Here is a 57609-nt window from a genome sequence, read left to right as displayed (position 1 = left end):
GCGGCCATTGGGGCCGCCATGCGGAAGCTTGCGCATTTGTGCTTCGGTGTCGTCAAAACTGGACGGGCATACGAGGCAAATTTTGCCGTTCAGGCTTGACGATCAAGACGGTATCTACGCATATGCACCTGTGAAGGTAGGGCGGATAAGCGCGCAAGCGCGCATCCGCCATGCACGCCACCACCCTGCGCCTAACACCCCGGCGCCCCCCGCGCCCGTGTATCATCATGCTTTCCCCAGCCGCCGCCCGTGCCCCATGAACGAAGACATCCTGATTAACATCACCCCGCAAGAAACGCGCGTCGCGCTGATCCTGCAAGGCGCCGTACAGGAACTGCACATCGAGCGCACGCTCACGCGCGGCCTGGCTGGCAATGTCTACTCCGGCAAGGTGGTGCGGGTCCTGCCCGGCATGCAATCGGCATTCATCGACATCGGCCTCGAACGCGCCGCCTTCCTGCACGTGGCCGACATCTGGGAAGCCCGCAGCCACGACGGCGCCAACGTCGCCCCTACCCCGATCGAAAAGATCCTGTTCGACGGCCAGGTGCTGACCGTACAGGTCATCAAGGACCCGATCGGCACCAAGGGCGCGCGCCTGTCGACGCAGATCTCGATCGCCGGCCGCATGCTGGTGTACCTGCCGCAGGACTGCCATATCGGCATCTCGCAGAAAATCGAAAAAGAGTCCGACCGTGAACTGCTGCGCACGCGCCTGCAAAGCCTGCTGCCCGCCGACGAAAAAGGCGGCTACATCGTGCGCACGATGGCCGAGGAAGCGCCAGACGCCGACCTCGCCGCCGACGTCGACTACCTGCGCAAAACCTGGGCCGCCATCGTGCACGGCGCGCGCACCCGCCCTGCCACCAGCCTGCTGTACCAGGACCTGAACCTGGCCCAGCGCGTGATGCGCGATTTCGTGCACGACGAGACGGCGGTCATCCAGGTCGACTCGCGCGAGAACTACGTCAAGCTGGTGGAGTTCGCGCAGGCGTACACGCCAAGCGTGTTGTCGCGCCTCCAGCACTACACAGGCGAGCGCCCGCTGTTCGACCTGTACGGCGTCGAGGAAGAGATCCTGCGCGCGCTGGGCCGCCGCGTCGATCTCAAGTCCGGCGGCTACCTGATCGTCGACCAGACCGAGGCGATGACCACCATCGACGTGAACACGGGCGGCTTTGTTGGCGGGCGCAATTTTGCGGACACGATCTTCAAGACCAACCTGGAAGCGGCGCACGCGATCGCGCGCCAGCTTCGCCTGCGTAACCTGGGCGGCATCATCATCCTCGACTTCATCGACATGGAGAACAACGAGCATCGCAATGCGGTGCTGGCGGAGTTGAAGAAGGCACTGGCGCGCGACCGCACCAAGGTGTCGGTGTCGGGCTTCTCGGCGCTTGGCCTGGTGGAGATGACGAGGAAGCGCACGCGCGAGTCGCTGGCGCATATCTTGTGCGAGCCCTGCCCTGCGTGCTCGGGCAAAGGCCAGGTAAAGACCAGCCGCACGATCTGCTACGAGATCCTGCGCGAACTGCTGCGCGAGGCGAAGCAGTTCAATCCGCGCGAATTCCGCATCCTCGCTTCACAGGAAGTGGTCGACCTGTTCCTTGAGGAAGAATCACAGCACCTGGCGATGCTGGGTGACTTCATCGGCAAGCGCATTTCACTTCAGGTGGAAAACAGCTATCACCAGGAACAGTACGACGTTATCCTGATGTGACAAGTTTTACCGTCGCTCAGTCCAGCGACGCCAAAAACTCACTCAGGCGCGAGACCTCAACCGGTTTCGTAAAATGCATATCGAATCCGGCCTCTTCTGCACGGGCCAGGTCATCTTTCGCGCCCCATCCGGAAACAGCAACGATCGTGCTGCGCGCCAGGCCTTCCATCGTCCGGAGCCGGCGCGCCACTTCATAGCCGGTCATGCCCGGCATGCCGATGTCGAGGAATACGACTTCGGGACGGAACTGCCCGGCGAGCTGCAGCGCCTCCGGCCCATCGTGCGCAACCCGCAAGTCATGCCCCTGCATCTCGAGCAGCGCGGCGAGCGTCAGCGCCGCATCCACGTTATCGTCCGTCACCAGGATGCGGAAAGTTTTCGTTGCCGCTCCAGCCGCTCCCAGGCTATCCGCGCCAGCGCCTCCGGCTACCGTTTCCAGGTCAAGCGGCAGCCTGACGACGAAAGTGCTGCCCTTGCCTGCGCCCTCGCTGCTGGCGGCAACCGTGCCCCCATGCAGGGCGACCAGCTGGCGCACCAGCGACAGGCCGATGCCCAGTCCACCCTGGGCGAGATCCATGTTGCGCCCCACCTGGCTGAACATATCGAACACCGACTCCAGCGATTCCTCGGGAATACCGATCCCGCTATCAATTACCGAAATGACCGCGTCGTCGCCGTCCCGCTGGACAGTGAGTGTGATGCTGCCGCCGTGCGGCGTGTATTTCGCCGCATTCGTCAGCAGGTTGCCGATCACCTGGGAAATGCGGGTGGCGTCCGCATTCACCGGCAGCGGTGCCGCATGCAGCTTCAGGCTGAATTCGTGTCCGCCTTGTTCGATCAAAGGAAGGCTGGTCTCGACGGCGTTCGACACAATGCCCTTCAAGTCGACCAATTCCCTCTTGATATCGACTTTGCCATTGGTTACGCGGGCAATATCCAGCAAGTCGTCAATCAGGTGCGACAGCTGCGTGACCTGGCGCTCGATGATGCCGCGCACGTTCGTGACCGTATCCGGATTGTCGGCGCGCCTGCGCATGATCTCCAGCCCGGTCAATATCGGCGCCAGTGGATTGCGCAGTTCATGCGCGAGGACCGCAAGGAATTCGCTGAGGTTCTTGTTTGACTTCGTTACCTCGTCGAGCAGGCCACGCTGGTTCGCTTCGGACAGCCGGAGCGCGGCTTCGGTACGCTTGAAATTATCGATGTTGGTGACAACGGATACCTGCCCGCTCGGCTGATTATCACTGTTCAACAGCGGGACGGCGGCAACCTGTGTCCAGATCTCGGCTCCGTCATCACTTGTGTGCAGCGCTTCAATGCCCGGCACGATCCGTTCGCCGCGCAGGGCGCGCGCACCCGGGAAGTCCGAGCGCGCAAAAGGGCGGCCGTCAGCGTGCTCAGCTTTCCAGCGGTGGTGGCGTGCATCATCGAGCGACGGCATGATGTTGGTGGGAAGGTACTGGTGCATTTCCTGGTTGGAAAGCACAAGTTGTCCAGCCTGGTTGACCACGGCGACGCCGACGGGCAACGCCTCGAAGACGGCGGAGAGCATGCCTTGGGTCGCATGGAGCGCCTTTTCCGCTTCCTTGCGATCGGTGATATCGAGGACACTGCCAACGAATCCAAGGAAGTCGCCGTTTGCGGAAAACCGTGGGCGGCCGGCGTCGATGACCCAGCGGTAGTGGCCATTTACATGCAAGATCCGATGTTCGAGGCTGAATTCCTTCTTTTGCGTATTGGCCGCCAGGAAGGCGTCGGTCGCCGCCTGCCGTTCATCAGGGTGAATCGCTTCGGTCCAGCCGAGACCTTGCCCGTCTTCCTTGCTCTGCCCCGTAAATTCAAGCCATCCGCGCGAGAGAAAGGAGCAGTTGCCGTCCGGCTCGGTGACCCAGAGCATGGCGGGCGCCGCGTCGGCAATGTCCAGGAATCGCAACTCGTTGCGATTGAGCTCCTCCGTTTGACGCACGCGATCTGGCTCGGAACCGGGTTGTTGTTGAGTTTGCATAGGTCTTGAACGCTTATACTGTTACGCCGCCTGGTCGCCATGCCACCCCGGCGTTGGGCTGAAGGGCGAAACAGTACCACAAGCTAAAGTGGTGCTCATGGAAAATTTCCAAGCGGATCGCAGCCCGCCTCATACGGGGGCCGATGCGGCGTCGGGGGGCTTAACCGGCAGCCGTACCGTGAACGTCGTACCCGCACCAGGTGGGGAATCGACCTCGATCCGTCCCCCGTGCTTGTTGACGATGCTGTACGACAGCGACAGGCCTAGCCCGGTGCCACTACCCACCGGCTTGGTGGTGAAGAACGGCTCGAAAATACGGTTCAGGTTTTCAGGAGGAATGCCGCAGCCGGAGTCGCTGATCGCCACCCAGACCCAGCCATCCGCGGCGCCCGTGCGGATCGTGATCAGGCCATTGGCCGTAATAGCATGCGCTGCATTCACGAGCAGGTTCATGAACACCTGGTTCAGCTGCGACGCCATGCACGTGACCTCGGGAAGCTGGCCGTAGTGCTTCTCGACGGTGGCCTTGTACCGGATCTCGTTCGAGACGATGTTGAGCGTGCTGTCTATGCCCTGGTGCAGGTCAGCCGGCTGCCAGTCGGTCTCGCCCACGTGCGAGAAATCTTTGAGCGCCTGGACGATATCCTTCACCCGCTTGAGCCCGTCCATCGATTCGCGGATCAGGTCTGCGGTATCTTCCTTGAGGAAATCGACTTCGGCGTTCCGGCGTATTTCCGCCAGCTTGCGCGCCACGGAGGAGCCCGGCGCTGCGCCCGACACCGCCTCGTCGAATCCCTCGATGACGCCAAACAGGGTCACCAGGTAGTTCTTCAGCGTGCCCATGTTGGAGCTGACGAAGCCGACCGGGTTGTTGATCTCGTGCGCAATGCCGGCCGCGAGCTGGCCGATCGACGCCATCTTTTCCGACTGCAGCAGCTGGTCATGGGCTTCACGCAGGCGCGCGATCAGCTGCAGCTGCTCTTCGCCCCTGGCGTGCAGCGCCAGCTGCATCTGCACCCGCTCGGTAATGTCGCTCATCGAGCCGATCACTTCCAGCGGCGCGCCGTTCTCGTCGCGGATCAGGCGCAGGTCGTCATGCATCCACAGGAATTCGCCGTTGGCCGCGCGGAAGCGGTATTCGTAAGTCCGCTCGCCTTCGACAAACAGCTGGGCGAGGCTGGAGAAAATGCCCGGCGCATCGTCTGGATGGAGATGGTCGAACCAGAAGTTGGGGTCGGCGGTCATCTCCTCGGACCGATAGCCAAGGACGTTGAACACGTTCTTGCTGACGAAGGTCATCTTGAAGTCGCCGGTCGGCACCGAGCTGTAGATGATGGCCGGGGTATTGTCGATCAGGTATTGAAGACGTACGAGTGGGGGCGCGGCCTGCGTTGCGACTGGCGCACCGCTGGAAAAGGAATCGAAATCTTCAAATTGCGTAGACATGATGGTGCTCGGAGTAAAGACGCCCACGTCCATTATGGCGGGGTTTGTCAGGGTGCGCCGGGTTATTGCAGCGCAAGCTTTGGCGCTGTGCCAATTCTGCGACGGCGGCATGGCCAAGCCCTGCTAATATTCCCTATTGGCATGTCATTTTGACCTGCCTTCCAGACACCGAGACGCAATGGTCCAACCGAAAACCCTACTGCTGGTGGCGCTGCTGAGCCTCGCCGCCACATCGCAGGCGCGCCGCCCCGCCGACCAGCCTGGCAACTTTGATTACTATGCGGTGGCGCTGAGCTGGTCGCCGTCATACTGCGCAACCCGCAACGACCCCGACCAGTGCGCCACCGGCCGCCGGCTCGGCTTTGTCCTGCACGGCCTGTGGCCCCAGTACGAGCGCGGCTATCCGGAGAACTGCTCGACCGAAAAACTGCCGCGCCACGTGAAGGACCAATACAGTTCGCTGTTCCCGTCCGAGCGGCTGGCAGAGCATGAGTGGAAGAAGCACGGCAGTTGTTCGGGGCTTGATCCGGCCGGCTACTTCATCCTGTCCGGTAAGTTGAAGAACCAGGTGGCGATCCCGCGCGCTTTCCAGCAACCCACGTCCCCCGTGCGCGTCAGCTACGGCGAGTTCGTCCAGGCGTTCAAGGCGGCCAACCCGCAGATGCAGCAGTATTCCGTGCTGCCCTTCTGCGCCGCTGGCGGGCGCTACCTGCGCGAAGTCCATGTCTGCTACGACAAGCGCGGCGCCTCGCGCAGTTGCAGCGAGGGTCAGGTCAAGCGCTCGTACAGCAGCTGCCGACAAGAAACTTTCGTGCTTCAAAACGTGCGCTGACCAATTCGGGGTAAGCTCACCGTTCGAAAACATGGAGGGCTACATGAACATCCTGATGGTGCTGACGTCACACGACAAGCTCGGTGACACCGGAAAGAAGACCGGTTTCTGGCTGGAAGAATTCGCCGCGCCCTATTACGTTTTCAAGGATGCCGGCGCAAAGATCACGCTCGCGTCTCCCAAGGGCGGCCAGCCGCCGCTCGATCCCAAGAGCGACGAGCCCGATGCGCAGACCGAAGCGACCAAGCGCTTCAAATCCGACCCGGACGGCCAGAAGGCGCTGGCCAACACTGTTCCGCTGGGCGACGTCTCCGACAAGGACTATGACGCCGTGTTCTATCCCGGCGGCCACGGCCCCTTGTGGGACCTCGCGACCGACCAGCGCTCGATCAAGCTGATCGAAGACATGTACGCGGATGGCAAGGTCGTCGCGGCGGTCTGCCACGCCCCTGCCGCGCTGCTCAACGCCAGTGGGCCCGACGGCAGTCCGCTGGTGCGCCACAAGCGCGTGACGGGCTTTACCAACAGCGAGGAGGAAGGAGTGCAGCTGACCGACATCGTGCCCTTCCTGCTGGAGGACGCGCTGCTGGAAAACGGTGGCCGCTACAGCAAAGGCCCCGACTGGGAGCCTTACATCATCACCGAAGGCAGCCTGGTGACCGGCCAGAACCCGGCGTCATCCGAGGCAGCCGCCAAGGAGGTACTGCGCTTGCTCGGCGCGCGCCGGTAAAGCTTAGCGCGGCAACGGGAAGAACAGCTGCTGTCCAGCGGGCCGGAAGGAGGCGATTCTTTGCTGGCCTTCCGGCGATGTGATCCAGTCGATCAGCATCTTCGCGCCTTTGTAATTCACCCCGGGATGGCGCGCCGGGTTCACCGCGATGATGCCGTAGGGGTTGTACATCTTGCTGTCGCCTTCGACCAGCACGGCAAGGCCCGTCCTCGCCTTGTAGGCGCCGTAGGTGGCGCGGTCCGTCAGCGTGTAGGCCTGGAGTTCCGCGGCCATCGTCAGCACTTCGCCCATGCCGAGGCCGGCCGAGATGTACTTGCCCGCCGCCGGCTGCGTGCCGGCCAGCTTCCAGTACGATCTTTCCATCGCGTCGGTGCCGGAATTGTCGCCGCGCGAAATAAATTTTACGCCGCTGGCGGCGATGGTCCTGAATGCGGCGACGACGTCCTTGCTGCCCTTGACCCGCGCCGGATCAGCGGTTGGTCCCGCGACGATGAAGTCGTTGTACATCACGTCGCGGCGGTCGGTGCCGTAGCCTTGCGCGACAAATTTATCTTCCGCGGCGCGCGCATGCACCAGCGTGACGTCGACGTCGCCGTTCTTTGCCAGTTCCAGCGCCTTGCCGGTCCCGACCGAGATCACATGGACCTTCGTGCCGGTCTTCGCTTCGAAGGCGGGCAGCAGGTGGGCCAGCAGGCCGGAGCTCTCGGTGCTGGTGGTGGTGGAGAGCCGAATGACTTGCTGGGCGTGGGCAAATGGTGCAAACGCGAGCGATGCGAGAACAATCAGGGTCAGGCGATTCATGGGTTCTTTCCGATGTCGTCGTTCCCGCGAAAGCGGGAATGACGTGTTAGGTTACGAGTGCGATCGAAGGACCGTCACGATCAGCGTTACGCCGCTCAAGCCTTCCATCGCGCAGCTTCAAACGCGCGACTCCCGGCAGAGCGATCAAATCACGGTCATGGCAAGCCATCACCACGCAGGCGCCTCCCCTGACCAGTTGCGGTATCAACGCCAGCACCTGTTCGCGCGCCGCGCCATCCAGGTTCGCGGTCGGCTCATCGAGCAGCAGCAATCTCGGTTCCAGCACACGCGCCCGCGCCAGCGCGATGCGCTGCTTCTCCCCGCCCGACAAGCGCGACGGATCGCTGCCGCGCAGGTGCGCTACGCCAGCCCATTCCATCGCCGCATCCACCAGCCGCGCCACCTGCGCTTTTGGCATGCCGCGTGCCACCAGCCCGTAGCCGATGTTCGCGCTCACGCTGGTGGAGAACATTACCGGATGCTGGTGAACATAGACGACGGCGGCGCGCATGAGCGGTGGGTACGGCGCCAGGGTCGTCGCCTGCGAGTCAAACACCACGCCCTCGGCCTGCGCGCCTTCCAGTCCCGCCAATACCCGCAACAACGTACTCTTGCCGGCGCCGTTCACGCCGGTGAGCACGTAGGCGCGGCCGGCGTCGAGCGAGAGGCGTTCGATATCGAATTGGACGCGCTCACCGAAGCACTTGCGCAGGCGCGCTATGCGAAGCAAGGTGCTCATGCCCTTCCCCTCGCCGCGTGCGCATCGCCTTGCAGCAGCATCAGCGCGCCGTTCATCAGCAGCGCTATCGCCACCAGCACGATGCCAAGTGCGATCCCCTGCGCGAATTCGCCCTTGCTGGTCTCCAGCGCAATGGCGGTGGTGATCGTGCGCGTTTCGCCAGCGATGTTCCCGCCCACCATCAGCGCGCAGCCGACTTCGGAGATCACCCGCCCGAAGCCGCTGATCACGGCAGCCATGACGCCGAAACGCACTTCATGCAGCACCGTTGCCATCACCCGCCACGGCGAAGCGCCATGGGCAATCGCGGTCTCGGCAAAGCGCGGGTCGGCCGCCTGCACCGCGGCGAGCGTAAAGGCCACCAGCACCGGCATCGCAATGATGAACTGGCCGAGGATGATGCCCGGCTGGGTGAACAGCCACTGCAGCGCGCCCCACGGGCCCTGGCGCGACAGCAGCAGGTACAGCAGCAGTCCGATCAACACCGTCGGCAGCGACAGTGCGGCCTGTGACAGCCAGATGGCGATACGCCGGCCGGGAAAGCGGTAGCTGGCGATCGCATACCCGAGCAGCACCGCGACCGGCGTGGCGAACAGCAGTCCGAGCACGCTGGTTTTGAGGGACACCCAGATAATCTGCCACAACGTCGCATCTCCCGACACGAGCAGTCCGAAGGCGGCGGCGGTGGCGTCGGCGAGGGACATCAGGCGATGCGGGGCGCTACCTCGAGCAGCTGCGGCTCGAAATCGATCTTGTCATGCCCCGTCAATAAGAGGAAGTGCTTGCCGGTGCAGCGCGCCAGCAGGGTCATGCCTACCTTGCCGGCCACCATATGGCCCATCTGGGTCGTGCCCGAGCGCGACAGCAGGAAGGGGATGCCCATCTGCGCGCCCTTGATCACCATTTCAGATGTCAGCCGCCCGGTCGTGTAGAACACCTTGTCGCCGCCTTCGAGCTGTTCAAGCCACATCTTGCCTGCAATGGCGTCCACCGCGTTGTGGCGGCCGACGTCTTCGAAGAAGTACAGCAGTTCGCCGTCCTTCGAGAACAGCGCGCAGCCGTGCACCGACCCGGCCTGCTTGTAGATCGACTGCTGCGTGCGGATAGTTTCGACGATGCGGTAGATGGTCGACTGGCGCAGCCGCGCATCCGGCGGCAGCGAGATCTGTTCGATGTCGTCCATCAGCCCGCCGAACACCGAGCCCTGGCCGCAGCCGGTCGTCACCACCTTTTTCGACGTGCGCTCTTCCACGTCGGCGATGCCGTTGCGCGTGACGACCGCCACCGCATCAACCGACCAGTCGACCTGCACCGAGACGATGTCCTCGATCGACTTGACCAGCCGCTGGTTGCGCAGGTAGCCCAGGGTCAGCGCTTCCGGCGCGCCGCCCAGCGTCATCAAGGTGACCAGTTCGCGCTTGTCGACATACACGGTCAGCGGCCGTTCCGCCGGAATGGCGATCACCGAACGGCGGCCGCGTTCGTCCACCACCTCGACGTCGTGCGTGAGGCTGGCGGCGGCTTCCGACAGTTGCGGCCTGTACCGGAATGGCGAATTTGTCATGCTGGTGATTGTGCCATGTCTTCCAGTATCTGTCCGCCACCGTACGAACCCTGTTCTTCGACCTGCCCGCCAAGCGCCACCTTGATCGCGCAATACTTGAACTCCGGAATCTTTCCGTACGGATCGAGAGCAGCATTGGTCAACTTGTTGATCGCCGCCTCGTAGTAGCAGAACGGGACGAAGATGGCTCCGCGCGGCGAGCTGTCGTCGGCGCGCGCATACAAGGTTACCTTGCCGCGGCGCGATTCGATCGTAACCACGTCGCCCGGCTTGCCGCCCATCGCGGACAGGTCGAGTGGGTGGACCAGCGCGACCGGGTCGGGCTCGATGGCGTCCAGCACCGTGGCGCGGCGGGTCATGCTGCCGGTGTGCCAGTGCTCCAGCTGGCGGCCGGTGATCAGCACCATCGGGTACTCGGCATCGGGCCGCTCGTTGGCCGGGATGATATCGGCCGGTACGAAGCGTGCGCGGCCCGATTCGCGCGGGAAGGTCTCGGTGAACACCACCGGCTGGCCCGGGTCGCCCTCTTCCGTGCACGGATAGGTGACCGCGTGTTCGCGGTCCAGGCGCTCCCAGGTGATGCCGCCGATGCTAGGCATCGTGTGGCGCATCTCGTCGAACACTTCGGACACGTGGGTGTACTGCCAGTCCAGGCCCAGCTTGTGCGCCATTTGCTGGATGATCCACAGGTCCTGCCTGGCGTCGCCCGGGGGGGCGATGGCCTGGCGGCCGATCTGCACCAGGCGGTCGGTATTGGTGAAGCTGCCGGTTTTTTCCGGGAAGGCCGAAGCCGGCAGGATCACGTCGGCCAGGTAGCAGGTCTCGGTCAGGAAGATGTCCTGCACCACCAGGTGGTCGAGCGCCGCCAGCGATTCGCGCGCGTGGTTGGCGTCGGGGTCGGACATCGCCGGGTTTTCGCCCATGATGTACATGCCGCGCACTTCCTTGCGCAAGATCGCGTCCATGATCTCGACCACGGTCAGGCCTGGCTTGTCGTCCAGGGTTGCGCCCCATGCCTTTTCGAACTTGGCGTGGGCGGCCGCGTTGTCGACGCGCTGGTAGTCGGGGAACATCATCGGGATCAGGCCCGCGTCGGACGCGCCCTGCACGTTGTTCTGGCCGCGCAGCGGATGCAGGCCGGTGCCGGGACGGCCGATCTGGCCGGTCATCAGGGCCAGCGCGATCAGGCAGCGCGCATTGTCGGTGCCGTGGATGTGCTGCGACACGCCCATGCCCCACAGGATCATCGAGCCTTTCGAGGTCGCATACAGGCGCGCTACGTAGCGGATGGTTTCCGCGTCGATGCCGCAGATCGGCGCCATCAGCTCCGGGCTGTAGTCGGCCACGTTCTGTTCCAGCTCGGCGTAGCCGATGGTGCGGCTGGCGATGAAGTCCTTGTCGACCAGGCCTTCGCTGACGATCACGTGCATCATCGCATTGAGCAGCGCCACGTCGGTGTCCGGCTTGAATTGCAGGTAGCGGTGGGCGCTGCGCGCCAGGTCGGATTTGCGCGGATCGCACACCACCAGCTTGGTGCCGTGCTTGATCGCGTTCTTGATCCAGGTTGCCGCGACCGGGTGGTTGACGGTCGGATTGGCGCCAATGACGATCACGACTTCCGCGCGCGTGACGTCCATCACCGGGTTCGATACCGCGCCCGAGCCGATCCCTTCGAGCAGCGCCGCAACCGACGATGCGTGGCACAGGCGCGTGCAGTGGTCGACGTTGTTGCTGCCGAAGCCGGTGCGCACCAGCTTCTGGAACAGGTAGGCTTCCTCGTTGCTGCCCTTGGCCGAGCCGAAGCCTGCCAGCGAGCGCTTGCCGAAAGTGTCGCGGATCTGCGCCAGCTTGCCGCCGGCAAGCTCCAGTGCTTCCTCCCACGTCGCTTCGCGGAACACGTCCATTACGCGGTCCGGGTCCATTGTGAACTCGCCGGTCTTGGGCACGCCCGCGCGGCGGATGAGCGGCTTGGTCAGGCGGTGCGGGTGGTGCGCGTAGTCGAAGCCGTAGCGGCCCTTGACGCACAGGCGGCCGTGGTTGGCGGGGCCGTCGCGTCCCTCGACGTACAAAATCTTGTTGTCCTTGACGTTGTAGGTCAGCTGGCAGCCCACGCCGCAGTACGGGCAGACCGAATCGACCTTCTTGTCGGGGACCGACAGCGCGGCTTCGCGCGCCGGCATCAAGGCGCCGGTCGGGCAGGCCTGTACGCATTCGCCGCAAGCCACGCAGGTCGACGCCCCCATCGGGTCGTCCATGTCGAACACAATCTTGCTCGACTCGCCGCGGAAGGCGAAGCCGATGACGTCGTTGACCTGCTCATCGCGGCAGGCGCGCACGCAGCGCGTGCACTGGATGCAGGCGTCGAGGTTGACCGTGATGGCGGCGTGCGAAGCGTCGCGCTGGACCTGGGCGCGGGCGGCAAAGCGCGGGCGGCCCAAGGCCATTTTCCCGGCCCAGAAATCGAGCTCGTTATGGCGGGTGTACTCGGTTTCTGGCATATCGGACATCAGCAGTTCGAGCACCATCTTTTGCGCCGCAACGGCGCGCTTGCTGTCGGTGCTGACCTTCATGCCCGGCGTCGGGTAGCGGCAGCACGACGGCGCGAGCACGCGCTCGCCGTCGATTTCGACCATGCAGGAACGGCAGTTGCCGACTTCGTCCATGCCCGGCTTGTAGCACAGGCGCGGGATATCGATGCCTTCGCGGTCGGCCACGGCGATCAGCGTTTCGTGGGGAAGCGCTTCGACTTCGCGGCCGTTGATTTCGAACTTGAGGGCGGTCACGTTCATTTGGTCAGCTCATGTGGGAAGTATTGGACTACGCAGTCGAACGGATTTGGCGCCGCCTGCCCCAGGCCGCAGATCGATGCGTCGCGCATCACGTGCGACAGCTCGTCGAGCAGGGTGACGTCCCAGACCGGCTGCTCCATCAGCTGCAGCGCCTTGGCGGTGCCGACGCGGCATGGCGTGCACTGGCCGCACGACTCGTGCTTGAAGAACTTCATGGTGTTGATCGCCGCCGACGTGGCGGTGTCGCGGTCGGACAGCACCACCACCGCCGCCGAGCCGATAAAGCAGCCGTACTGCTGCAGCGTATCGAAATCGAGCGGGATATTGTTCATCGACGCGGGCAAGATGCCGCCCGACGCGCCGCCCGGCAGGTAGGCGTAGAACTGCTGCCCGTCCTGCATGCCGCCGCAGTACTCGTCGATCAGTTCCTGGATCGTGATGCCGGCCGGCGCCAGCTTGACGCCCGGCTCCTTCACGCGGCCCGATACCGAGAACGAACGCAGGCCCTTGCGGCCGTTGCGGCCATGGCTGCTGAACCAGTCGGCGCCCTTTTCCAGGATGTCGCGCACCCAGTGCAGGGTTTCAAAATTGTGTTCCAGCGTAGGCATGCCGAACAGGCCCACCTGCGCCACGTATGGCGGACGCAGGCGCGGCATGCCGCGCTTGCCTTCGATCGATTCGATCATCGCGGATTCTTCGCCGCAGATGTAGGCGCCCGCGCCGCGGCGCAGCACCAGCTTGGGCATGCCGGGCATCGGCGGATCGGCGCGCAGCTTTTCCAGTTCGGCTTCAAGCATCGCGCGGCAGCCGTGGTATTCGTCGCGCAGGTAGATGAAGATGGTCTCGACGTCGACCGCCCAGCCGGCGATCAGCGCGCCTTCGATGAAGCGGTGCGGGTCGCGTTCAAGGTAGTAGCGGTCCTTGAAGGTGCCAGGTTCGCCTTCGTCGATATTCACCGCCATCAGGCGCGGCGCGGGCTCGCTGCGCACGATGCGCCACTTGCGGCCGGCCGGGAAGCCTGCGCCGCCAAGGCCGCGCAGGCCCGAGCTTTCCATCGTGGCGATGACGGATTCAATGTCGTGGACGCCGGCGGCGCAGTCGCGCAGCAGCGTGTAGCCGCCGTTGGCACGGTAAGCTGCATAGTCGACGAAGCCGGTTGGTACATGTTTCGTTTCGCCTGCCGCCACTTTGGCGGCGATGGCGCTGGTGGTCGCAAACGGCACCGGGTGCTGGCCGACCAGCGCCGCGGGCGCCTGCTCGCAGCGGCCAATGCACGGGCTCGGGACAATGCGCACATCGCGGCCCAGAATGGCTGGCAACTTGTCGATCAGGTCGCGTGCGCCGGCCATCTCGCACGAGAGGCCGTCGCAGACGCGCACCGTCAGGGCTGCGGGCGCAGCTTCGCCCTCCTTGACGACGTCAAAGTGGTGATAGAACGTGGCTACCTCATACACCTCGGCCTGGGCGAGCCGCATTTCCTGCGCCAGCGCGGCCAGGTGCGGCGCCGACAGGCAGCCGTAGCGGTCCTGGATCTTGTGCAGGTGCTCGATCAGCAGGTCAGCCTGGCGCGATTCTTCGCCCAGCAGCGCCTGCACCTCAAGCAGCGCCTGTGGGTCGACACGGCGGCCCTTCGGTGCCTGGCGCTTGCGCTCGCGGGAAGCGCCTTGGACTGCGATCGGAATGATGGGGTGGTTCATGTTTTAATCCTGGGTAGTTCAGCTAAACGCGGGGACCGGCCGTGGCCGCCCCCGCGCGATCGATCACATTGTTACTTGAAGAGCACAGACGCCTTCTGCAGCGTGATCCAGATGCCCAGCATCAGCGGGATGCCGACCGCCGCCCATGCGAAGCCCGTCACCAGAGGATTGCTGGCAACAGCGCTGCCGCCACCGCCGCCGACGACGCGCGGACCGTTGGCCGAGGTGATTTCACGCTCATGCGCCAGTTTCTTCTCGGCGGCAAGTTCTTCATCGGTCATGAAGTGCTTGTCGGCCAGCGGGCCGATCATCGCGTTGAGCACCACGCCCAGCGCGATCAGCCCGGCCAGCACGTACATCGTCACGTCGTAGGCTTGCGCCTTCGGCACGCCGTTGGCGATCTGGTATTCGCGGATGTAGTTGATCAGGATCGGACCAAGTACACCGGCGGCAGCCCAGGCGGTCAGCAGGCGGCCATGGATCGCGCCGACCATCTGGGTGCCGAACAGGTCAGCCAGGTAGGCAGGCACGGTGGCAAAGCCGCCGCCGTACATCGACAGGATGATACAGATGAAGCCGACAAACAGGGCCAGCTGGCCGGCGTGCGCCATCGACGGAATCGATACGTACAGTATAAACCCGAGGATCAGGAAGACGAAGTAGGTTGCCTTGCGGCCGATGTAGTCGGAGCACGATGCCCAGGCGAAGCGGCCGCCGATGTTGAACAGCGACAGCAGGCCGGTGAAGCCGGCGGCAATCGCGGCGATCTGGCCCTTCTGCGCGGCGTCGAGGTCGTTAAAGCCGAGGTCGACGCCGATCAGGCGGCCGCCGAACACTTCCTGCAGCAGCGGCGAAGCCATGCCCAGGATGCCGATGCCGGCCGAGACGTTCAGGAACAGCACGCCCCAGATCAGCCAGAACTGCGGAATGCCCCAGACGCGGCTGGCGTGCACGTGGCGCGAGGTGATCATGGTGTTGGCGCTAGGCGCCGGCGGGGTCCAGCCTTCAGGCTTCCAGCCGGTGGCGGGTACGCGGTAGGTCATTGCGCCGGCGACCATGAACACGAAGTAGATCGCGGCCAGGGCCAGGAAGGTTTCCCAGACGCCGACGGACGTGGCGGTGGCGAAGTGCTTCATCAGCTGGTCGGCCAGCGGAGCGCCGATCATCGCGCCGCCGCCGAAGCCCATGATGGCCATGCCGGTCGCCATGCCGCGGCGGTCCGGGAACCATTTGATCAGGGTAGAGACGGGCGAAATGTAGCCGAGGCCCAGGCCAATGCCGCCAATGACGCCGGAACCGAGCCACATCAGCCAGATCTGGTGGGTGTAGATGCCGAGGGCCGAGATGACCAGGCCGCCGCACCAGCAAATGGCCGAGACCAGGCCTGCCTTGCGCGGGCCTGCGTGCTCGAGCCAGCCGCCGAACAGCCACGCGGCCAGGCCAAGGAAGACGAAGAACAGGGTATACATCCAGCCCAGCATCGAGATCTTCCAGTCGCACGTGCTCGACATGATCTGCGCCATAAAGCTCATGTCCGCCGAACAGGCCAGGGATTCGGTGATGCCGATTGCTTTCGACAGCGGCAGCCAGAATACGGAGAAGCCGTACGCCATGCCGATGCACAGGTGAATTGCCAGCGCTGCGGGCGGGACCAGCCAGCGGTTAAACCCCGGGCCCGCAATCGTGTGTTTCTTATCCAGAAAATCCAGAAAAGCCATTGTCTCGCTCCACTATTTTATTTGACGTCGAATATGCTTTATAAAGCATATATCCTGTACAACTTTTATTGTTTTTGGAGGGTATCATGATGCAATTGGGATAAAAATAGGCTATTTAAAGCATATGCTAAAGGTAAATATCCGCCCTCACTGGGAAATCAGTTTCGGTGCGCAGCCGGCGATGGATACGGCCGCGCTGCTCGGCTTATTGCTCGGCATTCAGGAAACCGGCTCGATCGCGCAAGGGGCCAAGTCGGTCAAGCTGTCCTACCGTTACGCCTGGGGATTACTGCGCGAAGCCGAAACCCTGTTCGGCGAAAGCCTGCTGGCGACCGGCCGCGGGCGCGGTACACAGCTGACGGCGCTGGCGCAAAAGCTGGTGTGGGCCGACCGCCGCATTTCGGCGCGCCTGTCGCCGACGCTCGACAGCCTGGCGTCTGAACTCGAAAGCGAGCTGGGAAAAATCACCGCCGAAAAGCTGCGCATGATCCGCATGGACGCCAGCCACGGCTTTGCGGTGGCGGCGCTGATGGTCCACCTGAACAAGGTCGAGCTGCCGGTGGAACTGCGCTACCGCAACAGCACGGATGCCGTGGCGGCGCTGGCGCGGCGCGAGTGCGACCTGGCGGGCTTCCACGTGCCGACCGGGGAGTTCGAACAAGAGATGCTGGACGTGTACATGCGTTGGCTCGACCCTGAGCAGCACTGCCTGATCCACCTGGCGGTACGCGACCAGGGCCTGTTCGTGGCGGCGGGAAACCCGCTCGGGATCAAGGGCGTGGAGGACCTGGCGCGGCCGGACGTGCGCTTCGTCAACCGTCAGAACGGATCGGGCACGCGCACCCTGCTGTCGTTGATGCTCAATGCGGCCGGGGTCCCGTGCAAGAGCATCACCGGATTCCACAACGCCGAGTTCACGCATTCGGCAGTGGCCGCCTATATCGCCAGCGGAATGGCCGATGTGGGCGTCGGCGTGCGCACGGCGGCGCAGCGCTTCAACCTTGATTTCATTCCGCTGGTGCGCGAGCGCTATTTCTTCGCGCTGTCGAAAGCGGCGGTGCAGGAGCCGCTGATGCAGCAGATGATCGGGGTGCTGCAGCTGCCGGAGTACCACGCGGTAGTGGACAAGCTGACGGGATATGACGCTGCCGACACCGGGCGCATCCTGACGCTCGACGAGGCGTTCGGTCCGCGGCCGGCGGCTTAGCGGCGGCGCTTTTTCCAGTTGTAGTCTGGGCCGGTGACGTCGACGCCGGGGTGGCCGACCAAGTCCGGGTGCTCGGACGACATGGTGACGAAGCAGACGCCCTCGCCTGCGCGCTGGCGCTTGCGCAAGCCTTCCATGAAGGTCATGGCCGCGATCATTTCGGAAGTGTCGAAGGCCTCGGAGTGAGGCGTGTTTTTGCCGCCTTCGACTATCGTCCAGTACACCATGTACATCGCGCTGCTCCGTTTGGTTGCGATGGCTTAATCGTACAACAAGCACGCGCCAACGTGGCGCACGCGGACGCGGGCCTGGGCCTTGTCCGCCCTACAGTTCGCGGTACGTCGCAGGGCGGATAAGCGATAGCGCATCCGCCGGTTTCGCTTGACTACCCCACCATCTGGCGCAACTCGCGCCACACCATGTCGGCGGTGAGCTTCTGCATGCAGGCATGATGCCCGAGCGGGCACTCGCGCTGCTTGCAGGGCGCGCATTCGATCCGCAGCGACATCGATTTGGCCATGTCCGAAAACGGCGGCGCATGGTCCGGGTCGGTCGGCCCGTAAATTGCCAGCACCGGCCGGTTCAGGGCCGAGGCCACGTGCAGCAGGCCGGAGTCATTCGAGACCACCGCATCGGCACTGGCAATGAGGGCAATCGCTTCATCGAGCTTGGTAGCCCCGGCAAGGTTCAGCACGCGGACCGAGTCGGCCAGCGCCAGCGCGACGATTTCATCGCAGACTTCCTTGTCCTTCGGCGACCCGAGCAGCGCAACTTGCGTCCCCGGGTTTTCCGTCACGATCTCGCGCGCCAGCTTGGCGAAATGCCCGGCCGGCCAGCGCTTGGCCGAACCAAATTCAGCACCCGGCGCAAACACCACCAGCGGCTTGTCCAGCGCGAGGCCATGGACGCCGCGCGCGAGATCCGCCTGCTCATCGCTGACCGTCAGCACGGGACGCGGCAGGTTGGCGCGCAGGCGGTCGCGCGGCGCATCGGCCAGCGCGGCGTAGAACGGCACCATCGCCCGCGGCGGCTGGTCGTCGTGGTGCAGCTGGTTCAGCAGGCCGTAGCGCATCTCGCCCTTGTAACCCACCCGCCGGGGAATGCCGGCCAGCCACGGGATCAGCGCGTACTTGAGGGTGTTGGGAAGCACGTAGGCGTCGGCGTAGCCGCGCGCGCGCAGTACCTGGGCGTAGTTCCAGCGCTCACGCAGCTGCAGCGCGCCGTGGCGGAACGGCGTCACCAGCACGTTGTCGACTTCCTTCATCGCGCGCCACACCGGGGCCACCGATGGCGGCGCCAGCACGTCGATCGGGCGCGAGGGGTGCTTTTTGCTGAGCAGCTGGAGCAGCGGCTGCGCCATCACGGCGTCGCCGATCCAGTTGGGTGAAATGATGAGTGTGCGTTCCTTGCTCATTGCTCGGCCTTGGTGAACTGGAGACGGTACAAATTGGCGTACATGCCGTTTGCGGCCAGCAGCTCGTCGTGGCGGCCTGCTTCGATCACGCGGCCCTGCTCCATCACGACGATGCGGTCGGCCCGCTCGATGGTGGACAGGCGGTGCGCGATGACCAGCGTGGTGCGGCCAGCCATCAGCGTGTCCAGCGCGGCCTGCACGGCGCGCTCCGATTCGTTATCCAGCGCGGATGTCGCTTCATCGAGGATCAGGATCGGCGCGTCCTTGTAGATGGCGCGCGCGATCGCCACGCGCTGGCGCTGCCCGCCCGACAGGCGCATGCCGTTTTCGCCGATCTGGGTGTCGACGCCTTCCGGCAGCGCGGCCACGACATCGGACAAATGCGCGGCCTTGATGGCTGCGGCCAGGCGATCATGGTCGACCGTCTCGGCGCCATAGGCGATGTTCGCGCCCAGCGTGTCGTCGAACAGCACGACGTTCTGGCTGACCATCGCAAGCTGCTCGCGCAGGCTGGCCAGCGTGATCTCCTCGTACGGCACGCCGTCGAGCGTGATGCGGCCTTCGTTCGGCGCATAGAAGCGCGTGACCAGGTTGACGAACGTGGACTTGCCGCCGCCCGACACGCCCACCAGCGCCACCGTCTGGCCAGGCAGTATTTCGAGGTTGACGCCGGCAAGCGCCAGCGGGTTCTGCTCGGAGTAGCGGAACGAGACATTCTCCAGCTTCAGGTGTCCCTTTGCGCGGCCCAGCACTTTGGTGCCGGTATCGGTTTCGACTGGCGAGTCGATCATGCCGAAGACGGTTTCGGCGGCGGCCATGCCGCGCTGCATGGGACCGTTGACTTCGACCAGCGCCTTGAGCGGTTGCAGCAGCATCAGCATCAGCGTGATGAAGTTGGTGAATTCGCCGACCGTCATGTCCGAGCGGATCGCCATGACGATCACGATCGACACCGCCAGCGCGGTGGCGATCTGGGTGATCGGCACGGTGGCGGCGGCGGCGACGGTGGCGCGCTGGGTAAAGCCGCGCAGCGCTGTGCTGCGTTCTTCAAAGCGGCGGCGCTCGTAGCGCTCGCCCGAGAACACGCGGATCACCTGGTGGCCGCGCGCCGCTTCTTCGACCACCTGGGTCATCTCCGCCGTCACGCGCTGGTTCTCGCGGTTCAGGCGGCGCAGCCGCTTGGTGGTAGTGCGGACGATCAGCGCGGTAAGCGGGATGACGACCAGCGCGATCAGGGTCAGCTTCCAGTTCAGGTACAGCAGGCCCACCAGCAGGCCGATGATCACCAGCGTATCGCGCACAAAGGCGAGGAACACCGAGTTGATCATGTCGACCACCTGGCGCACGTCGCCGATGACGGTGTTGATGACCTTGCCGGTCGATTCTTCGTGAAAGCGCGCGACCGGGAGGCGCAGAAGCTTGTCGAACACCATGCGGCGCAGGTCGTTGAGCACGCGGCTCATGATCCAGTTGTTCAGGTAGGCGGTCGAGAAGGTGAACACGCCGCGCAGGATGAAGATGGTGAGCAGGATCAGCGGAATCAGCCACAGGCTGAATTCAACCTTGTTGGGACCGAAGCCCTTGTCGAGCAGGAGTTCGAGCGCCTTGCCCAGCATCGGCTGGGTGGCGGCGGTGCCGGCCATGGCCAGCAGCGACAACAGGGCGCGCGCGCGGTAAGGTTTTACGAGGTTGAACAGGCGCGAGGCCACTGTCTGGTTATTCATTCTTCTCTTGCCTGCGTCAAGCGCGTGTGGTCAGTAAGTCAAACAAGGTCTGCGCGCTATTTTCTTCCTGCAGGACTGCGCCGGCCTCGGTGGCGCGCTGCGCATAGCCGGTGTACCCGGCGATCTGCTGCTGCACCGCGCGCAGCACGGTTTCCGGCGCGGTGTCGCTGACGATGCTGCCGGCGCCGAAGCGCTCCACCATCCGCGCAATCCACGACCCTGGGGTCGACACCACCGGGCTGCCGTGCGAGAACGCGTCCAGCGTCACGCCGCTGATACGGTCGGCGAACGCGGCGGCGTCATACAGCTGCAGGCATACCGCGCCGCGGAACAGGTCCGCGTACTGCTCCGGCGACAGCGTCTCGCCATGGATGCGCAGGTGCGGATAGCCGATCTCGCCAAGCCGCTTCAGGTCGGCGCGGATGGCGGCGTCGTATTTACCCGCCTGCTCGGGCGATGTCTGCAGCACGACCGGAATCCGCGCGCCGTCCCTGTGCATTTGCGCGACCAGGTCGACCACCTGCGAAAAGCCCTTGTCGCTGCGCGCGGCTCCAGCATACAGCACATGGCGAAACGGCTGCGCCTGCGCGGCAGCCGGCACCCAGGGCTTGGAGATCGGATAGGGCACCACCCGCGCGTTGGCGAAACCGGCTTCCTGGAATATCTTGATCACCGACGGGGTCGGGCCGTAGATCTCGAAATTGGGCTGCTTGCGCGCGATCGCCTTCAGCTGCGCCATCTTGCTGCTGCTGGCATTGAACCAGTGGACGTACAGGTAGACTTTTTTGGGCGCGACCACAGTGCCGCGCGCGGCCCAGTCAAGCATCAGCAGGTCGGCATGGCGCGCCGTCGAGATAAACAGCTTGCCCGGGGAGTTCAGCAGCGACTTGTAAACGAAATAGCTCTGCACGCGGCGGATGCGGCGGAAGAAGGTCTTCCTGACTTCGACATTGGCGCCGCTGAACGTCACCTCGACCTTGCGGCTGGCCCACAGGCGCAGGGTGCGCGATTCGTCGCCCATCCTGCACAGGGCGGTGATGAAGCTGTAACAGTGGCCGGCGGCGGTAGTGAGGGTCGGCTCAACTACATTGATGGTGTTTGGCATGTCCAAGTATCTCTTTTTATCGTCAATACTGTCAAACCGAGCCACGTCATTCCCGCGAAGGCGGGAATCCATAGCATCGATGAGCTGACGTGCTATGGATTCCCGCCTTCGCGGGAATGACGGCTTGAATCGCTGGCGTTGGCCTCTTTCGCGTTCAGGTAAAAGCCCATCAGCAGGAACACCATCAGCGCGTAGAACATGGCGCCCTTGACCGACCAGAAAATCACTTCCGTGAGGCCGTAGCCGAAGTAGCTGGTCACCAGGAGGATGCCCGCCAGCGCGGTCGCGAACTCCTGCTTGCTGGCGTTCTTGACGCGCATGGCGCGCGTGAAGAAGGCGAACGGCGCGAGGATCATGCCGAACCAGGCGGCAAACCCGACGACCCCGCCGGTCACCATGGCCTGCAGCGCCTCGTTATGAAAGTGCGGCATTTCCAGCACCACCGGATCGAGCTCGCCCTCGCGCACCAGCGGTTCGAGGACTTTGCGGTAGCCCTCCTCGCCGCGCCCGAGCACGGCGGCGTCCTCGATCAGGATGCCGGCGGCCTTCCACAACTCGAGCCGCACGCCGACATTGGTAAACGCGCTGCCGCCAGAGAAGTAGGTGGTGATGTCGAGGATGCCCTGGCGCACGCGCTCGCGCACGCCGGTCTCGGGAACGAAATAGGTCGCGGCCATGAACGCAAAGGTGAACGCCACGACAGCGCGCACGCGCCGGTTGTTCAGCACGTGGCTGTACTGGATGAACAGCAGGCCGCACAAGACCAGCCCGAGCCAGCCGCCGCGCGTGCCGGTCAGGGTCGATGCCGCGAGGCCGGCCAGCGCGCCGATGGCGGGCCAGAACACCTTGCGCACCGAGCGCACGTCGATCATCGCGGCCAGCGCGATCAGGCCGAGCGACAAGGCGATGTCGCCGAAGGTGATGGCATTGAGCAGGCCGCCCGGACGGTCCTCGCCCAGCACCACGCGCTGGTAGCCGACCAGCAGCATCGCCACGAAGGCGCCGCCGATCACGCCCCACCACAGGGATTTGCGCTCGGGCTTGACCGCCATGACGAGCATCATCGCGGACACCGCAAACAGCATCCGGGCCGGTTTTTCCACATCGCCCAGCGACTGGTCGCGCAGCGCGAAGCACGCAACTGTGTAGAAAAAATTAAAGGCGAAAAAGATGACGACCCAGCGGACCTCCCGCCAGTGGCGGCGCAGCGCGCCAAGGCCTGGCTTGAGGAAGAACAGGGCGGCGATCAGGAAAGTGAAGCTGGCGAGGCCGATGCCGAAGGGGGTAATCAGGCTAAGGAAGGGGAACAAAAAGATCAGGACGCCAATTACCGCCTGTTTTGGGTCCGCCAATTTGATCGAGTTATTGTTCATTCATTCTTAGGTGGGATATTCTGCTACCTTCAGCAACTGAAAGCACCATGGCAGACATGCAGCAAGCACCAACAATTTCCGTCGTCATTACGACTTACAACAGGCCGGACGCTTTGCAAGCGGTCGTGGAGGCCTGTTTTGGCCAGGATGATAAAAATTTCGAAATCATTATCGCTGATGACGGCTCCACTGCCAACACGAAGGACTGCATCGACAGCCTGAAATCGCGCTCGCCGGTGCCCCTGCACCATGTCTGGCAGCCCGACGAGGGTTTTCGCGCTGCGATGGCGCGCAACCGCGGCACCCTGGCCGCGGCGGGTGACTATATCGTTTTCATCGATGGCGACTGCATTCCGCAGCGCGATTTCATCACGCAGCACCGCAAGCTGGCGCGGCGCGGTTACCTGGTCTCCGGCAGCCGGGTGCTGCTTAGCCCTGCGCTGACGGCGCGCGTGCTGGCAGAGCGGATCGACCTGCACCAGGCCGGCGCGGGCGACAAGCTGGCGTACCGGTTCAAGGGACATATCAACAAGGTGGCGCAGCTGATGGTGCGCTGGCCGGATATCGGGCGGCACCGCAGGCGCTTCTCGTGGCGCCGCATCAAGAGCTGCAACCTGGCGGTGTGGAAGTCGGACCTGGAAAAAGTGAATGGGTTCGACGAAAGCTTTACCGGCTGGGGGCACGAGGATTCGGACCTGGTGGTCCGGCTGTTCAATGCGGGCGTGATGCGCAAGGAAGGGGCTTTTGCGACGGAAGTGCTGCACCTGTGGCACCGCGAGGCGAAGCGGGACCAGGAGTCGAGTAACAAGAAGCTTGTGATGGAGCGGGCGAAGGACGGGACGGTGCGGGCGGTGCGGGGGTTGGCGGAGCACGGCTAGCCCGATAAGCGGCCATTGCGCATAGTAAAGGTGAGCCAATACTGCCGCTGAAAGACCCAGGTAGCGTACGCACCCTTGATCCATGTCCCGCCATCGATGTCCAGTTGAGAAATCATGGAGCTTAACTGCGGATTCCCATCAGATCACCTGCCATGCCCCTGCCGCATTGGGCAGTCGCCAGACTCCACCATGAACACTGATCCGTTTCCACTGGACGCCATTACCTCCAACATTTGCATAGTGAGGGGGCAGAAGGTTCTGCTCGATTCGCATCTGGCCGAGCTGTATGGCGTCACGACAAAGAGATTCAATGAACAGGTGAAACGCAATCTGGAACGCTTCCCTGATGACTTTATGTTTCAGATTGATGAGCGAGAGTTCGACGCTTTGAGGTCGCAATTTGCGACCTCAAAGAACCAGTCCGCCGGGCGCGGCGGCAGGCGCTATCTTCCATATGCCTTCACCGAGCATGGCGCGATCATGGCGGCGATGATCCTGAATAGCCCCATGGCAACGCAGGTTTCCGTCTACGTCGTTCGGGCCTTCGTGAAATTGCGCGAGCTGGTTGTTTCCACCCAAGAGCTTGCACTTCGCCTAAATCACCTGGAATGCAATGTGGAACTAATCACTTTCGAGCACAGCGCATTCCAGCATGCGACGGAGGAGCAAATCAAGCGCATCCTCGACGCTCTCCGCGAACTGATGACTTCACCGGAGCCAGTTGCGAAGCGGCCCATTGGCTTCGTTATTCCCGACGATCCTCCGGCGAGTACCAAGCAATAACGTTTTTCTAGCGGTACGCCGGCAACGCGCTTAGTACTCGATTGCCACTTCCTTCGCACCCAGCACCTGCTCCAGCGCCAGGGTCAAGGCATCCGACGGCGCCACCAGCCACTCATCCCCCAGCTGAATCGTGCACTCGACACCCCCCGGCTTGAGGCGCATCGCGAGCGGCAGGCCATCGGGCATGCGGTGCGGCTTCAAGACTTCGGCGATCTTCGCCGTCGGCACCGGCGCCGGCAGGAACAGGCCGACCTGGCGGCCGTAGTGGATCCGCGACGCAGTCAGGTCGTACACCTTTTCCGCCGTGATCCGCAGTCCGCCGTTGAAGCGGTCTTCCGAGACCTTGCCCACCACGAGCAGGAAGTCATCTTCCTTGAAGATGTTCTTGTTCGCCTCGAACACTTCGCTGTACACCGTCACTTCCACCACCGCGGTCTTGTCGTCCAGCGTGACGATCAAGATCTTCCCGCGCTGGGTCATCTGCGGCCGCACGCCGGTAATCACACCGCACAGCATGCGCGGCTCGCGCGACGGGTCGAGGTCGGCCAGCTTGGTGCGCGCAAAGCGCCTAACCTCGCCCGCGTACGAATCGAACATGTGCCCCGACAGGTAGAAGCCGAGCGCGATTTTTTCCTCTGACAGCTTCTGCTTGTCCGTCCACGGCATCGCCTTGACATACTCCGGCGGCGCCACCAGGTCGCTGTCGTCGCCGCCGAACAGGCTGACCTGGTTGACCGAAGCCTGCGCCTGGTCGGCCACTTCGACCGCAAACGCGACCGACGCCAGCAAAATCGCGCGGTCGACGCCGAAGCAGTCCATCGCACCGGCGCGGATCAGCGATTCGATGGTGCGGCGGTTGATCTGCTTGCGGTCGACCCGCTTGCAGAAGTCGAACAGGTCCTTGAACGGACCGCCGCTGGTGCGCGCGGCGATGATCGCTTCAATCGCCGACTGGCCCGAGCCCTTGACCGCGCCAAGTCCATAGCGGATGTTGGTGACGCGCTTGCCCGTCACCGAAGGCGGCGGGCCTTCGGGCGTGAAGCGGTAGTCGGAGTGGTTGATATCCGGCGGCAGCAAGGTCAGGTTGCAGACGTCGATGCAGTCTTCCACCAGGATCTTGATCTTGTCGGTGTCGTCCATCGCCAGCGACAAGTTGGCCGCCATGAACGCGGCGGTGTGGTGCGCCTTCAGGTAGGCCGTGTGGTACGACAGCAGCGCATACGCGGCGGCGTGCGACTTGTTGAAGCCGTAGCCCGCGAACTTTTCCATCAGGTCGAAGATCTCGTCGGCCTTTTCGGTCGACAGGCCATCCTTGGCGGCGCCGGCGCGGAAGATCTCGCGGTGTTCCGCCATTTCCTCGGCCTTTTTCTTGCCCATCGCGCGGCGCAGCATGTCGGCGCCGCCCAGCGAGTAGCCGCCGACGATCTGCGCCATCTGCATAACCTGTTCCTGGTACACCATGATGCCGTAGGTTTCGGACAGGATGGACTCGGTGCGCGGGTCGGGATAGTCGAACTTTTCGCCGTGCTTGCGTTTGCAGAAATCGGGGATCAGGTCCATCGGGCCCGGGCGGTACAGCGCCACCAGCGCGATGATGTCCTCGAACCGGTCGGGACGCGCGTCCTTCAGCATGCCCTGCATGCCGCGCGACTCCAGCTGGAAAATCGCGACCGTCTTGGCCTTGGTCAGCAGGTCGTACGAAGCCTTGTCGTTGAGCGGCAGCGTTTCGAGCGCGAAGTTGGCGTTGGCCGCCGGGTCGAGCTGCTTGATATAGCGGACCGCGCGGTCCAGGATGGTCAGCGTCGTCAAACCCAGGAAGTCGAACTTGACCAGGCCGACGGCTTCGACGTCGTCCTTGTCGTACTGCGAGACCACGCCCGAATCGCCGCCCTGGGTATACAGCGGGCAAAAGTCGGTCAGCTTGCCAGGCGCGATCAGCACGCCACCGGCGTGCATGCCGATGTTACGGGCGATGCCTTCGACCTGCTGCGCGAGGTCGAGCAGCTGCTTGACCTCTTCCTCGTTCTCGAGGCGCTCCTTGAGCATCGGTTCTTCTTCGATCGCGTCCGCAATCGTCACCGGTTTGCCCGGCTTGAACGGGATCAGCTTGGAGACGCCGTCGCAGAAGTTGTAGCCGAAGTCGAGCACGCGGCCGACGTCGCGGATCGCGCCCTTTGCGGCCATGGTACCGAAGGTGGCGATCTGCGAAACCGCCTCTTTTCCGTACAGGTCCTTGACGTGCTGGATGACGCGGTCGCGCCCTTCCTGGCAGAAGTCAATGTCGAAGTCGGGCATCGATACGCGTTCGGGGTTCAGGAAGCGCTCGAACAGCAGGTTGTACTTCAGCGGGTCAAGGTCGGTAATGAGCAGCGAATACGCCACCAGCGAGCCCGCGCCCGAACCGCGGCCCGGGCCTACCGGTACGCCGTTTTCCTTGGCCCACTTGATGAACTCCGCAACGATCAGGAAGTAGCCGGGGAACTTCATGTTGCAGATGGTATCGGTCTCGAATTTCAGGCGCGCTTCGTAGCGCGGGCGCTCGGCTTCGCGCTTGACCGGGTCCGGGTACAGGTGCAGCAGGCGCTGCTCCAGGCCGGCCTTCGATTCGGCGACCAGGAATTCATCGATCGTCATGCCCGGCGGGGTCGGGAAGTTAGGCAGCTGCGGCTTGCCGAGCGTGAGCACGACGTTGCAGCGCTTGGCGATTTCGACCGAGTTTTGCAGCGCGGCCGGCATGTCGGCAAACAGTTCTGCCATGTCGGACTGCGACTTGAAGCACATCTCTTCGTTGAAGCGCTTGACCCGCTTGGCGTTGGCCAGCATCTCGCCTTCGGCGATACAGGTGCGCGCTTCGTGGGCGATGAATTCGTCGCGCGACAGGAAGTGGATCGGGTGCGTCGCGACCACCGGCAGGCCAAGTTTGGCCGCGAGTGCGACAGCCTGGCGGACCTGGGCTTCCTGGTTGGCCTGGCCGGCGCGCTGCACTTCGATGTAGAAGTGGCCGGGGAAGACCGCGGCCCAGCGCTGCGCGCAGCGTTCGGCCAGCGCCAGGTTGCCGTTCTCGATGGCGGTGCCGACGTCGCCGAAGTGGGCGCCCGACAGCACGATCAGGCCATTGCCCTGGTCTTCACCGGGGTTCAGGGTCGATTCGCTGGTGGCCAGCGCTTCGAGCCATTCGGGCCGGATCTCGGCGCGGCCCTTGTTCTGGTTGGTCAGCCACGCGCGCGACAGCAGGTCGCACAGCTGCAGGTAGCCCATGCGGTTCTTGGCCAGCAGCAGCAGGCGGCTTGGCTTGTCGCGGTTGTCGTCATTGGAGATCCAGGCGTCGACGCCGATGATCGGCTTGATGCCCTTGCCGCGCGCGGCCTTGTAGAACTTGACCATGCCGAACAGGTTGGCCAGGTCGGTGATCGCCAGCGCCGGTTGCTTGTCCTTGGCGGCCGAGGCGACCACGTCGTCGATGCGCACCAGGCCGTCGACGATCGAGTATTCCGAGTGCACGCGCAGGTGGACAAAGGCCGGGGCGGCTGGCTTGGGTGGCGCGAGCTGCGCTTCATTTCCGACTTCAAGGACATCCATGCTCATGTTCCGTTTTCCTGCTGTGCAAAGGACGCTATTTTACCGTGCCGGGCGGCGGGACGGTCAGAATCGCTCACCCTCAATCCGGCCAGTTTTGTTGGCTTAGGGCACTAATTTCATGCGAGTTGAATAGGGTTATTCCATCAGATTATGTTGCACAACAACTACATTTTTCCCGAAAAAATTGAAGTAGACGAATGAAATTTGCACAAGGGCCGATGTGAGCAAATTTTCTCAATTATTTGGCACTACAATTAAAGATTGCTTGCCTTGACTTAAATCAAGGATTAAAGTGTTTTTACAGATTTGTCTATACAAGTCCGTGTCGTAGGCGCAAGCCTCGGACTGGTTGAAGTCGTTTGCAATTGATGATTTAGGGAAATGCGTCGTAACGCATGCCTGGCGTGCGAAGCGGTTCGAACAAGAAATAATCAAGCGGAGATCAGATGTCTTATAAAAACGTTCCAACAGCAACTGCACTCGGCCTTTTGCTCCTCAGCAATGGCGCCTACGCACAACAGCCGGCTACCGGCAGTACCCTCGAAATGATTCCGATCGAGCGCGTACAGATCACGGGTAGCCGCATCAACCTCAAACAAGCCCAGATTTCCGGCGTCGGCCCGGTCACCGTGATCGATGCCGAAACCATCCAGCGCTCGGGCGCGATCTCGGTCGAAACCCTGCTCCAGCGCATGCCCTCCTCCGCAGGCACCGCGGGCAACCAGAGCAGCGCTTACTGGACCAGCAACGGCTACGGCACCACCCAGGTCAACCTGCGCGGCCTCGGCATCGACCGCACCCTGGTGCTGCTGAACGGCCGCCGCGTCGTCGCAGGCGGCACCGGCGCCAACAGCTCGGTCGACCTGAACATGATCCCGATCGCGATGATCGAGCGCGTCGAGGTACTGAAGGACGGCGCATCGGCCATCTACGGCGCCGATGCGGTGGCCGGCGTAGTCAACATCATCACCAAGAAAGCCATCGACGGCGTGGAAATGGCGGTCCGCTACGGCAAGACGGCCGAAGGCGACGGCGAAGAGAAGTCCGCCGACCTGGTCTGGGGCACCCGCGGCGAGCGCAGCTCGATGATGGCGTCGCTTAATTATTCGGAAAGCGGCGAGGTGAACCTGGCATCGCGCGCGCCCTGCGCCCTGTTCGAAGAGGACGGCAAACTGGTGTGCAGCGGCAGCTCCGCGACCATCGGCGGCCGCGCGCGCCTGGCCGACGGCCGCCGCGTCAACTTCAACCAGGATCCGGCCGGCAACCCGCGCGGTTTCGAGACCTACTCCGCAGCCAAGCACGGCTACAACAGCAATCCTTTCCTGAATGCAGTCAATCCGATCAAGCGCATCGGCGTGTCAGCGTTCGGCAACACCCGCCTGACCGACCACGTCGCGCTGTTTACCGAACTGATGTTCACCAACCGCAAGTCGGAACAGCTTGCCACCCCGGGCGCCATCGGCGCCAACCGCCCGATCCGCATCGCGGCCTCGCACCCGACCAACCCGACCGGACAGGACCTGACCCTCGAACGCCGCCGCGTGGCCGAAGTCGGTCCGCGCACCTTCTTCCAGGAAACCAATACCTTCCGCATCGCCACCGGCCTGAACGGCCACATCAACAACAAGTGGGACTGGTCGACGTCGGTCAACTGGGGACGCAACACCGGCATCGACGGCATGACCAACATCATCAACCTCGACCGTGTTGACGCGACGCTGGACGCCGCCAACTGCGGCAAGACGCCAACGTCGGCGCCTTGCGGCAACTATCTCGGCTACGGCAACCTCAGCCCTGCGGTGCTCGACTATATTCACTTCGACACCCGCGACACCGGCGGCAATGACCAGAAGAGCTTTAACGCCGGCGTCAGCGGCGAACTGTTCAACATGCCTGCTGGCGCGGTCGGCTTTGCGTCGGGCTTCGAATATCGCCAGGAAAAAGGCTGGCGCGATCCGGACAGCCTGATCGTGTCCGGCGCGGCCAACACCAACCGCCAGGACCCGATCGCCGGCGAGTACAGCGCCCGTGAAGTGTTCGCGGAACTGTCGGTACCGCTGCTGGCCGAGCTGCCAATGGTCGACTCGCTGACCATGAACGCCGCCGCGCGCTATTCGGACTACAGCCTGTTCGGCTCCAAGAGCACCTACAAGCTGGGCCTGGACTGGCAAGTGATCCCGTCGCTGAAGGTGCGCGCCAACCGCTCGACCGCATTCCGCGTGCCGAACGTGCCGGAACTGTTCGGCGGCGTGTCCGAGGGCAACCTGACCACGACCGATCCTTGCAACAGCTGGAACCTGCAAGACCCGAACTCGAACATCTACAAGAACTGCCAGGCTTCGCGCGTACCGGTTGGCTTCAAGCAGTTCGGCCCGTCGATCCTGACCACCGGTGGCGGCAACGTCAACCTGGAGCCGGAAGACGCCGACACCTTTACCGTGGGCGCGGTATGGACGCCGTCCAAATCGGTCACGCTGACCCTCGACTACTTCAACATCGAGATCAACAACGCGATCGAAACGGTGCCGGGCTCGACCAAGCTGTCGGTGTGCTACAACTCACCAGGGCTGGCGCACATCTTCTGCAGCCCGGCAAGCTTCACGCGCGACCCGGCGACCGGCGAGATCAACTTCCTGTCGTCGCAGCCGGCCAACGCCGCGCAGCAGCGGGTGTCGGGCATCGACCTGGGCGCGCTGTATGACTTCAAGGCCTATGGCTGGAACGTGGCGCTCAATGCCGACGTGTCGCGCCTGAACCGCTTCGACGTCACGCCTTTCCCTGGCGGCGAAACCATCGAGTACGCTGGCAAGATCACCGGCGGCCAAGGCAGCTATGCCCAATGGCGCGCTGCCACCGGGATGACGCTGGCGAACGGTCCATGGTCTGGTTCGTACAACATCCAGTACATCGGCAAAGCTGACGACATCAACGCATCGGCCGGCGACATCGGTGCGCGCGCTCCGAGCGTGGCGTACCATAACGCCAGCGTGAAGTACGCGTTCGACAAAGCGATGACGCTGTCGTTTGGTGTCGACAACCTGCTCGACAAGGCGCCGCCTTACATCCAGAGCTGGACTGACGGCAACACCGACACGATGACTTACGACCTGCTCGGCCGCCGCTGGCACGTCCGCCTCGGCTATCGTTTCTAAGCAATAGCTCACGTCGTTGCCGGCATTCCCGGCAACGGCTTCCCGCGCAGGCGGGAACCCATGCCGAGCATCCTTGCTCAGCGTCGCATGGGTTCCCGCCTTCGCGGGAACGACGACAATTACGGATTCAACATGCAAACATCATTCTGGGTACGCCGCGCCCACAAATGGCTCGGACTGGTGATCGGCGTGCAAGCCCTGCTGTGGATGATCAGCGGCTTGTACATGGTCGTTGTCCCCCTCGACGTCATCCACGGCGATCACCTCGCCCACGTTTCTACCGAACCCCTCAAACCTGACGCGACCCGCATCGGACATGCCAGGCTGGCCGAACTCTATCCCGGCCTGAACTCGGTTCGCCTGAAAAACATGCTGGGCAAGGAAGTCTACGAAATCCGCCAGGGCAAGGACGCCGCGCTGGTAGATGTGGCCACGGGCGCAAAGCTGAGCCCACTCGACCGCGGCACCATCATGGCGCTGGCCGAAGAATCGCACGTCGGCGAAGGCGACATCCGCGGCATCGAATGGGTCACCAAGGCGCCGTCCGAAGTAGGCTCGCGCCCTGTCCCGCTGTGGGCAGTGCACTACGACGAAGCCGGCGACACCACCCTGTACTTCTCGCCACATACCGGCGACCTGGTCGCCCGCCGCCACAACCTGTGGCGCATTTTCGATTTCGTCTGGATGCTCCACATCATGGACTACGAAGAGCGCACGGACGTCAACAACACCCTGCTGCGCGTCGCCTCGATCACCGGCTTTGCGTTTGCCCTGAGCGGCGCATGGCTGCTGCTGTACAGCTTCACGCGGAGGAAGCGCGCATGACCCCTTTGATGAGAAAAATACACAAGTGGGTGGGACTGATCATCGCCATCCAGTTCGTGCTGTGGCTGGCCAGTGGCGTGGTCATGAGCCTGTTCGATGCGAAGAAGGTGGCAGGCCGCGAGTTCCGCATCAAGCCGCCCGCCGCTGCGCTGTGGCCGGCGAGCGCGCTGCCGGTTGATGCCGTGCTGGCAAACGCCAGCGCGCAGGTGATGAACATCTCGTCTGGCTGGCTGCTGGACCGGCCGGTGTACATGCTGGTGAACGACAAGGCCACCTGGATGGTCGACGCCCTCAAGGGCACGCCAGTGGCGCTGGACGCGGCGCTGGCGACGCGCATCGCGCAGGCATCGTACTCGGGCAGCGGCACGCCAACCGGCGCGCGCCTGCTGAAGTACACGCTGGAGACGCGCAAGCACAAGGAACCGGTGTGGGGCGTGAACTTCAACGACGCCGACGAAACCACCGTGTACGTGTCGGCCAACACCGGCAAGGTGCTCGAACACCGCAACAGCACGTGGCGCCTGTTCGACTTCTTCTGGATGCTCCACATCATGGATTACGCCGAACGCGAGAACTTCAACAACAAGCTGCTCGTCACGAGCGCCATCGGCGGCCTGTTCATGGCGCTGACCGGCATCTGGCTGCTGTTTACCAGCTTGCGCCTGGCCGAGTTCATCCCGCAGCGGATGCGCCGGGCCAGCAGCATCAACGTCTTCGGCGAAGACGGCAGCAAGCTGCGCGCTATCGAAGCATCGCAGGGCGACACCGTGTTCCAGGCGCTGGCGCGCGGCGGCCTGCAGCTGCCATCCAATTGCGGCGGCGGCCAGAGCTGCGGCCTGTGCGAAGTGCGCTGCCTCGGCAAGGCGCCCGAACCGACCAGCGCGGACCGCGCCTTGCTGTCGCCCGAGAAGCTGGCGGCGGGCTACCGGCTGGCGTGCAACCTGCCGGTGGACGGCAGCGTGGATGTCGAAGTGGCGGGCGCGGCCGCGCTGGCCACCGAATATGCGGCCACGGTCACGAGCGTCAAAGCAGTGGCGCCATTCCTGCGCGAGATTACGATCCGCCCAAGCAAGCCGGTGGCGTGCCGGCCAGGATCGTACATCCAGGTGCATGTGCCCGACTATGCGCGCGACGCCAGCCATATCGTGATGCCTGAGCACCACCGCGACGACTGGCAGCGCGTGCAGCTGCCGGAAAAACTGGTCAACCCCGCCCCGCTGCGCCGTTCGTATTCGCTGGCGGTGCCGGTTGAGCAGGCAGGCGGGCAGCTGACCTTGCTGGTGCGCTTCATCCCTGGCCAGCAACCGGGCAAGGGGTCGAGCTATATGTATACGCTGAAGGAAGGCGACACCGTGCGCTTCAGCGGCGCGTTCGGCGACTTCGCCATCAAGCCGGGCGGACGCGAGAAAGTGTTTATCGGCGGCGGAGCGGGCATGGCGCCGCTGCGCGCGATGATCCATTCGCTGCTGCAGTCCGGTGCGCGCGAGCCGCTGCACTTCTGGTACGGCGCGCGCAGCCAGCGCGATGCGCCGTATGTCGATGAGATGCAGGCGTTCGCGAGCAAGCATCCGAACTTCAAGTGGCAGCTGGTGCTGTCGGAAGACGACGACGCGGGCGGCGCGGCGAAGGGATACGTGCACGAGGCGGCGCGCGACGCGCTGCTGCGCACCCACCCTAACCTGCAGGCGTGCGATTTCTACGTGTGCGGCCCGCCGGCCATGCTGGCGGCGACGCGTGAATTGCTGAAGGAACTTGGGGTCAGCGACGAACGGATTGCGTTCGACGATTTCAAGATCTGAACCTGCCTGGAAGGCCGGCGATTCGCTGGTTCTGCTTCGCTTATCCCCCTGCCCGCACGGGTTCCGGCAGGGGGATAAGCGCGCAGCGTGGCTCCGCCGAATCGGCATAGCCCCACAACTACTAGGGCCATTGCTTTATAATGGCGGCTGTTCAAATGCAAGTGAATGCCATGCAATCCGCCACCCCCTACGTAAATATTGCCGCTTACAAATTTGTCACTTTTGACAATACTGAAGAGATGCGCCCGCAGTACCAGGCGATCTGCGCCGAACTGAGCCTGAAAGGCACGATCCTGCTGACGCCGGAAGGCATCAACATGTTCCTGTCGGGCACGCGCGAAAATATCGACACCTACCTGGGGTGGCTGCGCAGCGATCCGCGGTTTGCCGACATCGAAGTCAAGGAGAGCTTGTCCGAAGAGCAATCGCACAAGCGCATGCTCGTGAAGATCAAGAAAGAGATCATCACCATGCGCATGCCGCTGATTAAGCCGGAACTGGGGCGCGCGCCTGCAGTCGAACCGGCGACACTCAAGCGCTGGCTGGACCAGGGCCATGACGACAAGGGCCGTCCGGTCGTGATGGTCGATACCCGCAACGCCTTCGAGGTGGACGTGGGAACGTTCAACAACACCATCGATTACCGCATCGACAAGTTCACCGAATTCCCGGAAGTGATTGCGGCTGCCAAGGATGCGCTGAACGACAAGACCGTCGTGACCTTCTGCACCGGCGGGATCCGCTGCGAGAAGGCGGCCATCCATATGCAGAACATCGGCTATGAAAATGTCTACCAGCTCGAAGGTGGCATTTTGAAGTATTTCGAGGACGTGGGCGGCGAACACTACACCGGCGACTGCTTCGTGTTCGACTACCGCACCGCGCTCAATCCGAAGCTGGAACCGTCGACCACGGTGCAATGCTTCGCCTGCCGCGCGGTGGTCACCCCGCGCCAGCAGCTGGCGCCGGAATACGTGTACGAGGTTTCATGCCCGCACTGCTACGTGGCGCCGGCTGAACGCGAGCAGCCGGCACAGCAGCAGGCCTGACGGACTGGATCAGCAATCAAAAAAGGCGGATGACGTAGCGGTCATCCGCCTTTTGACTTTCTGGCTGCCTAGCCGATGGCGCCCGTCGGTTCAAATCCGGCGACACCCACCAGCTGGACACTGTCGGCGCCCATTTCCGGCGCCGCTTGCTGACCTGAGAAGCCGGCAACGAGGTTGTTGATCGACGTGGCGTTGATTGCCGCATTAAAGCTGGCCACGTCCTTGACCTGCGCGATGTAGGCAGTCACTGCGGCAAGTGCGCTGGCGCTGGCATACGCCTGCACTTCGGTAGGCGTATCGATCGCCGCGGTAATCGCTTTCGCCACATCCACCTTGGCGCGGTAGGCATACAGGTCGGAGCCCTGCGCCCCCGTGGCGATCGTGGTGACGAAATTATCGATCGTCATCGCGCCGGTATCGAGCGCCCTCACCCAGAAGTCGCGGCCGGCTGCTTCGGCGTCACGGCCGAACAGGTTCTGATAAACGGCATTGACCTTTTCGGCGTTGGTCGCCTGCGAGTATTCCGCACGGTACTCGGCCGACGCGGCAAAGTTGCCCGATATGTTCTGGAGCATGGGATTGGCAGCATTGCCGTCAAGCAGGGAGGTCCAGTGGTCGAAACCGCCACGGTCAGCCGCGCGCGAGAAGTAGGCAACGTAGAGGTCCTGCACTTGCTGCGCCACGCGCGCGGGCGCCGACCAGTTGATGCCTGCCATCATGTCGCTGGTCACCAGGTTGAGCGCGAACGGTGTCGTGGTGGCGCCGACCGAATTGTTGTCGTCGACATAGTTGATGAACTGTTCCGCCGTGTTGCGCCCCGCTTCGGTCAGATACGCGTTGACCTCGGCCGCGGTATCGAGCGATGCGGTAAACGCGACGGCCACATTGACCTTGTTCTGCAACACCGCGGCATCGGCGGCCGACGCGCTGGTGATCATGCTGCTGATGACCGTGCCGATGCCGCCCGGGAGGCTTAGCTGCGCACTCCAGTTATTGAGCTGGGTGGCGCTGGGCGCATGGCCGAACAGGTTGTCGTAGAAGGTGGTGACGATCTGCGTATTCGACTTGCCGCCGAATTCAGCCGCATACTCCGGCATTTGCGAAAAAGTCTGGGCGATGGTCGGCATGGCGCCGGGGTCGGTGGCGAACTTATCGCCCCAGTAATTTCGGCCAGCAACATCTGCCGGCCGGCCGTACATTGCAATATACAACTGCTGAATCTGCTCGAAATTTGTGGCCATAGCGTCCTCCAGTTAATGATCTCATGCTAACGTTAACCGGAAAACAAGCGCGCACTATTCGAAGTATCTGGCCACCTTGTAGACATCCTCATCAGTCAGCGTGCCCGCCGCCGCACGCAGCCGCAGCAGGCCAAGCAGGTAGCCGTAGCGCGCCTGCGCGAGGTCGCGCTGGCTGGCGGCAAGTTGCTGTTCGGCGTTGAGCAAGTCGAGGTTGATCCGCACGCCGCCCTTGATGCTCTGCTCGGTCGCGGTCTTGAGCAAGGTGCCGGAACTGACCGCCTTGACCAGCGCGTCGACCCGCGACACGCTGCTCAGCACCACACTGTGCGCCTTGCGCAGTTCAACCATGACGAGGCTGGCGCGGCGGTCGTAGTCGGCCTTGGCGCGCTCGCGCCCGGCGACTGCCTGGCGCGCCGACGCGCTGACCTGGCCACCGGAATAAATCGGCACGTTCAGCTGGACGCCAATAGCGCGGTTCACCGTTTCCTGGCCGCGCGTGGTCAGCGATTCAGAGTCGTTCTTGCTGTAGCTGGCCACCAGGTCGAGCCGGGGCGCATGGCCTGCGCGCGCGCGGTTTACTTCCTGCTGCGCCACCTCGACCGCAAGCCGGGCGGCTTGCAGGTCCGGGTTGTTTTCGAGCGCAATTTTGCTCCACTCTTCGAACGAGGCCGGCGGTACCGCATCGACACGGAAATCCGCGGACAAAGGCTCGAGCTTGTCGACTGGCATGCCGACCACGCCTTCGAAGGTATTGCGCGCGGCGATGACGGCGTCTTGCCCTTCCAGCACCTGCGCCTCGGCCAGGTCGAGGCGCGCCTGGGTTTCCAGCATGTCAGTCTTGGTGCCCTCGCCTTTTTCAAACAAGCGGGCATTGACCTTCATCTGTTCCATGAAGGCGTCACGCTGGGCGCGCGCCAGTTTCAACTGGTCATCCGCATACAGCACGTCCATATAGGCGCCGGCCACACGCAGCGCGACCTCATCCTTGTTGAACTCGAACCGCGCCGCGCTCTCGCCTGCCTGCGCCACACCCTGGCGGTAGCGCGCGTAAGCGTCCCAGTTGAACAAGGGCTGGCGCAGCTGGATCACGCCGCTGCGCCCGGTAAAGTCGGGATGGGTGAGCACCTCGCGGTTGCCCAGCATCTGGGTCAGGTCGGTCTTGTTGCGGGTATAGCCATAGTTGCCGCTGATATTCGGCAGCAGCGCGGAGCGGCCGATGATCCGGTTCTCCTTGCCCGCTTCGTTCTCGTAGAAATTCATGCGGAAGACCGGATCGTTCTTCAGCGCGGCCGCATACGCTTGCTGCAGGCTCATGCCGCTGGCCGCGCCGGCCAGCAGCGACAGCAGGATGCCTGCGCCCCAGGCGGCACGGCGCACGCGTTTGGTAGTCAGGCGGGTCTTGGAAGGGGCCACGGTCAGTCCTCGCTCATGGTCGATCGGGCCCGATCGATGATCGGCTTGATCAGGTAGTTCATCATGGTGCGCTCGCCAGTCTTGACGAACAGGTCAGCCGGCATGCCCGGCTGGATGTCGAGCTTGTGCTTGGCGATCAGCTTTTCGCCTTCGGGCGTCACGCGCACGCGCACGATGAAGTACGGCACGCCAGTGCGCTCGTCAACTGAACGGTCGGCCGAGACTTGCGTCACTTCGCCGGGGATGTGCGGGGTGGTGTTGGCGTTAAACGCGGAGAACATCAGGTCCACCGGCAGGCCGGGGTGGACTTTGTCCACCAGGTTGACCGCAAGCTGGCCTTCCACCACCAGCGGGTCGCCGGTCGGGACAATATCCATCATCCGGAATCCAGGCTGGACCACGCCGCCGCGCGTGAACACCGCGAGGCCAACGACCACGCCGTCGGCAGGCGCCTTCACGTCCACGTTGGCCAGTTCATAGTTGACGGCGTTCATGCGGCTGCCGAGTGCGCGCGCCTCCGTCTGGACCTCGGACAGCTGGGTGCGAACTTCTTTCTGGAAGTCCTGCACGCGCTGGCTGCGGCGCAGGTTCAGTTCGGCCACCTGGCGCTGCATCCGGCCCACCTGGCCGATATTCTCCGCAATCGATGCATTGATCTGGGCATACGTGCGTTCCAGGTCGAGCAAGCGGTTACGGGCAACATAGCCTTCCTTGGCCAGGTCGCGCATGCCGGCGAGCTGTTCCTTGAGGAAGCCGAGCTGCGCTTTTTCATTCTCGCGCACTTCCTGCATGCCCTGGATCTGCAATTTCAGGCCCGCGACGTTTTCGTCGACCGCGGCCAGTTCGTTCTGCAGCGACATCTGGCGCGAGGAGAACAGTTGCGACTGCAGCGTGCGCACTTCGGCCACGCGCGGATCGACCGCGGCATTGTCGAGTTCTTTCGGGAAGGCCAGCTGTTTCAGGCCGTCGCGCTCGGCCAGCAGGCGCGCTTCGGTCGCGCGCGCGGTCATGTACTGGGCGCGGATCATGCCTGCATTCGCTTCCGCACTGACCGGGTTCATGCGCACCAGGATCTGGCCAGCCTTGACGATGTCGCCGTCGCGCACCAGGATCTCCTGCACAGTTCCGCCGGTCAGGTGCTGCACCGCTTGGCGGTTCGATTCCTTGGTGACGGTGCCGGCCATCGGCACGCCCTTGTCGAGCGGCGCCAGCAGGGCCCACAGCATGAAGCCGCCAAAGCCGAGCAGCACGATGATCCAGCCAAGCCGGCTGTAGCCGCGCGCATCCGTGTTCACCGTGATCGGCGTGACCTCATGCGAGACCACCTCGGTTGCGGCGTTCTTGTTCATCAAAGATTTCATTTATTTTCCTTCTTCCGTCACGGCTGCCGGGCCGTCGGGCGCTGCTTGGGCCCCCTTCTGTTTCGCCGCCAGCTGTGCATTGGCCGCCTGCTGCGCCTGAAGCTGCTTCTGGTTGGCCTCGGCCAGCGCCGCCAGCACCTGGGTGGTCGGGCCGAACATCTGAGCGCCGCCGTCACGCATCAGCAGCAACTTATTGGTGATGCCGATCGCACTGGTACGGTGGGTGATCAGCACAATCGTCTTGCCGCGTTCGCGCAGGTCGCGCACACCCTGGACCAGGGCCGCTTCGCCGGCGTCGTCGAGGTTGGAATTGGGCTCATCGAGCACGATCACCGATGGGTCGCCATACATTGCGCGGGCCAGCCCGAGGCGCTGCTTCTGGCCGCCGGACAGGCCAGCGCCGCCGTCGCCCAGCCTGGTGTCGTAGCCGTTCGGCAGGTGCAGGATCATGTCGTGGACACCGGCGCGCTTGGCCGCCAACACGACTTTCTCGGCATCGATGTCGCCAAAGCGTGCAATGTTTTCGCTGATCGTGCCGCCGAACAATTCGATGTCTTGCGGCAGGTAACCGATATTCGGTCCCAGCTCGCCCTTGTTCCAGTGGTAGATGTCGGCGCCGTCGAGGCGCACCTTGCCGATCATGGCCGGCCAGACACCGACCAGCAATCGGGCAAGTGTCGACTTGCCGGAGCCGCTAGGCCCGATGATGCCGAGCACGTCGCCAGGTGCAATCGCAAAGCTCAGGTTTTTCACCACCGGCACAGTCGAGCCGGGTGGCGCAGCGGTGACCGCTTCGACACTCAGCGCGCCCGCCGGTTTCGGCAGCGGCATGCCCGCTTCGCGCGCCGGATTGGCTTCGAGCAGCGCGGTCAGGCGCTCGTAGGCGCTCCGGGTGGTGCTGAACGATTTCCAGACGCCGATGACTTGCTGGACCGGCTGCAGCGCACGGCCGACCAGGATCGACGAGGCGATCATCATGCCCGCGGAAATCTTGCCTTCGAGGACCAGCAACGCGCCGAAACCGAGTACCAGCGACTGCAGGGAGACCTGCACGAACTTGGTGATCGCGGCGACCGTACCGGCCTTCTGGCTGGCGTCTGCCTGCAGGTGCAGGAACTTGCTGTGCATCTTGAACCAGCGGCCGATCAGGTTGGGCAGCATCCCCATCGACTCGATCACCTCGGCATTGCGCAGGTTGTTGGTGGCCAGGTTGCTGGCGGAGATCGCCATCGTGTTGGCCTCGGCGAGCGGCTTGTGCGACACGCGCTCGTTAATATAGGCAAGCGCGACCAGCACGATGGTCCCGCCCAGCGCGAAGAAGCCAAGCGACGGCTCGAAGAAGAAAATCACGATCAGGTAGATCGGGAACCACGGCGCGTCGAAAAACGCGAACAGCGCATTGCCGGTCAAGAACTGGCGCACGCTGGTCAGGTCCTGCAGTGCCTGGCCGGCATTGCCGCCTGCCTGCTTGAGGTTTTGCTCGAAGGCGGCGGTGTACACGCGCTTATTGAGCTGCATGTCGAATTTCGCTCCCACCCGCACCAGCACGAATGACCGGATCAGCTCGAGTCCTGCCAGCAGCATGTAAGCGCCCAGCATCAAGATCGTGAGCATCAACAGGGTCAGTTCGTTCTGGCTTGCCAGGACGCGGTCGTAGACCTGCAGCATGTAGAGCGATGGCACCAGCATCAGCAGGTTGGTGACCGCACTGAAGGCGCCGACTGTCCAGAACGTGTTCTTGAACGTTAGCAGTACCTGCTCGATTTCGTTTTTAGGCTTTTTTAAATTAATTTTCATGTGCTTGCGTGGCAACTATGAGAACGAGCATGGCTCGGCTATCCGTTCAATGACAGAGAACGATGCTACAGGAGAAAGTGATGCGCAGACATTATCGCTCAAAACCTTCGGAAAATGTGATGCACGTCACAAATTTTGAACTTCCGGTACTTCTGTCGCGTTCCGGCCACGCGCCGGCCGTGTAAACGGAAAAACCCCGCTACCTTGCGGTAGCGGGGTTTTTTGCCTGAAGCACCCCGGCAGGCCGGGGGCTTATGAGGTCAGCTATTAAGCAGCGGTGATGATGCCGTTAGCCAGGGTCAGTTCAGCAACGGTGATGCCGGTCAGGGTGATGACCTGCTCTGCAACTGCTGCGGTGTCCGAACCGTACACTTCGGTTTCCAGGTAGACCTTGACGCTGGTGCCGCTCTGAACCATGAAGGCTTCCAGAACTGCGTTGTTGCCTTTGGTCAGGTCGCCGGTGGTGTTCAGGGTGTACTGGCTGCCGATGAACAGCGAGTCGGTGCCCAGGTCGCCGAAACCAACAACGGTGCTGGTAGCTACGTCGCCGGCCAGGTAGATGTCCGAACCTGCGGTTGCAGCAACGAATGCGGTCAGGTCAACTGGCAGTTGCAGCTTGGCTTCGGTGAACTCAGCTTTAGCGTCAACGATTGCGTCGTCCAGTGCTTTCAGTTGTGCAGCAACTGCGGTCGCTTCTGCCAGGTCAGCAATTGCTTCGTCCAGAGCTTCAACTGCGTCAGCAGCGTCAGCCACCAGATCAGCGGTATCGACAACAGCCTGTGCCTTCAGATCGGCGTCAGCAGCCTGGAAATCGCTTACCTTGGTCAGGAAGCCAGCCAGGTTAGCTTCTGCGGTGTCAGCTTCAGCGTCCAGGGCCACGTCGGCCGGGGTAGCATCCGACAGAGCGCGCTTGGCTTCTGCGATAGCGGTCAGAGCATTGATTTCGGTGATGATTTCCACGCCGGTTGGCTTAGCAGCCGACACTGGAACAACCACGGTCATCGCTGCGCCAACTGCTGCCAGCGCGGTGGTGCCTGCGCCTGCGGTGAGGTCGATCACGTCAACGATCAGGGTGGTTTCGAAGACAGCTTGCTCGGCGCCAGCAACTTCCAGGTCAGCGCTTTGCTTAGCAACGATAGCGGCCAGCAGGGCGGTAACGCCTGGGTTGGTGGTTTCGGTGATGTCGTCAGCCAGGACCAGTACGCCGTCTTCGTCCAGAACGATAACGCCAGCGACTTCGCCGTCAGCGGTGATGGTCACGTCGGTCGAGGTCTTGACTTCGTACGATGCCAGGGCAGCTGCCAGGTTGGCTTCTGCTTCGACCTGAGCTTCAACCATTGCTTCCAGGTTGGTTTCAGCAGCGGTCATGTTAGCGATCGCGGTGGTCAGGCCCTTGACTGCAGCAGCAGCGGTAACGGCTGCGTCGTAGTCTTCCTGAGCACCTGCCAGGACTTCAGCGCGCTCTTCGATTTCGTCCGACAGCATTGCAGCAGCGATTGCTGGGGTAGCATCAACGTAGACTTCGTCAGCGACGGTATCAGCGTCGTCGATCAGAACGTCCAGTGCGAGTTCTGCGTCGGTCACAGCGGTTGCAACGCCGGCTGCATCCAGTTCGATTTCTTCCAGGAATTCAGCGCGTGCGGTGTTTGCAGCGTCCAGAGCAGCCAGGCCACCGGCCAGGGTGAATGGTACCGATGCGTCGATCACTGCAGCAACCGATGCTGCCAGGGTTGCTGGAACCAGTGCTGCGGTCAGCTGAGCTGCGGTCTTGATGCCAGCAACGATTGCTTTAGCTGCGTCGTTAGCGAATTCGCCAGCGTAGCCAGCTTGTTCTGCTGGGGTGTCCAGAGCAGCGGTGAATGCCGAAGCGTAGGTAACTTTGCTGTCGAAAGCAACTTTGTCGGTGCCTTGTGCGCCAGCTGCGATGGTGGTTACTGCGGTGTCGATGGTGACTGCACCGTTAGCAACAGCGTTTGCCCAGAATGCCAGGCCGGTTGGCTCTGCCGAACGGCCGAACAGGTTGATGTAGATCTGGTTGATGATGTCGGCGGTCGACATGCCAGCGTATTCTGCCTGGTACTCTGCCGAAGCGGCGAAGGCTGCAGCAACAGCGGTGGTGCTGCCGTTAGCGGCTTCAACAACGCCTTCCCAGAACGCCAGGCCGCCTGGATCTGCAGGACGGTTGAAGTAAGCGACGTACAGCTTCTGGATTTCGGTGTGATAAGTAGTTGCCATTTAGTGCTCCTGAGTAGATCAAACGATCGATAAGTTTAATATTGCAGCTACACGGATGTGACCTGCAGCCCAACGTCCCGAATCATGACAGAAGCCATTGGCATCATAATGTGACAGCCATCACAAAGAACAACAACTTCAATCAAATTTTTCTGTAAAACAACTAAAAACATTGGGCGCTTATTATCAGAGAAGATTTCCCAGAATGCAAGACTTTGCCCCTTCCCCAGAGTGAAAACCCGTGTGCCTGGCATGCAATCAAGCGCGCGATCCTGCTTCAGCATGGGTTTCCAGCAGCTGCGCTACATTTGGTGACTTACAAACTGAAACAAATTAGTTTCGGCTTCTCCATCGTATTTCGCGTGAAAACCACAAAAAAAATCCCCGGACATGCCGGGGATCATTCTATAAGCGCCGAAAACGCCTATTTTCGCCAATACGTCACGCCATTTACCGTGCGCACATTATCAAGGCGGGCATCGAATATATAGGCGGCAGCGCCCCCCTCGACTTCGTTGCTGAGCAGGCCCTGGATATTCATCACGCCAAGTTGCGACTGGGCCAGGTCGCCATGCATGCGGCCGTCCGTGCCGATCGAGCCCGCGCCGACCAGGCTGAACTTCTCAAGGCGATTGTGCACATCGACCGAGGTCTTGAAACTGCGCGTGCCAAAATCCACATTCAGCTTGCCGTTGGTGACCATGGCCGACGACACCGTGCGCTTGCTCCCGACATCACTATATATAAACGCCTCGCTGTCGTGCAGCGCGAACCCGATGCTGCCCTTTTCCGGCGCCACATAGTCTTTTCCGGGGGTGCGGAACAACGCATAGTTGCCATTCACAGCCAGCAGTTCGGACTTGGCCTGCTCGGTTGCCAGGTTGATTTTCGCCGTCTGGGCCATCAGGCGCTGCCAGCGTCCCCAGACGATCGAGCGCTCAGGCAAGCTGGGCGCGACGACAGGGGGAGGCGCAGGAATATCAATCACGCCCGTGTCGGGCATTACTGGCGGCACGGTCGGCACGACAGGAGGCTGCTGGTTGCTGGCCTGGCGCAGCGATTCACTCTTTTGCGGATCGAGGTTCTGGCTCACGCCGACCACCGAGTTGCTGCTCTTGCCACCGGTCTGGCTGACCGGTTCGTCCGGATGCGGGGCAGCGGACGGATCGGTCGACAGGGTGCCTTCCACCAGCACGGGGGCGGCCTTGCCACGTTTGACTACCAACAATTGTCCTTGCTGGGTCGCTGACAACTCGCGGCTGGTGCTGCCTTCGCACGGCCCGATGCCATCCGGGCGGCAACCGCCGGCGAAACCGCTCACGACCACGCCGCCGGAGATGACGGCGACGCGCGAGGTATCCTGGTCGGTAAATACGGTGAAATCGGTGCCGCGCACGCCAATGGCCGCGACCGGGGTGTTAAAGCGGAAATTCTGGCGGGCCAGCTTGACGGCGTTGCCCGAACGGCTGCGCGCTACCCCGCTCAACAGGTCGAGCTTGATCCGGGTATTGGCCGGGTTGTTCGCGTCGACGTGATAGGAAACGATACGGGCGCGGGTGTTGGGGCGGAGGATGAACAGCCCGCTGTCGATGGTCTTGACATAGATAAACCCGTCGGGCCCTGTCGTCAGCATCTGGCCCTCCTGCACAGCCTGGCCTTCTGCTACCGGGCTGTCGGCGATGCTCGCCTTACCGGCAACAAAGATGACCTTCCCCGCCTCGGCGGCAAACGCCAGGTTACTGCACAGCACGAGTGCTGCCAAGACAGATAGATTTCGCAACATGGTTTTCCCCTTTTCCCCCGATTATCCCGTCATGCGACCAGGATAGACGTGACCGCCATCACATTTTATCGCAAACCAACCCTAATATTGCCGAGTTACATTTTGTAGCAAACCGTGTTGCACCACCGCCGACGCGATATACTTCATGTTTATTTCCAACAAGTGCTCTGCACTTCTCCGGCTGGCGTGCCTGTCTCCTTCCTCCGCTCCGTGGCGTCGCGCCGATTGTTCCATTTGCCGCCGGAGCTGATCCGCGCCGCGATCGCCGCTGCCGCCATCTTGCTGACCGTGTGGTCGCAGTGGGGCCCTGCCCCGGCGGTGTCGTTTTTCGGCAACGAATGGCTGCGCGACGTTTTCCTCAAGGTCCAGAAAAGCGATGCCCCGGAGCCGCGCATCCTGGTCGTGGACATCGATGAAACCAGTACTGCCAGGCTGGGGCCGTGGCCATGGCCGCGCGAGCGCATCGCCGAGCTGGTCGAAACATTGCTCACCGAGTACGGTGCGCGCGGCGTGGCGCTCGACATCCTGATGCCGGAGGCGGCCGACGCCAATGGCGACACCCGCCTGGCCTTGCTTGCGCAACACGGACCGGTGGTGCTGGCCCAGGCCTTCGACTTCCAGCCGAACCGCCCCGAGCCGCTGCGTCTTGGCGTCCTTGCCGGCGCAACAGCGGGCGCCGCGGCGCAGGCCGCCGTACCGGCGACCGGCTATATCGCCAACCACGCCGGCCTGGCGCGCGCGCCCAAGGTAGGCAATATCGGCTTTATCCCCGACCCCGACGGCGTCCTGCGCCGGGTGCCGCTGCAAACCCGTTTCGAAGGCCGCGTCTATCCCGCGCTGTCGCTCGCCCTGCTCAACTGCTGCAGCGGCGGCGCGCCGCTTGCACTCCCATCCACGGACATGATGCGAGTGTCGTTTACCCGCGACTGGCCAGCCTATACGGTCGTCACGGCGGCCGAAATCCTGCGCCAGGAAGTCGATCCGGGCAGCCTGTCGGGCCGCTTGGTGCTGATCGGTTCGTCCTCGCTGGGCCAGGGTGACCGCGTCGCCACGCCGCTCGGCAGCATCCGGCCGGGCCTGGGCGTGCAGGCGGCCATGCTGACGACCCTGCTCGACCTGCAGCAAGGCGTGGCGCCCGCGCCGTGGCCCGGCGCCGTGCTGGCACTGCTGTTTTCGCTCGCGTCCGCGCTGCTCGCCACATACGCATTCCCGCGCCTGTCGGCGGTGTTTAGCGTGGGCCTGCTGGGGGCCATGTCGGCCTGCTGGCTGGCGGTAGCCTATTTCGCCAGCCGCCACGATCCTGATTTTTCCACCACCGGGCCGCTGGCAAGCAACCTGTTCCTGCTGGCTTTTGCCGTACCGTATCAATGGCAGCTGACACAGCGCCGCTCGCGCCACCTGCTCGACACCTTGCGCCAGTACGTCGCCCCCGCGGTGGTGCAGGAGCTGCTTCGCAGCGACCTCGACGATCCCTTGCAGCCGCGCCAGCTTGACGTCACCACCCTGATTGCCGACATGGAGGGCTACACATCCCATGTCGAGTCGCTGCCGGTGGAAGATGCCGCGCGCCTGACCCGCGACTTCCTCGACTGCCTGACCGGCCCGGTCATCGAGGCCAACGGCACGCTCGACAAATACACCGGCGACGGCCTGGTCGCATTCTGGGGGGCGCCGTTGCCGATGGAACGCCATGCCGACCTCGCGCTCGACGCCGCGCGCGAGATTGTCCGCCGGGTTGGCGTGCTCAGCGACGCGCGCGTCCTGGCCGGGCATGCGCCGCTGCGGGTACGCATCGGTATCGAAAGCGGGCTGGCCATGGCGGGAGACTTTGGCACCTCGTTCCGCAGCATTTATACTGCCGTCGGCGACAGCGTGAATACCGCGTCGCGGCTGGAGCAGGCCGCGCGCGATTATCCGCATGAAGTCATCATCGGCCCGGGCGCAGTGGAACGCGCGAGCCGCCACCGTTTCATCCTGCTGGGCGAACGCCTGTTGCGCGGCAAGGAAAACCCGACAACACTCTTTACGTTCGACCCAAGCATGGATCCAGTAACACACGCTGTGAAAATGCCGCCAACCGGACAGCCGGCATGACCCGCGCCTACCTGAGGCCATTGGCCCTGGCGCTGGCCGTGCTCGCCGCGTCGCCTGCCGGCGCGCAGCAGGCGCCGCCTCCCGAGTCGGAGGTGCAGAGCCTGTATGAAAGCGCCCTCCAGTCGATTGCGGAAGGGCGCAAGAACGATGCCTCGGCAACGCTGATGCGCGTGATTGAAAAGGAGCCGCTGCATGCGGGCGCCTACCTCGAAGTGGCCCTGATCCAGTGCAGCCTGGGCCGCACCGACGAGGCCGAACGCCTGTTCGCCATCGTGGAAACGCGGTTTAACCCGCCGCCCGGGATCCTGGCGCTGATCGCCGAGGCGCGCGAAACCGGCTGCGACAAATGGCAGGGCCTGAGCAGCTCGTCCGTCAGCTTCGGGCGCGGCTATGACCGCAACGTCAACCAGGGCGCGAACAACCCCATTTTTGTCAATGTCGACACGCTCGACCGCCTGCTGCCCGAGTTCCTGCCCAAGAGCGACCAGTACTCGGTCGTCACGGCGGACCATATGCGCGAGCTGGCGCCTGGCGGCACGATCGGTTTCGCCCAGTTCCAGGGCCGCCGCAACGACAAGCTGAGCGAATACGACAGCGCCACCCTGTACCTGGGTGCGGAAGTGCCGTACCGGCTGGGCGACTGGACCGTCCGCGCAACTGGCCTGGTTGGCCTGGTGGGGCTGGGCGGCCAGTTCTACCAGCGCCAGCTGCAGGGGCAGGCCCGTGTCACGCCCCCGCTGCCGCTGCCCGCCGGCATGCAGTTCCACCTGCTGGCAAGCGTGACCAATACCGCCTACCTGACGCTGGCTAACTTCAACGCCGACACCTACGAGCTGCGCGGCCAGTTCAACTACCGCAAGGATGACTGGTATGCGAACGCCACCCTGGGCGTCCAGACCGACCGTGCGCGCGACATGCGTCCCGGCGGCGACCGCGCCGGCTATGCCATCAACCTGCTGGCGCGGCGCAAGCTGGGCGACGCCTTGATCGGCGAGATCGGGGCATCGCGCCAGCGCTGGAACGGCAGCGAGATGTACCTGCCCGGCCTGATCGACATCGTGCGCGACCAGCGTACCGACGTGCTGCGCGCCGCCTGGACCTATCAGTTGACCAAGGCCCAGTCGGTGCAACTGGAAGCGCGCGCCATTCGCAACAAGGAAACCATCAGCTTTTTCGCCTATGACAACCGCCAGGTGCAGTTGAGCTGGCAGCTTCAGATGCCGTGAGTCACTTGCTAAACGGTATCAAGTGCTGCCAAGAATCGGGCGGGACGGTATGATGGCGCCATTCCAGATGCATCTCACCCTTACTTGTTGATCAATTAACCATGTCGCGCGGACAGCCAGAAAAAGACGGGAATGACGGCGCCAACGCGGGCGCGGAAGAGCTGCGCGTGGCGCAACTCCACCTGCGCAAGATTCCCCTGCTTGCCGAACTGACGGACGAGGAGATCGCCCGCGTCAAACCGGAACTGCGCATCCGCCGCTATGCAAAACGCGAGGTGGTGCTGCACAAGGGCGGCAGCGGCGACGGCTTGCTGTTCCTGCTGTCCGGCCAGCTGCAGGTGGTCGACATTACCGAGGACGGCCGCGCGATCGGCTTGCGCATGCTGGCGCCGGGCGACTTTTTCGGCGAGATTGCGCTGATCAACAACTCGACCCGGTCGGCATCGGTGGTGGCGATGACCGAGGTGCTGGTGGCTTTCCTGCCGGCGCCCACGGCGCTGCACCTGTTCTCGCACTCGCCGCCAGTGGCCAACCAGATGCTGCGCCACCTGGCGCAGAAGATCCAGCGCGATTCCGAGTTCCGCGCCCTGCTCTCCATTAATAACACCGCCAAGCGCATCTACACCTACCTGGTGCTGATGCAGCGTACCCAGAGCGGCAGCGCCGGTATCCAGACCGTGGTCGAAAACCTGCCGACCCACCAGGACATCGCCAACATGATCAACACCAGCCGCGAAACAGTCACCCGCGCATTGTTGACCCTTGTGCAACAGGGCATCGTGCAGAAGGATGCGCACCGGCTCATCATCGTCAAGCCTGAAGCGTTGCAAAAACTGGTGCAGGCCTGAAAAGAGCCGTAATTTGTCAGCAGTTGTCGCTCCGCGCTACTTACAACTGTAACAATTGTCGTCTTGTCCTGTAGAGTATAATTTTGCGCTCACAGACCATCCGACCGCTATGACGACAATCTACCCTCTTGCACGCAGGTTGGCGCTCCGGGCCAGCCCATGATTTCCAGCCACACTTTCCGCGGCCTGTGGGCCTATCGCGGGTTTGTGCTTGGCAGCGTAAAGCGGGAATTCGAATCGAAATACAGTAACGCCATCCTTGGCGCTGCCTGGTCATTGCTCAGTCCACTGGCGATGATCGCGGTGTACACGGTCATCTTTGCCGAGGTCATGCGCAGCAAGCTGCCCGGCAGCGACAATACCTTCGCCTACAGCATCTACCTGTGCGCCGGCATCCTGACCTGGGGCCTGTTTGCCGAGATCATCGCGCGCTCGCAGACCATGTTCATCGAGCAGGCCAACCTGATCAAGAAGATCAGCTTCCCGCGCATCAGCCTGCCGCTGATCGTGGTGCTCAACGCGCTGCTCAACTTCGGCATCATCTTCGCCCTGTTTACCGCCTTCCTCGCCATCAGCGGCAACTTCCCGGGCATGGCCTTCGTCGCCATCGTGCCGGTGCTGGCGCTGCAGGTGCTGTTCGCCATCGGGCTGGGCATGATTATCGGCGTGCTGAATGTATTCTTCCGCGATGTCGGGCAGTTTTTCAGCATCTTCATCCAGTTCTGGTTCTGGTTCACGCCCATCGTCTATCCGGCCTCGATCCTGCCTGAAACGATCCGTGGCCTGCTGGTATGGAACCCGATGGCGTCCATCATCGGCGCCTACCAGACCATCCTGGTCAATGGCCGCGCACCCGACTGGAACAGCCTGGTCTTGCCGCTGGTGCTTGCCGTCCTGATGTGCGTGTTCGCGCTGCGCCTGTTCCGCAAGCGCTCGGGCGAAATGGTGGACGAACTCTGATGGGCAGCATTCACGTCGCCGGGCTGGGCAAGGCCTATAAACAATATCCGACGCGCTGGTCGCGCCTGGCCGAATGGATGCTGCCGTTCCGCGGTCCGCGCCATAAGCTCAAATGGGTGCTGCAGGACATCAACTTCGCGATCGCCGCCGGCGAAGCGATCGGCATCATCGGCATCAACGGCGCCGGCAAGAGCACCTTGCTCAAGCTGATCACCGGCACCACCCAGGCCAGCGCAGGCGCGATCCGCACCAGCGGGCGCATTGCCGCCCTGCTGGAACTGGGCATGGGCTTCCACCCTGACGTGACTGGCCGCAACAACATCGTGATGGCGGGCCAGCTGATGGGCCTGACGATGGACGAGATCGCCGCACTGATGCCCGAAATTATCGCGTTCGCCGAGATCGGCGAGCACATCGACGCGCCGGTGCGGGTTTATTCCAGCGGTATGCAGATGCGGCTGGCGTTCAGCGTCGCAACCTGCGTGCGCCCCGATATCCTGATCGTCGACGAGGCGCTGGCGGTCGGCGACGTGTTCTTCCAGCAGAAATGCTTCGAGCGCATCCGCCAGTTCACCGAAGCCGGCACCACCCTGCTGTTCGTCTCGCACAGCACCGGGACGGTGCTGAAAACCTGCACGCGCTGCCTGTTCATTGAAAATGGCGCACTGGCCTTCGACGGCGCGCCCAAGGAGGCGATCGACTTGTACCAGGCTGCGCTGCTCGGGCGCCAGGACCGCGCCGGCCACGCCTTCCAGGTGACGGCGCCCGGCGTTGCCGCCCACATGGAAGCGGCGCGTGAACGCCATGCGTTCCTGGTCAGGGACGCGGTTCCGCTCGACGGCAAGGCCGGCAGCATCCGCACCGGCCGCGCCGAATGCGTCGGCGCGCGCTTCGTTGACGCGGGCGGCGCCGATCAGCTGACCCTGGTGGCCGACAGCCCGGCCACCCTGGAGCTGGAATTCCGCATCGACGAGGAACTGGACGATCCCCACGCCGGGTTCAAGATCCGCGACCGCTTCGGCGTGGTACTGTTTGAAACGAACACCTATTGCATGCGCGCCCACCTGGGCGCAGCCGCTGCCGGCAGCATCCTGGCGGTGCGCTTTGCGTTTGCGCTCAGCCTGCGCCCTGACGAGTACACCATTACCGTCGGCCTGGCCAATGGCGGCTACGGCGACGGCCAGTTCCGCGAGGTCATCTGCTACCTGCACGAAGTGACCGCGCTGGCCGTACTGCCCAACCCCGCCGCCATCACCTGGGCCGGCGCGGTGAACCTCAGCCCGCAACTGAGCTTTGAAAAATACTGAGGCGATTGACCACTATGAACCAAACACCGACACAGCGTGATCCGGTCGTGCTGGCGCAAGCGCAGCACATCGTGCGCGGCCTGTACCGCGGCCTGCTGGCGCGCGACCCCGAACCGGCTGGCCTCGACTACTGGAGCGGCGTGATCCTCGCCGGCGGCGACGCCGGGGCGGTGCTCAACGCGCTGACCCAGAGCGATGAATTCAAGGCGCTCAGCGCCCCCCTTGCACGGCGCGATGCGGTGCGCGCGGCACTGGCGGCCCATGCCGCCGAGGTGCTGCACGCGCGCCCGCTGGCCATCGTCGACGTCGGCGCGCAGGAGCTCGAAGGCGAGCAGCACGTGTACGCCGCGCTCGACGCGCACGGCCTGCCGAACCGCATCATCGGTTTCGAGCCGCTGGCCGACAAGCGCGACGAGAGCCAGCGGCGCAATCCGCGCATCACGCTGTACCCGACCTTTATCGGCGACGGCGGCACGCATACCTTCCACATCAATAACTTCGACGCCACCTCGTCGCTGCTGCCGCTGAACCGCGCGCTCACGGCCGACCTGGTCGACCTGAGCAACCTGGCCACCGTCAGCACCGAACAGGTAGCCACCAGCACGCTCGATGCGGTGCTGGCCGATACCCCTTATGTCGACTTCCTCAAGCTCGACATCCAGGGCTTCGAGCTGCCGGCGCTGCGCCACGCAGGCGCCCTGCTGTCGCGCACCAACGTGGTTCACTGCGAAGTATCGTTCGCCGAAATCTACCAGGGACAGGCGCTGTTCTCCGAGGTCGAGACGCTGCTGCGCCAGCACGGCTTCTACTTTGTCGACTTCAGCTCCGCCACGCACTATCCTTACCACTGCGCCTCGGGCAGCACCTCGCGCGACCGGCTCGGCTGGGGCGACGCTGTGTTCTTCAAGCGCCCGGAGCTGGTGGCCGACGAACACGGCCTGCTGGCCCAGGTCCTGATCGCGCAGTTCGTCTACGACAAGCCCTCGCTGGCCGAATTCCTCGCCGCCCGCACCAGTGCAGCGACGATTTTCGGAGGTACGCAATGAGTTTCATCAGCTACGCCCAGAACCTGGAAGACGTGCTGCTGTGGCGCGCGCTCGGCCACATCAAGCACGGCTTTTACATCGACGTCGGCGCCAACGACCCGGTCGACCACTCGGTCACCAAGGCGTTCTACGACGCCGGCTGGAGCGGCATCAACATCGAGCCGCTGCCGGCCTTCCACCAGCAGTTCGAACAGCAGCGCCCGCGCGACATCAACCTGGCCATCGCCGCCGGCGCCAGCGACGGCAGCCTGACCTTGTTCGACGTCCCCTCGGTGAACGGCTGGGCCTCGCCCGACCGCGCCGTAGCCGATGCGCACCGCGCCGGCGGCTTCGAGGTGGCGGAACTGACGGTGCCGGTCCGCACGCTGGCCGGCGTCTGCGCCAACTACGTCAAGGGCGACATCCACTTCCTGAAGGTCGACGTCGAAGGTTTCGAGGGCGAGGTATTGCGCGGCATGGACTTCGAACGCTGGCGCCCGTGGGTGCTGGTGATCGAGGCAACCATGCCGAACAGCCGCGTCACCAACCACGAAACCTGGGAAGCGCTGGTCACCAGCCGGCGCTATCGCTACGCCCATTTCGATGGCTTGAACCGCTACTACGTGGCGGAAGAACACGCCGAACTGGCGCAGGTGCTGTCGATCCAGCCGAACGTGTTCGACGACTACATCACCCGCCACCTCGACGAGGCCTGGCGCGCCACTGCGCGCGCCGAATCGGCCATCGTGCTGGCCGAGGACCGGGTCGCGCGGGCTGACGCCAACCGCTGGGAAGCCGAGAAACGCGGCGACCGCGAGTACCAGCGCGCCCAGGACGCCCTGGCCCACAGCGCCGCCTTACAGCAGCACATCGAGCACGTGGCCGCCGAACACGCGCGCGCCGAAGCGTGGGGCCGCGACCTTGAACAGCGCCTGCTGGCGACGCTGGCCAGCACCTCGTGGCGCGTCACCCGGCCGCTGCGCATGGCCGGCACGCTGGTGCACCGCATGCGCGCGGTGCCGTACAAGGCGCGCGCCGCTGCGCTGGCGCGCCGCATCCTCACCCGCCTGACCCGCAACGAGCGTGTCCGCCGCCTGTTCATCCCCCTGCTGCTGCGCTTCCCGGAGCAGGCCACCAAGGTATCGCGCACGCTCAATGCCATCAAGCAGGGCCCGGGCCACGCGCCCACCTTGCCGGCGTCGGCCCGGAAAGTCCTGGCCGACCTGCAGCGCGCCCGCCGTAACCCAGAAGTGAAATAAGCCATGCGTCTCGTTTTTGACCTCCAATGCTGCCAGGCCGGCATCGCGCCAGCGTCGCTCGCGCGCGTCCAGGACCTGGTGCGCCAGTGCGCCCCGCACGAAGCGTGGATCGCGCTGTCGAGCCTCCACCCATCCTCGATCGAATCGCTGCGCCTGGCTTTTGCCGGCCTGCTGCCGCCCGAGCGCATCCGCGTGTACGAACTGCCGCCTGCGCAAACCGGCGGCGCCGAACTGATTCGCGAAAACTTCTTTGCCGCGCTGGGCGCCGACGTGGTCTACACCCCGCGCGACGAAGACCCGGCCAATGAACTGCAGCGCCTGGTCGACGCCGCCGCCGCGCAGCCGAAGGCGCAGGCCAAGGGCCAGAAGCTGGCCTACATTTCGCCGCTGCCGCCGGCCAAATCGGGCATCGCCGACTACAGCGCGGAACTGATCGTCGAACTGGCGCGCTTCTACGACATCACCCTGGTGACCGACCAACCGGTGGTGGACGACGCGCGCCTGAACGGCAAATTCCAGATGCGCGACGTGGCCTGGTTCGAACAGAATGCGGGCGGCTTCGAGCGCGTGCTCTACCACTTCGGCAACTCGCACGCGCACCAGCACATGTTTGAGCTGATCCGCCGCCACCCGGGCATCGTGGTGCTGCATGACTTCTTTTTCTCCGGAATCCTCGACAACCTGGACCGCGAAGGCTACCTGCCGCAGGCCTACACCCAGGCGCTGTATGAATCGCACGGCTACACCGGCCTGCTGGAGCACCGCGCGATCGGCCGCAATCCGTCGATCTGGAAGCATCCGGTCAATAAAGGCGTGCTCGATAACGCCGCCGGCGTCATCGTCCACTCGGACTTCTCGCGCCAGCTCGCCGAGCAGTGGTACGGAGCCGGCGCCGCCGAAGGCTGGCGCACCATTCCCCTGCTGCGCGGCAAGCCGGAAGGCATCCACGCCGACGACGCCCGCAGCGCGGCGCGCGCGCGCCTCGGCATCGGCGCCGACGAGTTCATCGTCTGCACCTTCGGCATGCTGGGCCGCACCAAGAAAAACGAGGAGCTGCTGGACGCTTACCTGAGCTCCGCGCTGGTTTCCGATCCGCGCTGCCGCCTGCTGTTCGTCGGCGAAAACGACGCCGGCCCATATGGCGAAGCGCTGGCGAAAAAGATCGCTGGCAGCGTGGCGTCGGACCGCATCCGCATCACCGGCTTTGTCAGCGCGAACGAATACGCAGACTACCTGGCTGCCTGCGACATCGCGGTGCAGCTGCGCGGCGCCACCCGCGGCGAAACCTCGGCCGCGGTGCTCGACTGCCTGCTGTACGGCGCCCCGACCATCGTCAACGCGCACGGTTCGACCGCATCGATCAGCGATGCGCTGCTGCTCAAGATCCCGGACGAATTCGCCCGCGACGAGCTGGCCGGCGCGCTGGCGCTGCTGCACCAGGACGCTACCCTGCGCAAGACCTATTCGACGCGCGCGCTGGCGCACATGCGCGAGCACCACGCGCCGGCCAAGGTGGGCGCCCAGTTTGCCGACGCCATCGAACACTTTGCCGCGCACAGCCGGCATGGCCACTACCGCAGGCTGGTCGATACGCTCGCCAACATGCCGGGCCATGAACCGACCGAGGCCGGCCTGACCCAGATGGCAAAGGCGATCGCATTCAACCAGCCCCCGACCGCGCCGCGCCAGCTGCTGGTGGACGTATCGGCAGTGGTCCAGACCGACATCAAGACCGGCATCCAGCGCGTCGTGCGCAGCATCTTGCTGGCGCTGATCGCCGACCCGCCGCCTGGCTACCGCATCGAGCCGGTGTTTTCGCATGGCGGCAACCGCAGCTACCAGTACGCGCGACAGTTCACGCTTGCCATGGTCGGCGAAACGGGCGAAGGCGCGCTGGCGCTGGAAGACGCGCCGATCGAAGTGCGTCCGGGCGACATCTTCCTCGGCCTCGACCTGTTCACCACCGGCACCTCGCAAAACGCGCCGCTGCTGCAGTCGATGCGCGACCATGGGGTGCAGGTCTACTTCGTCGTATACGACCTGCTGCCGGTGCTGCGCCCGGACGTGTTCCCGTATGGGACCGAGCAGTACTTCGGCGAGTTCCTGCGTACCGTGACCCGGGTATCGGACGGCCTGCTGTGCATCTCGCGCGCGGTGGCGGACGAACTGATTGACTGGATCGCACGCCAGCCGGCCAAACGTCCGGGCCCGCTGAACATCGGCTACTTCCACCTGGGCGCAGACATCGACGCCAGCGCGCCGAGCTTCGGCCTGCCGGACGACGCCGGGCAGATCCTGGAAGCGGTGCGTTCGCGCCCGAGCTTCCTGATGGTCGGCACCGTGGAGCCGCGCAAGGGCCACGCGCAGGCGCTGGCGGCGTTCGAGCTGCTGTGGAAGCAGGGATCGCAGATCAACCTGGTCATCGTGGGCAAACAAGGCTGGATGGTCGACAAGCTGGTCGAGCGGATTGCCAAAAGCCCGGAGAGCGGACGCCGCCTGTTCTGGCTTCCGGGCGCCTCCGACGAGATGCTGCTCAAGCTGTACGCCAGTTCGGCCGCCCTGCTGGCGCCGTCCGAGGGCGAAGGCTTCGGCCTGCCGCTGATCGAAGCGGCCCAGCACAACATCCCGATCATCGCGCGCAGCCTGCCGGTGTTCCGCGAGGTGGCCGGCGACCATGCCTGGTACTTCGAGGGACTGGCGCCGCACGATTTGTCCGATTCGGTCGCCAAATGGCTGGTGCTGAACGCCGAGGGCAAGGCGCCCCAGTCGACCGGCATGACCTGGCTGACCTGGAGCGACAGCGCCGGCCAGGTGTTAAATGCGGTGGAAAAGCAGCAGTGGTACAAGGTGGTGCCGGGCGCCTGACGCCGTTCCCGCGCAGGCGGGAATCCAATTTCCTGGCGATACACCTGCGCTATGGGTTCCCGCCTCCGCGGGAACGACGGGTACGCGCCGATATTTGCGTGAAACGCGTGACCGTTGCCCCGCACTACGCTACCATGCTGCTTGCCAATCTTTTAACCTAGATTCATTTTCATGTATCCGAACGATTCCATCGCCGTCGTCATTCCGTCCTATCGGGTTACCCGCCATATCCTTGGCGTGATCGGCGCGATTGGTCCGGAAGTCACGCACATCTACGTGGTCGACGACTGCTGCCCGGACAAGTCGGGCGCCTTCGTGCGCGAAAATTGCGCCGACCCGCGCGTGGTGGTGCTGGAACATGAGAAGAACCAGGGTGTCGGCGGCGCGGTGATGACCGGCTACCAGGCCGCCATCGCGGCCGGCGCGGCGGTGATCGTCAAGGTCGACGGCGACGGCCAGATGGACCCGCGCCTGATCCCGAATTTCATCGTGCCGATCCTGGCCGGCGAAGCCGACTACTCCAAGGGCAACCGCTTCTACGACCTGGAACAGCTGCGCACCATGCCGCCGCTGCGCCTGTTCGGCAATGCGGTGCTGTCCCTGATGAGCAAGGTGTCATCGGGCTACTGGGACATTTTCGATCCGACCAACGGCTTCACGGCGATCCATGCCGACGCCGCGCGCCACCTGCCGTTCGAGAAAATCAGCCGGCGCTACTTCTTCGAGACCGACATGCTGTTCCGCCTGAACACCCTGCACGCGGTGGTGGTGGACGTGCCGATGGACGCTGTGTACGGCGATGAAGTGAGTAACCTGAAGATCTCGCGCATCGTCACCGAATTCGTGGCCAAGCACTTCCGCAATTTCTTCAAGCGGGTGTTCTACAACTACTACCTGCGCAACATGTCGCTGGCCTCCATCGAGCTGCCGCTGGGCGGCGCCATGCTGGCATTCGGCACCGTGTATGGCCTCAACGCCTGGCTGCATTCGGCGCGCTTGGGCACGACCACCCCGGCAGGCACCGTCATGGCGGCCGCGCTGCCGGTGCTGATGGGCGTGCAGCTGATACTCGCCTTCCTCGCCTACGACATCGCCTCGGTGCCGCGCCGGCCGATCCACAAGACCATCTGGTCGCGCACCAAGCATGCGTGAACTGCTGTCGCGCCAGCGCCAGTTCCTGCTGTACCTGGCCGGCGGCGTGGCGAGCGCGCTGATCGATGTCGGCCTGATGCAGTTCCTGATCCACAGCGGCGTCGATTACGTCAC

42 protein-coding genes (1 of these 42 running past the window's edge) are annotated in these 57609 nt (G+C 63.6%); 20 read left to right on the top strand and 22 right to left on the bottom strand.

Annotated features, from left to right (window positions below; translation table 11 throughout):
• Positions 1-256 precede the first annotated feature (256 nt).
• Positions 257-1720 (top strand): ribonuclease G, encoded by a 1464-nt coding sequence (rng, locus tag LMJ30_RS21440; RefSeq protein ID WP_229434617.1) that lies wholly within the window; start codon positions 257-259, stop codon positions 1718-1720.
• A gap of 16 nt (positions 1721-1736) precedes the next feature.
• On the opposite strand, the gene LMJ30_RS21435 is transcribed toward rng, so the two are convergent.
• Complete coding sequence (locus LMJ30_RS21435; protein ID WP_229434616.1) at positions 1737-3725, bottom strand: hybrid sensor histidine kinase/response regulator; 1989 nt, start codon at positions 3723-3725, stop codon at positions 1737-1739.
• A gap of 129 nt (positions 3726-3854) precedes the next feature.
• A complete protein-coding gene (locus tag LMJ30_RS21430; protein WP_229434615.1) occupies positions 3855-5171 on the bottom strand; it encodes an ATP-binding protein in 1317 nt (438 codons plus the stop codon).
• A gap of 178 nt (positions 5172-5349) precedes the next feature.
• On the opposite strand from LMJ30_RS21430, the gene LMJ30_RS21425 reads away from it, so the two are divergent.
• Both LMJ30_RS21425 and LMJ30_RS21420 read left to right on the top strand, forming a co-directional pair.
• A complete protein-coding gene (locus LMJ30_RS21425; protein ID WP_229434614.1) occupies positions 5350-6003 on the top strand; it encodes a ribonuclease T2 family protein in 654 nt (217 codons plus the stop codon).
• A gap of 43 nt (positions 6004-6046) precedes the next feature.
• Positions 6047-6733 carry a type 1 glutamine amidotransferase domain-containing protein gene (locus LMJ30_RS21420; RefSeq protein WP_229434613.1) on the top strand — a complete coding sequence of 229 codons (687 nt, stop codon included), beginning with the start codon at positions 6047-6049 and terminating at the stop codon, positions 6731-6733.
• A gap of 3 nt (positions 6734-6736) precedes the next feature.
• Here the strand turns inward: LMJ30_RS21420 and LMJ30_RS21415 are convergent, their stop codons facing one another.
• The 7 genes from LMJ30_RS21415 to LMJ30_RS21385 all read right to left on the bottom strand — a co-directional run bounded on the left by LMJ30_RS21415 (position 6737) and on the right by LMJ30_RS21385 (position 16041).
• A complete protein-coding gene (locus LMJ30_RS21415) occupies positions 6737-7534 on the bottom strand; it encodes an ABC transporter substrate-binding protein (RefSeq protein WP_229434612.1) in 798 nt (265 codons plus the stop codon).
• 46 nt (positions 7535-7580) lie between these two features.
• The gene (locus LMJ30_RS21410; protein WP_229434611.1) at positions 7581-8273 is read right to left on the bottom strand and encodes an energy-coupling factor ABC transporter ATP-binding protein; all 693 of its coding nucleotides are present in this window, start codon (positions 8271-8273) and stop codon (positions 7581-7583) included.
• Positions 8270-8977: an ABC transporter permease gene (locus LMJ30_RS21405; protein ID WP_229434610.1), complete on the bottom strand. Its 708-nt coding sequence runs from the start codon at positions 8975-8977 to the stop codon at positions 8270-8272. The genes LMJ30_RS21410 and LMJ30_RS21405 overlap by 4 nt, the downstream gene beginning before the upstream one ends.
• Complete coding sequence (locus LMJ30_RS21400; protein ID WP_229434609.1) at positions 8977-9837, bottom strand: formate dehydrogenase accessory sulfurtransferase FdhD; 861 nt, start codon at positions 9835-9837, stop codon at positions 8977-8979. The genes LMJ30_RS21405 and LMJ30_RS21400 overlap by 1 nt, the downstream gene beginning before the upstream one ends.
• On the bottom strand, positions 9834-12626 hold the full coding sequence (fdhF, locus tag LMJ30_RS21395; protein WP_229434608.1) for a formate dehydrogenase subunit alpha: 2793 nt from the start codon (positions 12624-12626) through the stop codon (positions 9834-9836). Before fdhF ends, LMJ30_RS21400 begins: the two co-directional genes overlap by 4 nt.
• The gene (locus LMJ30_RS21390; protein WP_229434607.1) at positions 12623-14323 is read right to left on the bottom strand and encodes an NAD(P)H-dependent oxidoreductase subunit E; all 1701 of its coding nucleotides are present in this window, start codon (positions 14321-14323) and stop codon (positions 12623-12625) included. Before LMJ30_RS21390 ends, fdhF begins: the two co-directional genes overlap by 4 nt.
• A gap of 71 nt (positions 14324-14394) precedes the next feature.
• A complete protein-coding gene (locus tag LMJ30_RS21385) occupies positions 14395-16041 on the bottom strand; it encodes an OFA family MFS transporter (protein WP_229434606.1) in 1647 nt (548 codons plus the stop codon).
• Between the two features lie 124 nt (positions 16042-16165).
• On the opposite strand from LMJ30_RS21385, the gene LMJ30_RS21380 reads away from it, so the two are divergent.
• Positions 16166-17248, top strand: a complete 1083-nt coding sequence (locus LMJ30_RS21380; RefSeq protein ID WP_229434605.1) for a substrate-binding domain-containing protein — start codon at positions 16166-16168, stop codon at positions 17246-17248.
• On the opposite strand, the gene LMJ30_RS21375 is transcribed toward LMJ30_RS21380, so the two are convergent.
• The 5 genes from LMJ30_RS21375 to LMJ30_RS21355 all read right to left on the bottom strand — a co-directional run bounded on the left by LMJ30_RS21375 (position 17245) and on the right by LMJ30_RS21355 (position 22864).
• Complete coding sequence (locus LMJ30_RS21375; RefSeq protein WP_229434604.1) at positions 17245-17481, bottom strand: hypothetical protein; 237 nt, start codon at positions 17479-17481, stop codon at positions 17245-17247. The two genes, LMJ30_RS21380 and LMJ30_RS21375, sit on opposite strands and share 4 nt — an antisense overlap.
• A 152-nt stretch (positions 17482-17633) precedes the next feature.
• Positions 17634-18662 (bottom strand): lipopolysaccharide heptosyltransferase II, encoded by a 1029-nt coding sequence (waaF, locus tag LMJ30_RS21370; RefSeq protein WP_229434603.1) that lies wholly within the window; start codon positions 18660-18662, stop codon positions 17634-17636.
• A complete protein-coding gene (gene msbA, locus LMJ30_RS21365) occupies positions 18659-20386 on the bottom strand; it encodes a lipid A export permease/ATP-binding protein MsbA (RefSeq protein ID WP_229434602.1) in 1728 nt (575 codons plus the stop codon). Before msbA ends, waaF begins: the two co-directional genes overlap by 4 nt.
• Positions 20387-20402: 16 nt before the next feature.
• Positions 20403-21491 (bottom strand): glycosyltransferase family protein, encoded by a 1089-nt coding sequence (locus tag LMJ30_RS21360; RefSeq protein WP_229434601.1) that lies wholly within the window; start codon positions 21489-21491, stop codon positions 20403-20405.
• 92 nt (positions 21492-21583) lie between these two features.
• Positions 21584-22864: an O-antigen ligase family protein gene (locus tag LMJ30_RS21355; RefSeq protein WP_229434600.1), complete on the bottom strand. Its 1281-nt coding sequence runs from the start codon at positions 22862-22864 to the stop codon at positions 21584-21586.
• 56 nt (positions 22865-22920) lie between these two features.
• On the opposite strand from LMJ30_RS21355, the gene LMJ30_RS21350 reads away from it, so the two are divergent.
• Both LMJ30_RS21350 and LMJ30_RS21345 read left to right on the top strand, forming a co-directional pair.
• A complete protein-coding gene (locus tag LMJ30_RS21350) occupies positions 22921-23742 on the top strand; it encodes a glycosyltransferase family 2 protein (protein ID WP_229434621.1) in 822 nt (273 codons plus the stop codon).
• A gap of 189 nt (positions 23743-23931) precedes the next feature.
• Positions 23932-24525, top strand: coding sequence for an ORF6N domain-containing protein (locus tag LMJ30_RS21345; protein ID WP_229434599.1), 594 nt, complete (start codon positions 23932-23934; stop codon positions 24523-24525).
• 30 nt (positions 24526-24555) lie between these two features.
• Here LMJ30_RS21345 and dnaE read toward each other — a convergent pair whose 3' ends face one another.
• Positions 24556-28104: a DNA polymerase III subunit alpha gene (gene dnaE, locus LMJ30_RS21340; RefSeq protein ID WP_229434620.1), complete on the bottom strand. Its 3549-nt coding sequence runs from the start codon at positions 28102-28104 to the stop codon at positions 24556-24558.
• Between the two features lie 446 nt (positions 28105-28550).
• Between dnaE and LMJ30_RS21335 the strand changes: the two genes are divergently transcribed.
• From LMJ30_RS21335 to LMJ30_RS21320, 4 genes are all read left to right on the top strand, one after another.
• Positions 28551-31256: a TonB-dependent receptor gene (locus LMJ30_RS21335; protein ID WP_229434598.1), complete on the top strand. Its 2706-nt coding sequence runs from the start codon at positions 28551-28553 to the stop codon at positions 31254-31256.
• A 132-nt stretch (positions 31257-31388) separates the two neighbouring features.
• Entirely contained in the window at positions 31389-32081 is a 693-nt protein-coding gene (locus LMJ30_RS21330; protein ID WP_229434597.1) for a PepSY domain-containing protein, read from the top strand.
• Positions 32078-33880, top strand: coding sequence for a 2Fe-2S iron-sulfur cluster-binding protein (locus tag LMJ30_RS21325; RefSeq protein WP_229434596.1), 1803 nt, complete (start codon positions 32078-32080; stop codon positions 33878-33880). The genes LMJ30_RS21330 and LMJ30_RS21325 overlap by 4 nt, the downstream gene beginning before the upstream one ends.
• A 170-nt stretch (positions 33881-34050) precedes the next feature.
• The gene (locus LMJ30_RS21320) at positions 34051-34929 is read left to right on the top strand and encodes a sulfurtransferase (RefSeq protein WP_229434595.1); all 879 of its coding nucleotides are present in this window, start codon (positions 34051-34053) and stop codon (positions 34927-34929) included.
• A gap of 68 nt (positions 34930-34997) precedes the next feature.
• On the opposite strand, the gene LMJ30_RS21315 is transcribed toward LMJ30_RS21320, so the two are convergent.
• The 7 genes from LMJ30_RS21315 to LMJ30_RS21285 all read right to left on the bottom strand — a co-directional run bounded on the left by LMJ30_RS21315 (position 34998) and on the right by LMJ30_RS21285 (position 44759).
• Positions 34998-36170, bottom strand: a complete 1173-nt coding sequence (locus LMJ30_RS21315; RefSeq protein WP_229434594.1) for a DUF4214 domain-containing protein — start codon at positions 36168-36170, stop codon at positions 34998-35000.
• A gap of 54 nt (positions 36171-36224) precedes the next feature.
• Entirely contained in the window at positions 36225-37583 is a 1359-nt protein-coding gene (locus LMJ30_RS21310; RefSeq protein WP_229434593.1) for a TolC family outer membrane protein, read from the bottom strand.
• A gap of 2 nt (positions 37584-37585) precedes the next feature.
• Entirely contained in the window at positions 37586-38944 is a 1359-nt protein-coding gene (locus LMJ30_RS21305; protein ID WP_229434592.1) for an HlyD family type I secretion periplasmic adaptor subunit, read from the bottom strand.
• Positions 38945-40741 carry a type I secretion system permease/ATPase gene (locus LMJ30_RS21300; protein ID WP_229434591.1) on the bottom strand — a complete coding sequence of 599 codons (1797 nt, stop codon included), beginning with the start codon at positions 40739-40741 and terminating at the stop codon, positions 38945-38947.
• A gap of 267 nt (positions 40742-41008) precedes the next feature.
• Positions 41009-42976, bottom strand: a complete 1968-nt coding sequence (locus tag LMJ30_RS21295; protein WP_229434590.1) for a DUF4214 domain-containing protein — start codon at positions 42974-42976, stop codon at positions 41009-41011.
• 47 nt (positions 42977-43023) lie between these two features.
• Entirely contained in the window at positions 43024-43260 is a 237-nt protein-coding gene (locus LMJ30_RS21290; protein WP_229434589.1) for a hypothetical protein, read from the bottom strand.
• Positions 43261-43400: 140 nt separating this feature from the next.
• Positions 43401-44759 carry a FecR family protein gene (locus LMJ30_RS21285; RefSeq protein WP_229434588.1) on the bottom strand — a complete coding sequence of 453 codons (1359 nt, stop codon included), beginning with the start codon at positions 44757-44759 and terminating at the stop codon, positions 43401-43403.
• A gap of 225 nt (positions 44760-44984) precedes the next feature.
• On the opposite strand from LMJ30_RS21285, the gene LMJ30_RS21280 reads away from it, so the two are divergent.
• The 10 genes from LMJ30_RS21280 to LMJ30_RS21230 form a co-directional block, all read left to right on the top strand.
• A complete protein-coding gene (locus LMJ30_RS21280) occupies positions 44985-46853 on the top strand; it encodes a CHASE2 domain-containing protein (RefSeq protein ID WP_229434587.1) in 1869 nt (622 codons plus the stop codon).
• A complete protein-coding gene (locus tag LMJ30_RS21275) occupies positions 46850-48079 on the top strand; it encodes a tetratricopeptide repeat protein (RefSeq protein WP_229434586.1) in 1230 nt (409 codons plus the stop codon). The genes LMJ30_RS21280 and LMJ30_RS21275 overlap by 4 nt, the downstream gene beginning before the upstream one ends.
• Before the next feature lie 101 nt (positions 48080-48180).
• Positions 48181-48927, top strand: coding sequence for a Crp/Fnr family transcriptional regulator (locus LMJ30_RS21270; protein WP_229434585.1), 747 nt, complete (start codon positions 48181-48183; stop codon positions 48925-48927).
• A 159-nt stretch (positions 48928-49086) separates the two neighbouring features.
• The gene (locus LMJ30_RS21265) at positions 49087-49887 is read left to right on the top strand and encodes an ABC transporter permease (RefSeq protein WP_229434584.1); all 801 of its coding nucleotides are present in this window, start codon (positions 49087-49089) and stop codon (positions 49885-49887) included.
• Positions 49887-51194, top strand: coding sequence for an ABC transporter ATP-binding protein (locus LMJ30_RS21800; protein ID WP_307729398.1), 1308 nt, complete (start codon positions 49887-49889; stop codon positions 51192-51194). The genes LMJ30_RS21265 and LMJ30_RS21800 overlap by 1 nt, the downstream gene beginning before the upstream one ends.
• Before the next feature lie 14 nt (positions 51195-51208).
• On the top strand, positions 51209-52240 hold the full coding sequence (locus LMJ30_RS21250) for an FkbM family methyltransferase (RefSeq protein ID WP_229434583.1): 1032 nt from the start codon (positions 51209-51211) through the stop codon (positions 52238-52240).
• Positions 52237-53478, top strand: a complete 1242-nt coding sequence (locus tag LMJ30_RS21245) for an FkbM family methyltransferase (protein ID WP_229434582.1) — start codon at positions 52237-52239, stop codon at positions 53476-53478. Before LMJ30_RS21250 ends, LMJ30_RS21245 begins: the two co-directional genes overlap by 4 nt.
• A 3-nt stretch (positions 53479-53481) precedes the next feature.
• Positions 53482-56343: a glycosyltransferase gene (locus LMJ30_RS21240; protein WP_229434581.1), complete on the top strand. Its 2862-nt coding sequence runs from the start codon at positions 53482-53484 to the stop codon at positions 56341-56343.
• A gap of 171 nt (positions 56344-56514) precedes the next feature.
• Positions 56515-57495 (top strand): glycosyltransferase family 2 protein, encoded by a 981-nt coding sequence (locus tag LMJ30_RS21235; RefSeq protein ID WP_229434580.1) that lies wholly within the window; start codon positions 56515-56517, stop codon positions 57493-57495.
• Positions 57488-57609, top strand: partial view of a GtrA family protein gene (locus LMJ30_RS21230; protein ID WP_229434579.1) — the beginning only. It continues 256 nt past the right edge of the window; only the first 122 of its 378 coding nucleotides appear in the window; the start codon lies at positions 57488-57490; the stop codon falls past the right edge of the window. Before LMJ30_RS21235 ends, LMJ30_RS21230 begins: the two co-directional genes overlap by 8 nt.

This window comes from Massilia agrisoli (genome assembly GCF_020831365.1).
GTDB classification, from domain to species: Bacteria; Pseudomonadota; Gammaproteobacteria; order Burkholderiales; family Burkholderiaceae_D; genus Telluria_A; species Telluria_A agrisoli.
Note: the sequence above shows the minus strand (reverse complement) of the source record. Positions and strands in the feature narration are given on the sequence as shown.

What these genes read in the sequence shown, in the direction of transcription:
- LMJ30_RS21315 (WP_229434594.1), bottom strand. Translation starts at nt 36,170, where the DNA reads ATGGCCACAAATTTCGAGCAGATTCAGCAGTTGTATATTGCAATGTAC.
- LMJ30_RS21325 (WP_229434596.1), top strand. Translation starts at nt 32,078, where the DNA reads ATGACCCCTTTGATGAGAAAAATACACAAGTGGGTGGGACTGATCATC.
- LMJ30_RS21305 (WP_229434592.1), bottom strand. Translation starts at nt 38,944, where the DNA reads ATGAAATCTTTGATGAACAAGAACGCCGCAACCGAGGTGGTCTCGCAT.
- LMJ30_RS21385 (WP_229434606.1), bottom strand. Translation starts at nt 16,041, where the DNA reads ATGGCTTTTCTGGATTTTCTGGATAAGAAACACACGATTGCGGGCCCG.
- LMJ30_RS21285 (WP_229434588.1), bottom strand. Translation starts at nt 44,759, where the DNA reads ATGTTGCGAAATCTATCTGTCTTGGCAGCACTCGTGCTGTGCAGTAAC.
- LMJ30_RS21345 (WP_229434599.1), top strand. Translation starts at nt 23,932, where the DNA reads ATGAACACTGATCCGTTTCCACTGGACGCCATTACCTCCAACATTTGC.
- LMJ30_RS21415 (WP_229434612.1), bottom strand. Translation starts at nt 7,534, where the DNA reads ATGAATCGCCTGACCCTGATTGTTCTCGCATCGCTCGCGTTTGCACCA.
- LMJ30_RS21275 (WP_229434586.1), top strand. Translation starts at nt 46,850, where the DNA reads ATGACCCGCGCCTACCTGAGGCCATTGGCCCTGGCGCTGGCCGTGCTC.
- LMJ30_RS21355 (WP_229434600.1), bottom strand. Translation starts at nt 22,864, where the DNA reads ATGAACAATAACTCGATCAAATTGGCGGACCCAAAACAGGCGGTAATT.
- LMJ30_RS21360 (WP_229434601.1), bottom strand. Translation starts at nt 21,491, where the DNA reads ATGCCAAACACCATCAATGTAGTTGAGCCGACCCTCACTACCGCCGCC.
- LMJ30_RS21800 (WP_307729398.1), top strand. Translation starts at nt 49,887, where the DNA reads ATGGGCAGCATTCACGTCGCCGGGCTGGGCAAGGCCTATAAACAATAT.
- LMJ30_RS21405 (WP_229434610.1), bottom strand. Translation starts at nt 8,977, where the DNA reads ATGTCCCTCGCCGACGCCACCGCCGCCGCCTTCGGACTGCTCGTGTCG.
- LMJ30_RS21375 (WP_229434604.1), bottom strand. Translation starts at nt 17,481, where the DNA reads ATGTACATGGTGTACTGGACGATAGTCGAAGGCGGCAAAAACACGCCT.
- LMJ30_RS21425 (WP_229434614.1), top strand. Translation starts at nt 5,350, where the DNA reads ATGGTCCAACCGAAAACCCTACTGCTGGTGGCGCTGCTGAGCCTCGCC.
- LMJ30_RS21290 (WP_229434589.1), bottom strand. Translation starts at nt 43,260, where the DNA reads ATGCTGAAGCAGGATCGCGCGCTTGATTGCATGCCAGGCACACGGGTT.
- LMJ30_RS21250 (WP_229434583.1), top strand. Translation starts at nt 51,209, where the DNA reads ATGAACCAAACACCGACACAGCGTGATCCGGTCGTGCTGGCGCAAGCG.
- LMJ30_RS21335 (WP_229434598.1), top strand. Translation starts at nt 28,551, where the DNA reads ATGTCTTATAAAAACGTTCCAACAGCAACTGCACTCGGCCTTTTGCTC.
- waaF (WP_229434603.1), bottom strand. Translation starts at nt 18,662, where the DNA reads ATGAGCAAGGAACGCACACTCATCATTTCACCCAACTGGATCGGCGAC.
- LMJ30_RS21295 (WP_229434590.1), bottom strand. Translation starts at nt 42,976, where the DNA reads ATGGCAACTACTTATCACACCGAAATCCAGAAGCTGTACGTCGCTTAC.
- LMJ30_RS21240 (WP_229434581.1), top strand. Translation starts at nt 53,482, where the DNA reads ATGCGTCTCGTTTTTGACCTCCAATGCTGCCAGGCCGGCATCGCGCCA.
- rng (WP_229434617.1), top strand. Translation starts at nt 257, where the DNA reads ATGAACGAAGACATCCTGATTAACATCACCCCGCAAGAAACGCGCGTC.
- LMJ30_RS21235 (WP_229434580.1), top strand. Translation starts at nt 56,515, where the DNA reads ATGTATCCGAACGATTCCATCGCCGTCGTCATTCCGTCCTATCGGGTT.
- LMJ30_RS21265 (WP_229434584.1), top strand. Translation starts at nt 49,087, where the DNA reads ATGATTTCCAGCCACACTTTCCGCGGCCTGTGGGCCTATCGCGGGTTT.
- LMJ30_RS21430 (WP_229434615.1), bottom strand. Translation starts at nt 5,171, where the DNA reads ATGTCTACGCAATTTGAAGATTTCGATTCCTTTTCCAGCGGTGCGCCA.
- dnaE (WP_229434620.1), bottom strand. Translation starts at nt 28,104, where the DNA reads ATGGATGTCCTTGAAGTCGGAAATGAAGCGCAGCTCGCGCCACCCAAG.
- LMJ30_RS21245 (WP_229434582.1), top strand. Translation starts at nt 52,237, where the DNA reads ATGAGTTTCATCAGCTACGCCCAGAACCTGGAAGACGTGCTGCTGTGG.
- LMJ30_RS21420 (WP_229434613.1), top strand. Translation starts at nt 6,047, where the DNA reads ATGAACATCCTGATGGTGCTGACGTCACACGACAAGCTCGGTGACACC.
- LMJ30_RS21300 (WP_229434591.1), bottom strand. Translation starts at nt 40,741, where the DNA reads ATGAAAATTAATTTAAAAAAGCCTAAAAACGAAATCGAGCAGGTACTG.
- LMJ30_RS21330 (WP_229434597.1), top strand. Translation starts at nt 31,389, where the DNA reads ATGCAAACATCATTCTGGGTACGCCGCGCCCACAAATGGCTCGGACTG.
- msbA (WP_229434602.1), bottom strand. Translation starts at nt 20,386, where the DNA reads ATGAATAACCAGACAGTGGCCTCGCGCCTGTTCAACCTCGTAAAACCT.
- LMJ30_RS21435 (WP_229434616.1), bottom strand. Translation starts at nt 3,725, where the DNA reads ATGCAAACTCAACAACAACCCGGTTCCGAGCCAGATCGCGTGCGTCAA.
- LMJ30_RS21270 (WP_229434585.1), top strand. Translation starts at nt 48,181, where the DNA reads ATGTCGCGCGGACAGCCAGAAAAAGACGGGAATGACGGCGCCAACGCG.
- LMJ30_RS21380 (WP_229434605.1), top strand. Translation starts at nt 16,166, where the DNA reads ATGCTAAAGGTAAATATCCGCCCTCACTGGGAAATCAGTTTCGGTGCG.
- LMJ30_RS21350 (WP_229434621.1), top strand. Translation starts at nt 22,921, where the DNA reads ATGCAGCAAGCACCAACAATTTCCGTCGTCATTACGACTTACAACAGG.
- LMJ30_RS21390 (WP_229434607.1), bottom strand. Translation starts at nt 14,323, where the DNA reads ATGAACCACCCCATCATTCCGATCGCAGTCCAAGGCGCTTCCCGCGAG.
- LMJ30_RS21400 (WP_229434609.1), bottom strand. Translation starts at nt 9,837, where the DNA reads ATGACAAATTCGCCATTCCGGTACAGGCCGCAACTGTCGGAAGCCGCC.
- fdhF (WP_229434608.1), bottom strand. Translation starts at nt 12,626, where the DNA reads ATGAACGTGACCGCCCTCAAGTTCGAAATCAACGGCCGCGAAGTCGAA.
- LMJ30_RS21320 (WP_229434595.1), top strand. Translation starts at nt 34,051, where the DNA reads ATGCAATCCGCCACCCCCTACGTAAATATTGCCGCTTACAAATTTGTC.
- LMJ30_RS21410 (WP_229434611.1), bottom strand. Translation starts at nt 8,273, where the DNA reads ATGAGCACCTTGCTTCGCATAGCGCGCCTGCGCAAGTGCTTCGGTGAG.